General features: G+C 59.7%; 54 protein-coding genes and 7 pseudogenes (1 of these 61 running past the window's edge). 20 read left to right on the forward strand and 41 right to left on the reverse strand.

Translation table 11 applies throughout. The features are described 5' to 3' along the window. Positions 1-160: 160 nt before the first annotated feature. The 14 genes from ACEN42_RS42780 to ACEN42_RS42845 form a co-directional block, all read right to left on the reverse strand. Complete coding sequence (locus ACEN42_RS42780) at positions 161-1066, reverse strand: MerR family transcriptional regulator (RefSeq protein ID WP_371885208.1); 906 nt, start codon at positions 1064-1066, stop codon at positions 161-163. 220 nt (positions 1067-1286) lie between these two features. Then, positions 1287-2702, reverse strand: coding sequence for an alpha,alpha-trehalose-phosphate synthase (UDP-forming) (gene otsA, locus ACEN42_RS42785; RefSeq protein ID WP_371885209.1), 1416 nt, complete (start codon positions 2700-2702; stop codon positions 1287-1289). A 197-nt stretch (positions 2703-2899) separates the two neighbouring features. Continuing rightward, a complete protein-coding gene (locus tag ACEN42_RS42790; protein ID WP_371885210.1) occupies positions 2900-3448 on the reverse strand; it encodes a hypothetical protein in 549 nt (182 codons plus the stop codon). A gap of 329 nt (positions 3449-3777) precedes the next feature. Then, entirely contained in the window at positions 3778-5661 is a 1884-nt protein-coding gene (locus ACEN42_RS42795; protein WP_371885211.1) for an MHYT domain-containing protein, read from the reverse strand. A gap of 805 nt (positions 5662-6466) precedes the next feature. Beyond that, positions 6467-6730, reverse strand: coding sequence for a hypothetical protein (locus tag ACEN42_RS42800; protein ID WP_371885212.1), 264 nt, complete (start codon positions 6728-6730; stop codon positions 6467-6469). 158 nt (positions 6731-6888) lie between these two features. Beyond that, positions 6889-7062, reverse strand: a complete 174-nt coding sequence (locus tag ACEN42_RS42805; RefSeq protein ID WP_371885213.1) for a hypothetical protein — start codon at positions 7060-7062, stop codon at positions 6889-6891. A 623-nt stretch (positions 7063-7685) separates the two neighbouring features. Beyond that, positions 7686-8438, reverse strand: coding sequence for an SDR family NAD(P)-dependent oxidoreductase (locus ACEN42_RS42810; protein ID WP_371885214.1), 753 nt, complete (start codon positions 8436-8438; stop codon positions 7686-7688). After that, complete coding sequence (locus tag ACEN42_RS42815; RefSeq protein WP_371885215.1) at positions 8435-9298, reverse strand: fumarylacetoacetate hydrolase family protein; 864 nt, start codon at positions 9296-9298, stop codon at positions 8435-8437. Before ACEN42_RS42815 ends, ACEN42_RS42810 begins: the two co-directional genes overlap by 4 nt. A gap of 187 nt (positions 9299-9485) precedes the next feature. Further along, entirely contained in the window at positions 9486-10499 is a 1014-nt protein-coding gene (gene rhaS / locus ACEN42_RS42820; RefSeq protein ID WP_371885216.1) for a rhamnose ABC transporter substrate-binding protein, read from the reverse strand. Between the two features lie 73 nt (positions 10500-10572). After that, positions 10573-11577: an ABC transporter permease gene (locus ACEN42_RS42825; protein ID WP_371885217.1), complete on the reverse strand. Its 1005-nt coding sequence runs from the start codon at positions 11575-11577 to the stop codon at positions 10573-10575. Beyond that, positions 11570-12610 carry an ABC transporter permease gene (locus tag ACEN42_RS42830; RefSeq protein ID WP_371885218.1) on the reverse strand — a complete coding sequence of 347 codons (1041 nt, stop codon included), beginning with the start codon at positions 12608-12610 and terminating at the stop codon, positions 11570-11572. Before ACEN42_RS42830 ends, ACEN42_RS42825 begins: the two co-directional genes overlap by 8 nt. Next, the gene (locus ACEN42_RS42835; protein ID WP_371885219.1) at positions 12607-14130 is read right to left on the reverse strand and encodes a sugar ABC transporter ATP-binding protein; all 1524 of its coding nucleotides are present in this window, start codon (positions 14128-14130) and stop codon (positions 12607-12609) included. The genes ACEN42_RS42830 and ACEN42_RS42835 overlap by 4 nt, the downstream gene beginning before the upstream one ends. 45 nt (positions 14131-14175) lie before the next feature. Continuing rightward, positions 14176-15066, reverse strand: coding sequence for an amidohydrolase (locus ACEN42_RS42840; RefSeq protein ID WP_371885220.1), 891 nt, complete (start codon positions 15064-15066; stop codon positions 14176-14178). A 35-nt stretch (positions 15067-15101) separates the two neighbouring features. Next, entirely contained in the window at positions 15102-15416 is a 315-nt protein-coding gene (locus tag ACEN42_RS42845) for an L-rhamnose mutarotase (protein ID WP_371885221.1), read from the reverse strand. Positions 15417-15555: 139 nt separating this feature from the next. On the opposite strand from ACEN42_RS42845, the gene ACEN42_RS42850 reads away from it, so the two are divergent. After that, positions 15556-16545: a LysR family transcriptional regulator gene (locus ACEN42_RS42850; protein ID WP_371885222.1), complete on the forward strand. Its 990-nt coding sequence runs from the start codon at positions 15556-15558 to the stop codon at positions 16543-16545. On the opposite strand, the gene ACEN42_RS42855 is transcribed toward ACEN42_RS42850, so the two are convergent. The 5 genes and pseudogenes from ACEN42_RS42855 to ACEN42_RS42875 all read right to left on the reverse strand — a co-directional run. Then, positions 16493-17275 (reverse strand): SDR family NAD(P)-dependent oxidoreductase, encoded by a 783-nt coding sequence (locus ACEN42_RS42855; protein ID WP_371885223.1) that lies wholly within the window; start codon positions 17273-17275, stop codon positions 16493-16495. The genes ACEN42_RS42850 and ACEN42_RS42855 overlap by 53 nt on opposite strands. Positions 17276-17296: 21 nt before the next feature. Next, the gene (gene rhmD, locus ACEN42_RS42860) at positions 17297-18484 is read right to left on the reverse strand and encodes an L-rhamnonate dehydratase (protein WP_371885224.1); all 1188 of its coding nucleotides are present in this window, start codon (positions 18482-18484) and stop codon (positions 17297-17299) included. Positions 18485-18537: 53 nt separating this feature from the next. After that, positions 18538-19860 (reverse strand): MFS transporter, encoded by a 1323-nt coding sequence (locus tag ACEN42_RS42865; protein ID WP_371885225.1) that lies wholly within the window; start codon positions 19858-19860, stop codon positions 18538-18540. Positions 19861-20167: 307 nt separating this feature from the next. Continuing rightward, complete coding sequence (locus ACEN42_RS42870) at positions 20168-20689, reverse strand: hypothetical protein (RefSeq protein WP_371885226.1); 522 nt, start codon at positions 20687-20689, stop codon at positions 20168-20170. A 322-nt stretch (positions 20690-21011) separates the two neighbouring features. Beyond that, positions 21012-21392: pseudogene (locus ACEN42_RS42875) on the reverse strand (transposase); the annotation flags it as partial. A 137-nt stretch (positions 21393-21529) separates the two neighbouring features. On the opposite strand from ACEN42_RS42875, the pseudogene ACEN42_RS42880 reads away from it, so the two are divergent. Beyond that, positions 21530-22105 (forward strand): annotated as a pseudogene (locus ACEN42_RS42880) (two-component sensor histidine kinase); the annotation flags it as partial. A 554-nt stretch (positions 22106-22659) separates the two neighbouring features. Here the strand turns inward: ACEN42_RS42880 and ACEN42_RS42885 are convergent. From ACEN42_RS42885 to ACEN42_RS42930, 10 genes and pseudogenes are all read right to left on the reverse strand, one after another. Further along, positions 22660-22989, reverse strand: coding sequence for a Rieske (2Fe-2S) protein (locus ACEN42_RS42885; protein WP_371885227.1), 330 nt, complete (start codon positions 22987-22989; stop codon positions 22660-22662). A gap of 1 nt (position 22990) precedes the next feature. After that, positions 22991-23350: an SUF system Fe-S cluster assembly protein gene (locus ACEN42_RS42890; RefSeq protein WP_371885228.1), complete on the reverse strand. Its 360-nt coding sequence runs from the start codon at positions 23348-23350 to the stop codon at positions 22991-22993. Positions 23351-23356: 6 nt separating this feature from the next. Then, a complete protein-coding gene (gene sufU / locus ACEN42_RS42895) occupies positions 23357-23809 on the reverse strand; it encodes a Fe-S cluster assembly sulfur transfer protein SufU (protein WP_371885229.1) in 453 nt (150 codons plus the stop codon). After that, complete coding sequence (locus tag ACEN42_RS42900) at positions 23806-25059, reverse strand: SufS family cysteine desulfurase (protein WP_371885230.1); 1254 nt, start codon at positions 25057-25059, stop codon at positions 23806-23808. The genes sufU and ACEN42_RS42900 overlap by 4 nt, the downstream gene beginning before the upstream one ends. After that, positions 25056-26377 (reverse strand): annotated as a pseudogene (gene sufD / locus ACEN42_RS42905) (Fe-S cluster assembly protein SufD). The gene ACEN42_RS42900 and the pseudogene sufD overlap by 4 nt, the downstream one beginning before the upstream one ends. Beyond that, positions 26374-26919, reverse strand: a pseudogene (gene sufC, locus ACEN42_RS42910) (Fe-S cluster assembly ATPase SufC); the annotation flags it as partial. The pseudogenes sufC and sufD, both read right to left, overlap by 4 nt. Before the next feature lie 11 nt (positions 26920-26930). Further along, a complete protein-coding gene (locus ACEN42_RS42915) occupies positions 26931-28259 on the reverse strand; it encodes an IS4 family transposase (protein ID WP_371884622.1) in 1329 nt (442 codons plus the stop codon). Between the two features lie 93 nt (positions 28260-28352). Further along, positions 28353-28586, reverse strand: a pseudogene (locus ACEN42_RS42920) (ATP-binding cassette domain-containing protein); the annotation flags it as partial. Between the two features lie 32 nt (positions 28587-28618). Then, the gene (gene sufB / locus ACEN42_RS42925) at positions 28619-30067 is read right to left on the reverse strand and encodes a Fe-S cluster assembly protein SufB (protein WP_371885084.1); all 1449 of its coding nucleotides are present in this window, start codon (positions 30065-30067) and stop codon (positions 28619-28621) included. After that, complete coding sequence (locus tag ACEN42_RS42930; protein WP_371885085.1) at positions 30064-30573, reverse strand: SUF system Fe-S cluster assembly regulator; 510 nt, start codon at positions 30571-30573, stop codon at positions 30064-30066. The genes sufB and ACEN42_RS42930 overlap by 4 nt, the downstream gene beginning before the upstream one ends. Before the next feature lie 1256 nt (positions 30574-31829). Here ACEN42_RS42930 and ACEN42_RS42935 point away from each other — a divergent pair. Then, on the forward strand, positions 31830-33047 hold the full coding sequence (locus ACEN42_RS42935; protein WP_371885086.1) for a class I SAM-dependent methyltransferase: 1218 nt from the start codon (positions 31830-31832) through the stop codon (positions 33045-33047). Between the two features lie 678 nt (positions 33048-33725). Here ACEN42_RS42935 and ACEN42_RS42940 read toward each other — a convergent pair. Then, positions 33726-33896, reverse strand: coding sequence for an HAD family hydrolase (locus ACEN42_RS42940; RefSeq protein ID WP_371885087.1), 171 nt, complete (start codon positions 33894-33896; stop codon positions 33726-33728). Further along, positions 33897-34115, reverse strand: a complete 219-nt coding sequence (locus tag ACEN42_RS42945) for a hypothetical protein (RefSeq protein WP_371885088.1) — start codon at positions 34113-34115, stop codon at positions 33897-33899. A 118-nt stretch (positions 34116-34233) separates the two neighbouring features. Here ACEN42_RS42945 and ACEN42_RS42950 point away from each other — a divergent pair, with 118 nt between their 5' ends. Beyond that, positions 34234-35070 (forward strand): hypothetical protein, encoded by an 837-nt coding sequence (locus tag ACEN42_RS42950; protein WP_371885089.1) that lies wholly within the window; start codon positions 34234-34236, stop codon positions 35068-35070. Positions 35071-35229: 159 nt separating this feature from the next. On the opposite strand, the gene ACEN42_RS42955 is transcribed toward ACEN42_RS42950, so the two are convergent. Further along, on the reverse strand, positions 35230-37224 hold the full coding sequence (locus tag ACEN42_RS42955) for a protein-L-isoaspartate(D-aspartate) O-methyltransferase (RefSeq protein WP_371885090.1): 1995 nt from the start codon (positions 37222-37224) through the stop codon (positions 35230-35232). Positions 37225-38134: 910 nt separating this feature from the next. Between ACEN42_RS42955 and ACEN42_RS42960 the strand changes: the two genes are divergently transcribed. The 9 genes and pseudogenes from ACEN42_RS42960 to ACEN42_RS43000 all read left to right on the forward strand — a co-directional run bounded on the left by ACEN42_RS42960 (position 38135) and on the right by ACEN42_RS43000 (position 45380). Beyond that, entirely contained in the window at positions 38135-38479 is a 345-nt protein-coding gene (locus tag ACEN42_RS42960) for a PfkB family carbohydrate kinase (RefSeq protein WP_371885231.1), read from the forward strand. Between the two features lie 90 nt (positions 38480-38569). Then, the gene (locus ACEN42_RS42965) at positions 38570-39049 is read left to right on the forward strand and encodes a PfkB family carbohydrate kinase (RefSeq protein WP_371885091.1); all 480 of its coding nucleotides are present in this window, start codon (positions 38570-38572) and stop codon (positions 39047-39049) included. Further along, positions 39049-41424 (forward strand): annotated as a pseudogene (locus ACEN42_RS42970) (glycoside hydrolase family 65 protein). The gene ACEN42_RS42965 and the pseudogene ACEN42_RS42970 overlap by 1 nt, the downstream one beginning before the upstream one ends. A 125-nt stretch (positions 41425-41549) precedes the next feature. Continuing rightward, the gene (locus ACEN42_RS42975) at positions 41550-41699 is read left to right on the forward strand and encodes a DUF6496 domain-containing protein (protein WP_371884563.1); all 150 of its coding nucleotides are present in this window, start codon (positions 41550-41552) and stop codon (positions 41697-41699) included. A 312-nt stretch (positions 41700-42011) separates the two neighbouring features. Beyond that, positions 42012-42470, forward strand: coding sequence for a PRC-barrel domain-containing protein (locus ACEN42_RS42980; RefSeq protein WP_371885092.1), 459 nt, complete (start codon positions 42012-42014; stop codon positions 42468-42470). A gap of 306 nt (positions 42471-42776) precedes the next feature. Then, positions 42777-43055, forward strand: a complete 279-nt coding sequence (locus tag ACEN42_RS42985) for a hypothetical protein (RefSeq protein ID WP_371885093.1) — start codon at positions 42777-42779, stop codon at positions 43053-43055. A gap of 122 nt (positions 43056-43177) precedes the next feature. Beyond that, complete coding sequence (locus ACEN42_RS42990; protein ID WP_371884560.1) at positions 43178-43639, forward strand: PRC-barrel domain-containing protein; 462 nt, start codon at positions 43178-43180, stop codon at positions 43637-43639. A gap of 72 nt (positions 43640-43711) precedes the next feature. Next, a complete protein-coding gene (locus ACEN42_RS42995; protein WP_371885094.1) occupies positions 43712-44137 on the forward strand; it encodes a CBS domain-containing protein in 426 nt (141 codons plus the stop codon). Between the two features lie 928 nt (positions 44138-45065). After that, positions 45066-45380 carry a hypothetical protein gene (locus tag ACEN42_RS43000; RefSeq protein ID WP_371885232.1) on the forward strand — a complete coding sequence of 105 codons (315 nt, stop codon included), beginning with the start codon at positions 45066-45068 and terminating at the stop codon, positions 45378-45380. A 381-nt stretch (positions 45381-45761) separates the two neighbouring features. Here ACEN42_RS43000 and ACEN42_RS43005 read toward each other — a convergent pair whose 3' ends face one another. Continuing rightward, on the reverse strand, positions 45762-46250 hold the full coding sequence (locus ACEN42_RS43005; protein ID WP_371885095.1) for a hypothetical protein: 489 nt from the start codon (positions 46248-46250) through the stop codon (positions 45762-45764). 142 nt (positions 46251-46392) lie between these two features. Between ACEN42_RS43005 and ACEN42_RS43010 the strand changes: the two genes are divergently transcribed. Both ACEN42_RS43010 and ACEN42_RS43015 read left to right on the forward strand, forming a co-directional pair. Beyond that, entirely contained in the window at positions 46393-46629 is a 237-nt protein-coding gene (locus ACEN42_RS43010; RefSeq protein WP_371885096.1) for a hypothetical protein, read from the forward strand. 34 nt (positions 46630-46663) lie between these two features. Next, complete coding sequence (locus tag ACEN42_RS43015; protein ID WP_371884567.1) at positions 46664-46885, forward strand: DUF2795 domain-containing protein; 222 nt, start codon at positions 46664-46666, stop codon at positions 46883-46885. Positions 46886-47133: 248 nt separating this feature from the next. Here ACEN42_RS43015 and ACEN42_RS43020 read toward each other — a convergent pair whose 3' ends face one another. After that, a complete protein-coding gene (locus tag ACEN42_RS43020) occupies positions 47134-47679 on the reverse strand; it encodes a DUF4142 domain-containing protein (protein ID WP_371885097.1) in 546 nt (181 codons plus the stop codon). A 417-nt stretch (positions 47680-48096) separates the two neighbouring features. On the opposite strand from ACEN42_RS43020, the gene ACEN42_RS43025 reads away from it, so the two are divergent. Further along, positions 48097-48309: a hypothetical protein gene (locus tag ACEN42_RS43025; RefSeq protein ID WP_371885098.1), complete on the forward strand. Its 213-nt coding sequence runs from the start codon at positions 48097-48099 to the stop codon at positions 48307-48309. A gap of 285 nt (positions 48310-48594) precedes the next feature. Here the strand turns inward: ACEN42_RS43025 and ACEN42_RS43030 are convergent, their stop codons facing one another. Then, entirely contained in the window at positions 48595-48876 is a 282-nt protein-coding gene (locus ACEN42_RS43030; RefSeq protein WP_371885099.1) for an RNA chaperone Hfq, read from the reverse strand. On the opposite strand from ACEN42_RS43030, the gene ACEN42_RS43035 reads away from it, so the two are divergent. The 3 genes from ACEN42_RS43035 (at position 48850) to ACEN42_RS43045 (ending at position 51468) form a co-directional block, all read left to right on the forward strand. Next, positions 48850-49671 carry a porin gene (locus ACEN42_RS43035; protein WP_371885100.1) on the forward strand — a complete coding sequence of 274 codons (822 nt, stop codon included), beginning with the start codon at positions 48850-48852 and terminating at the stop codon, positions 49669-49671. The genes ACEN42_RS43030 and ACEN42_RS43035 overlap by 27 nt on opposite strands. A gap of 1189 nt (positions 49672-50860) precedes the next feature. Beyond that, positions 50861-51142: a type II toxin-antitoxin system ParD family antitoxin gene (locus ACEN42_RS43040; protein ID WP_371885101.1), complete on the forward strand. Its 282-nt coding sequence runs from the start codon at positions 50861-50863 to the stop codon at positions 51140-51142. After that, positions 51139-51468 (forward strand): type II toxin-antitoxin system RelE/ParE family toxin, encoded by a 330-nt coding sequence (locus ACEN42_RS43045; RefSeq protein WP_371885102.1) that lies wholly within the window; start codon positions 51139-51141, stop codon positions 51466-51468. The genes ACEN42_RS43040 and ACEN42_RS43045 overlap by 4 nt, the downstream gene beginning before the upstream one ends. A gap of 299 nt (positions 51469-51767) precedes the next feature. Here ACEN42_RS43045 and ACEN42_RS43050 read toward each other — a convergent pair whose 3' ends face one another. The 6 genes and pseudogenes from ACEN42_RS43050 to ACEN42_RS43075 form a co-directional block, all read right to left on the reverse strand. After that, positions 51768-52349 carry a hypothetical protein gene (locus tag ACEN42_RS43050; RefSeq protein ID WP_371885103.1) on the reverse strand — a complete coding sequence of 194 codons (582 nt, stop codon included), beginning with the start codon at positions 52347-52349 and terminating at the stop codon, positions 51768-51770. Positions 52350-52351: 2 nt separating this feature from the next. Continuing rightward, positions 52352-53314, reverse strand: a complete 963-nt coding sequence (locus ACEN42_RS43055; RefSeq protein ID WP_371885104.1) for a hypothetical protein — start codon at positions 53312-53314, stop codon at positions 52352-52354. A 36-nt stretch (positions 53315-53350) separates the two neighbouring features. After that, entirely contained in the window at positions 53351-54433 is a 1083-nt protein-coding gene (locus tag ACEN42_RS43060; RefSeq protein WP_371885105.1) for an ImmA/IrrE family metallo-endopeptidase, read from the reverse strand. Positions 54434-54435: 2 nt separating this feature from the next. Next, positions 54436-55101 carry a hypothetical protein gene (locus ACEN42_RS43065; protein WP_371885106.1) on the reverse strand — a complete coding sequence of 222 codons (666 nt, stop codon included), beginning with the start codon at positions 55099-55101 and terminating at the stop codon, positions 54436-54438. Between the two features lie 131 nt (positions 55102-55232). After that, a pseudogene (locus ACEN42_RS43070) lies at positions 55233-55406 on the reverse strand (tyrosine-type recombinase/integrase); the annotation flags it as partial. Between the two features lie 397 nt (positions 55407-55803). Beyond that, on the reverse strand, positions 55804-56301 hold the full coding sequence (locus ACEN42_RS43075) for a hypothetical protein (protein ID WP_371885107.1): 498 nt from the start codon (positions 56299-56301) through the stop codon (positions 55804-55806). A gap of 198 nt (positions 56302-56499) precedes the next feature. On the opposite strand from ACEN42_RS43075, the gene ACEN42_RS43080 reads away from it, so the two are divergent. After that, positions 56500-56923, forward strand: partial view of a hypothetical protein gene (locus tag ACEN42_RS43080; protein WP_371885108.1) — the start only. The gene runs 566 nt beyond the window's last position; 424 of the gene's 990 nt are visible here — the first part of the coding sequence; its start codon is at positions 56500-56502; its stop codon lies beyond the right edge, outside the window.

Here is a 56923-nt window from a genome sequence, read left to right on the forward strand (position 1 = left end):
TTGCGCCGCTAGCCACATGAAAAGTGCCGTACCGGGATCCGTGCTTCAACCCTTCGGGCGACAGCACCTTCAAGCACCTTGCCGAGCCGCATCGTCGTGGTCCGAAAACGGGTATCATGGCCGAGGAACATGTTGCCAACCCGCCGCGCTTTGGCTTCGATCAACAAACGGTCGATTGTCGCCATTCCGCGACAGCTTCATCGATGAGGGTTAAACCTGCCGCGTGATGCACGCCGTCTTGAAGCTTGCGGCGTAGCGTCGGGCTGCTTCCTCCGACCCAGGTGCGCACGTGCGGCGGTAGGCGCTTACGTAGATCAGTCAGACCGTTCACGACGGACTGCGGGGGCCGCGTCGCGGTGAAAGGCAGCGCGACGATATCGACCTTATGCGCCGCCACCGCATCAACGATATGGTGCAGCGACGTCTGCAAGCCCAGTCGAAGGCACTCGCACTCCGCGAGCGTGAACATTGCTTCGGCCATCAGGATGCCGAGGCCGTGCCCTTCGCTGGAGAGTGTTGTAAGCAGCACGCGCGGACGGCCGCCGCGCCCACGCACGGCGTCGGAGAGTGGGCGCATCAACGTGCGCACGGTAGACTGGATGGCCTCGCTAAGCAGACTTTCGTGGTAGACCTGCAAGGTGCCCGCCGCCGAAGCATTGCCGACGCACGTCAACAGCGGCGCCGCGACGTCCAGCACGAAGCGCTCGAGCCCATCGCGCGTCGCCCGCTTCAGCAGGCCAAAACGGAACTCGTCGTAAGCGCTCGCGCGCAACAGGGAAATCAGATGACCGAGCTCGGCCTCAGGCGCGTCCTGTCCGACGCCGGAACTCTTGGCTAAGTGCTGCAGCACCTCGATCGATTCTCCGACAATCTTGCCTGGCCGGTGCCCCGCGTCGAGGAGCCGCCTAACGAGCCGCAGCTTTGTCACCTGTTCCTGCGGATACAGCCGTTGGCCGCCGGGCGACCGCATCGGCCGCGGAAAGCCGTAACGGCGCTCCCAGACACGCAGCGTGTCCTTCGACAAACCAATTGTTTGAGCGATCACTCCAATGCCGATTTCTGGCACGCCTGCCGCCGGCGTGAGCGATGAGACGTACTCCGCAGTCTCAGCCCTATTGGAGGCCCGGTCCGAATGGAAGTCTTGTTTGTTCCGATGCATTTGTCATAGACCGATCGACTAAAGCGCACATGTCGCACTCGGTGCAAGCGAAGGCGGCAAGAATGATGGACAAACTTCCTAGCCAGGAGAATCTTCATCATAAACAAAATCGAAACGCGTGATGGCGTTAACGAGCTCCAACGATCAATAGGTTGTCCTGTTCCACATGTTTTAATGCCTGGAGAAAAGTCGAGCTCCACCAATGAACGTCGTGCTTGCGGATCCGGCTCAACAGTGCGTCGTGCCGCTGAATGCGCTCGTCCGCGGACATTGTCAAAGCCTGTTCGATGGCCTGGGCCGTGCCCTGTATGTCGTACGGATTGACCAGCAGCGCTTCCTTCAGTTGCTCCGCTGCGCCGGCGAAGCGTGACAGCACCAGCATGCCGGGGTCAGCCGGGTCCTGCGCCGCGATGAATTCCTTCGCCACGAGGTTCATGCCGTCGCGCAACGGTGTGACCAGCGCCACGCGGCTCGCGCGGTAAAGGCCCGGCAGACGCTTGCGGGCAACATTACGATGGATGTAGCGCACGGGCATCCACTCGAGCTCGCCATAGTCCCCGTTGATCGCGCCGCACAGGCTATCCATCTGACGCCGCAGATCGTCGTAGGCGCCGACCTTTTCGCGGCTCGGCGAAGCGATCTGGATCAAAGTCGCGCGGCTTCGGTTTTCGGGGTAGCGAGCGAGCAGCTCGCGGAATGCCTCGACTCGCTGCGGCAATCCCTTCGAATAGTCGAGCCGGTCGACGCCGAGGAGCAGGCGGCGCCGCGAGTATTCTTCGCGCATCCGCAAGAACATGTCGCGCCCGTCTTTCGCCTCGGCGAGCCGAACGAACTCATCGATATCAATTCCAATCGGGTAAGCACCGACACGCAAGGTCCGGTTGAAGGCCCGCAGGCGCTCGCGGCTCAATCGTTCCGCGCGCGCTTCGGACTCCACGTAATGACAGAAATGGGTGACGTCCGATTCGCTTTGCAGTCCGACGAGGTCATAGGCGAACAGTGACTTCATCAGCCACTCGTGCTCAGGGATCGCCGCCATGATCAACGGTGGAGGCATCGGGATGTGCAAGAAGAACCCGATGCGATTGCCACAGCCCAAGGCGCGCAATGCCGACGCTAACGGAATCAAGTGATAATCGTGGACCCAAATGAGGTCGTCTTCTCGCAACAGCGGCAGTAACTTGCGCGCGAATAACTCATTCACCCGCCGGTAGCCAGCCACGAACCGTAAATCGAAGTCCGCCAGATCCAGACGATAGTGAAAGACCGGCCACAGGACGCTGTTGGCGTAGCCGAGATAGTACGTCTCGTAATCGTCCCGGGCCAGGTCGAGCGTCACAAGTTGCACATTGCCGACAGTTTGGGTGTGAAGCTTGTCGTGGCGAGCCATCTGTCCACCGTGTTGATCCTGAATCTTGCCGCTCCAGCCAAACCAGAGGCCGCCCGTTTGGCGCAGGCTCTCGCCCACTGCAATAGCGAGGCCGCCCGCGGCAGGATTGCGAGGATCACCGGTTCGATTCGAAACGACGACAAGCCGACTCATGGGGGCTGCTCATGTGACAGTACGGTGACCGCGCGGCGTCGCTCGATCCCAAATGCGACGGGAGTCGATCCTCGCGCGACTGCATTGAGCCAGCGACGCTTCGGTTTGGTGCCGCCGCAGCCACGAGATCGCCATCGCTCAGGCTCTCGTGGCTGCGACTGCGGTGTACGACATCCTTTCGCGTGAATCGAAGCCGGTTAGCGGATACCGCGGCTATCCGAGTCGCCGGAATCCACTCCGCTCGATTGAATCTCCCTGCGTTCCCATCTCATATACAGATCGGCTGCCACCACGCCAAACACCATGTGAGCGAGCGCAGCCGCCCAATTTCGGGCTTCCGCAAACCAGGGAAAAAGACTGGTCAGGCCATAGAAGTTGATGAGATACACGGCAAGGCCGAATGCGATACCGACAACGGTTGCCATTACAAGGCTCGAGTCGAAGCTGAACGATACGATGATCAGGCTCAAAATGACAGTGAACAGAATCGCAAGCGCGAAGTGCACGGCAAACGCCACGAGCACGATGCCGAGCGAAAAGACCTCAGGAGATTGCAACGCGCCACGGCCCAAAATGATGGCCGCAATCATGTGAGGCTGGACCACCGGATCCTGCCCCGTCACGATCGCCATCAAGAATGCACCCAGCACCAGAACCACGGCGCCGGCTACGACGCCGGCCCAGACCGCGGCGCGCCAATCGGGCATGCGGTGCGTGAAACGGTGAGAATGAAGATGAAGTTCCATAACGGCCTCCAACGGCTAGTTGATTTGTTCAACTACCCGGTCAGAACAGTTCGAAACCGCCATGGACGGTGAGCGCTACCATTCGACCGGTAGTCGCATGCATGACATGTTGTCATGCGAATACGGCGGCAGCTTGCCACCGGTTCTTCGCCGTCGCCATAGAGGACATCTTGCGCCCGACCCTGTTCACGCGCAACATTCACCGATTCAATCGATTTCAGGCGCGACCGCGATCCGGGCGTTCAGCGGAGACGGCGAACGAATGGCTTGTTCATCCAGTCCGTCGAGATCCATGACTGCCGCTCGACGTCACCGTAGACACGAGATCCCTAAAAATAATTGGCGGAACGCTCTTCTTTCCTGGCGTGGCTGTTCGCCGTGACAGGCAATGAAATTCGCACCGTTGTGCCCGTTCCCCGCCCTGCGCTGAAGGCTTCGATGGCGCCGCCATGCGCCTCCACGAGGCGCTTGCTGATCGCAAGGCCAAGTCCCACCCCGCCGCGGAATCTGCCTTTGTCCTGCGCGTTTCCCTGCGCGAAGCGCTCAAATATGTGAGGGAGCGCCGCTGCGTCGATGCCGATCCCACTGTCCTTTACCTCGATCGTGGCCTGTCCCGCGCGACATGCGACGCTCGCCGTCACAGCATCGCCCCGATTCGAGAATTTCACTGCGTTTTGAAGCAGGTTGGCCAATACTTGCCGAAGACGCTGTTCATCGCCCGCCACCACGCAAGGATCGGCAGTTTCAAGACGCACCGTGATGCCGTTCTTCGAGGCGAGGGTCGCCGCATCCGAGACGCTTAGCCGGACCAGTTCCGCCAGCTCCACCGGCTGCGTCGCCAGACGCACTTTGCCTTGCGCCACCGCTGATGCGTCCAGAAGATCATTCACGAGACGGGCTTGGGCCCTCGTGCTGTCTTCGATTCTTCGGAGCGCATTCTCGATCGCCGATGGCGAGCTACCTGCGGCGCGCTTCAGCACTTCCACCCACGACAAAACGACATTGAGCGGATTACGCAGTTCGTGACTGACGGCGGCAATGAATGCGTCTTTGTTCACATTTTCCTTCTCCGCACACTCACGGGCCCGACTTTGTTCGTCAAGCATGACCGCGGTGAGCTTCTCAAAAGCCTTTCGCTCCGTGATATCGGCAAACGTGATGGCAACGCCGTCGAAAAGCCTGGCGCAATTAATGCGAAACCATCCGCAGAAGCCCTCCCCTATATATTCCTGCTCGACCGTGGTCGGTGTGCCATCCGCAAGCACGCGGATATAAACAGCGAATAAACCATTTGCCAGTGCACTGGGGAAGCGGCTGAGGTATCGCTGCCCGATCACATCGCGCTCGGTCGCGCCCCAAAAGTGAAGTGCGGCGGGATTGGCATATTCAAACGAAAAATCTGCGACGATTGTTCCCGTCCGGATCGCCTTCAAGATGAAAAACGGATCAATCGCGACGTCCTGAGCTGCCTTGAAACGCTGCTCGCTCGCCATCAGTTGGTCCGACGTCAGCGACAATTTGCGCGACTGCTCGTTTTGACGAACACGCGCTTCCTTGCGGGTCTGGACCAGTGCCGCCATCAAGGCCATGCCGAGCACCGCAAGAATGGCGATGAAGATCTCAAACACGAAACTGCGTTGGTCGAAATCCGTTGCGGCTCGGCTCGTGCAGTTGGGCGCGAATATCGCTGCGGCCATCGCGGTGTAGTGCAAACCGGAAACCGCCAGTCCCATGACGCACGCAGCGCTGACTTGCTTCACGTGCTTAGCACGTTCGATCGTCCGTAACTGCGTGATCATTCGAAGCGCCACATAAGACGCGGCCATTCCGATTATCACGGACAATGCGGCGGGGATCGGCATATACCGAATGGGAGGGCTCATCTGCATGGCCGACATGCCCGAGTAATGCATGACTGCGATGCCGACGCCCATCAGCATCGCACCGACGAACACCGAACTGCTGGAAGGATTGGGTGAAGTGACGAATGTCAGTCCGAGCCAGCAGACGAGCACCGCCGCCGCCCACGAGGCCAAGGTCGTTGCGAAACCAAAGCCCACGGGTACTGGCAGTCTGAACGCCAGCATCCCGACAAAATGCATCGACCATATCCCCGTGCCGAGTACCAGCGCGATCACACCGACCCAAACCGCGTGGGTCCCGCTGACCTGCGAAGACCGCGCGTCCACCATGCGCAAAGCGACGAAGGACATCGCGGTCGCCAGAAAAATCGATAGACCGACTAAAGGAAGGCTGTAAGAACCGGACATGAAGTCATGTAACTGGAGGGTAGCAGCGTCGATTCTACGGGCGTCGTTTCAAAAGGCCGCACGCTTCTCTGTACGAGTTTTCCCCAATTAGCTTTAGACCGGTAAAATGTACCGCGCTCAATGTCGATGCCCCTCTGACTGGCGAACTTCGTATTCCGCTGCGCGCGGGAGCAGTCGTCGCCTTCAGATGAGTCCCACCTCTCGATCCGGTTCTGTTAGACGATCGGCAACGACCGGTCTTCGCTGAAACATCAGTTCGACGCGGCGAGCGTTCGTCGAGGGCACCGAGCACGCCGTCGACCGTCTCCGTTTATTCACGGCAGTTGCGTCCATAAGCGTTTCGACGGCATGCCGGCCTATGCTTCGGCCGCGCGTTGGCGACGATTACTCGATTTAGAATGCCGTCAGTTCAAAGCTGCACGTCGCCGCGCGGCGCTTATATCCGCAATTCCCGAGAGGTAGCTTTGGCAATGGGCGCGTGTCCTACTCGACGATGCGCCCGATGATTCATGCAGAGGTTGGTGCGGGACCGGTAAGTGATGTCGGGAGCGCGGCGTAATATTCCGTTGCACACGCGCACTTGATCGGCGACAGCCGGCGGGCTACCTTCAAAAAGCGCCCCAAGGGCGCAATCCCTCATTTGCCCGCTAGTAATGGCGGGCGTTTTTTTGCGCAAAGCGTCCCGCTGCAGCAGCAACGCAATCCACGGCGACCGATTGACGAATGTCGTGCTCCGCCGCGCAACTTTCTACACGTTCACCGACGTTCCCTGCTTGTCGGCGACCGCGCCATGCTCGTTCGCGGCTTCGATGGCAGCTGGTTGCAATGGCGGCGCATCTTCCCTTTTGTCGCGAGCGACCAGATCATCGCGGAACTGTGCCGCGACCGAAGTGGCCTGCGAAGTCGACATGATCGTATTCGTAGACCGAAGTCGCAGCAGCAACGTCCAGTGGGCGAAATCCCACCGCATTCCCATCGCGGCAATCTGGGCATCAATGTGCTCAGGCAACACGTCGGGTCTTTGCGAGGTCTTTTAGGAAACTGATGGTCCACTCGAACCCGTCCGGCGTGAACACGACGTGAGCCGGTGCTGATAGGTTCGGGTGCAGTCAAAGCGCCCAAAGCGAAGGCGGCTCCTGGGGCGAACCATTTATGTGCTCAGTAGCCGGCTCAGACGAAGGATGTCGGGCAGACCGAAATCGCGGACATCGAACCCTGCTTGCCCGCGCGATAATGCGGCGTCGCGCGCAATCTCGAACGCAACGGACCGTTCTCGTAGGAGGGCGGCCAGGCCATCGACAAGAAGCCTTGTTTCGTGTGCAGACAACAAGTCGGCAAGTCCATGTCTTTGTTCCAACACTATCAGCTCCGAAGTGAGAGTCCTTGCAGCGTCGCTTCCAATAGCCGTCGACGAAGACCGTTGGATTGCCGGGCACGGATGCGCCAGCCTCGCCTGGCAACTTCAGACAACTGCCATATCCAGCAATTCCCATCCAGCCGCAGACACATAGACATGGCTGCGAAGCGGCAGCGCCTCGTCGTTTGCCCAACTAGAAGGTGGCCGACAAGTCTCGCTCCAGCCATGCAATAGGAATATTCGATTAGAAATGCCGCCCCTCAACGTAGTCCTGGGCGGGGCGATGCCCGGCTTTTACTGGCTGAACTTCATTTTAGGAGCCGAACGCTTCGTTGATCTCCGAACCGTCGGCCCGTGTTGCCGCAGAAACTTCGAGATGTTGACAAAGGATTGGGGCCGTTTCCTCTTGCTAGCACTGCCAGCCGGGCCTCGTTAAATGCGGATGGTTCAACGCCGCGGCACTCAGTCCCTCATCGATTTTCGTCATTCCAAAAAGAGCGGTTGCAATAGCACGCCCGCAAGCAGACGATAGTAATCTCGACGCGACCGCAGCAGCGGTTGATATCCAGCCCTGTCGTGATCACCGTTGTCCTCGTCGACGACGTCGACATTAATAAGTCGTCCGCCCGCCGGAAATATCGAAAACCGCGCCCGTGCTGAACGCGCAGTCCTCGGACGAGAGCCAGAGAATGAGCGACGCCGCTTCTTCAGGAAGCAATAGTCGGTTCATCGGGATCTTGGACAGCATGTAGTCGATGTGCTGCTGCGTCATCGATGCGAGAATCTCGGTCTTGGCCGCCGCGGGTGTCACTGCGTTGACGAGGATGTTCTTGGTCGCCAATTCCTTGCCGAGCGACTTTGTGAGCCCGATGACGGCGGCTTTCGATGCACTATAGTGCGAGGCGTTCGGATTGCCCTCCTTTCCCGCCACGGACGAAATGTTAACGATGCGACCATAGCCCTGCTTTAACATCTGCGGCACGACCGCACGACAGGTCAGATACGTGCCAACAAGATTGACATCGATCACGCGGCGCCACACGTCTGGCGCGAGCTCCCACGTCGTACCGTTGCCGCCCGTAATACCCGCGCTATTGATCAGCACATCGAGCGAGCCGTGCTGCTCGACGGTCCGCTTGACCGCGTCATCCACGGACTCTTCTCGTGTAATGTCGACGGTCGCCGTCGACACGTTTCCCAGTGGCGCGAGTTCGGCCCGGCTCTGCTCCAGTCGTTGGGCGTCGACGTCCCATAGTGAGACAGACGCCCCCGAGCGTAGCGCCCGCTCGGCCACCGCATAGCCAATGCCTCGTGCCCCACCGGTGATTGCCACCGTGCGCCCATTCAGATCGATCTGATTCATTCTGCCTCCGCAATATTCGTGTTCACCGTGCGTTGCTGCTGTTCGCCGAGTCCTGCTATGCCGAGCCGCATCGTCTGTCCGGCTCCCAGATAGACGGGTTCGGGCTTCTGTCCCATGCCGACACCCGGCGGCGTCCCCGTAGAGATCACATCCCCGGGCTGCAGGCTCATGAATTGACTAATATAGGAGACAAGCGTCGCGACATCGAAGATCATCGTGCGCGTGTTGCCATCCTGATACCGCTTGCCGTCCACTTCGAGCCACATGTCCAGATCCTGCGGATCGGCGATCTCGTCACGCGTGACAAGCCACGGCCCAATCGGTCCAAACGTATCGCAGCCTTTGCCTTTATCCCATTGTCCACCGCGCTCAATCTGATAAGCGCGTTCGGAGACGTCATTCACGACGCAGTAGCCGGCGACGTAGTCGAGCGCGTCTTCCCGGCTAACGTAGCGCGCTTCCTTACCGATTACCACGCCCAGCTCGACCTCCCAGTCGACCTTCTGCGCACCGGGCGGGATGAGCACATCGTCGTCCGGGCCCGTGATCGAACTCGTCGCCTTCATGAAGAGAACCGGCTCCGTGGGAATTGCCATGCCCGACTCTTTCGCATGATCCGAATAGTTAAGGCCCACGCAGACGAGCTTACCAACGCGTCCGACGCAAGGACCAAAGCGTACCTTGCCCTCTACGACAGGCAGGCCTTCCAGATCGATTTCCGCGAGCTTTTGCAATCCCGCAGGGGTCAAAGCCGCGCCTGCGATGTCTGCGACATGCGCGGATAGGTCGCGCACGTGCCCGTCTGCGTCCAGTACCCCTGGTTTTTCATCACCGGGCGCGCCAAAGCGTACAAGTTTCATCTGTCGTCTCTCCTTTGAAATATGGGTGCAATGCGTTCAGCTAAGAGCGCGCTGACGGCCGGACGATCCGGTTCACGCAAACGCCGATCGAACTACGAATTTTCACGAGCGTGTGTTCCCGCTTGCGATGGCAGATGGGGACATCGGCACGAGGTGGAACAGTCGCTTCCCGTGCCGACGACGTCCGTCAAAAGTTGTACTTGTCGATGTTGTTTGCATCGAACGTGGTGGGCGGCCCGAGAATCACCTCGCCTTCCTTGCCGATGGTGCGTTTTCCGAGCTTGCCGGCGTCAAACGATTCGCCTTCCTTGCCGGTGATCGTGCCCGACGCGAGGTTCGCCGCTGCGTACGCCGCGAGGTAGCCGAGTTGGCCCGGATCCCACAGCTGGAACGCCGTGACAGTGCCGTTCTTAACAAATGAGCGCATCTGATTCGGTGTGCCGAGGCCGGTGACCGCTACTTTGCCTTTAGCCGGAGAGGACGAGATATAGCGTGCCGCCGCCGCGATGCCGACCGACGTTGGCGCGACGATGCCCTTGAGGTTCGGATACGCCTGGAGCAAGCCCTGCGTTTCGACGAAGGACTTCTGGTCATCGTCGTTGCCATAGGCAATCTTCACGAGCTTCAGTTTCGAGTATTCAGGTTTCTTCAGTTCCTCCTGCATCCACTTGATCCAAGTGTTCTGATTGGTTGCGTTTGGCGTGGCGGAAAGGATCGCGAACTCGCCCTCGCCGCCTATGAGTTTTGAGAGGAGCTGCACCTGCCCGCGCCCGATCGCTTCAGCGTTCGCCTGGTTCACGAAGATCTGTCTGCCCGCCGGTCCCGTATCGGAATCGAATGAGACGACCTTGATGCCTTGTGCCATTGCCTTCTTGAGGTAAGGCACGACAGCATTCGCATCGTTCGCCGCAATCACGATCGCGTCCTGCCGCTGCGTGATGAGCGTATTGATGTACGACACCTGCGATGACGCGCCCGCATCCGACGGTCCGACCACTTTGCCTTCGCCCTTGAACTCCTTGATGGCCGACATTCCTCCATCGTCGGCGATGACCTCGTAGGGATTATTGATCTGCTTCGGTACGAAGGCGATTTTCAGGCCGCTCTTGACCTCGGCAGCGTAGGCGGTGAGCGAAACGCCCGCCGCAACGATCGCCACGGCAATGAGTGCAGCGCGGGTAGATCGAAGTGTTCTCTTCATGTCTCACGTCTCCTGAGTGCGCGGTGCCTCCGCTGGTTGGACGGCTCGCGCAAAGTTGGTTTTCAAAGCCGCACTACGACGCCCGCGTAAGCAGACGTTTTTCCCGCGCCGCACGCCAGCGTGCGACAAGGTTTGGTATCAACACAGACGAAAGCAGCAACGCGCCGGTGACGATCGTAAGGGTTTCGCTGGACACATCGGCGAGCGTGAGCGCGTTGCGCAGTACACCAATCACGAGCAGCGACAGCAGCACGCCAATCATCGAGCCGCGACCACCGAAGATGCTCACTCCGCCGAAGAGCACCGCTGCAATCACCGACAGCTCAAACCCTTCGCCGTTATCGCCGCGTGCGCTGGTAAAGCGCAGCGTGTATACGATGCCCGCGAGCGCCGCCATCGCGCCGGACATCATGAACAGCTTGATCTTTGTCTTCGCAACGTCGATACCGGAGAACTGAGCGGCCGTCTGGTTGGCACCGATCGCATACAAGCTGCGACCGAAGGGTGTCGCCTGCAGCAGCACGGTAAAGCCGATCGCGCCAAGCATCACAAGAACGAACGGCACCGGTAGGAACGAGCCTGCGACCGTGTCGATGCCGAATGCGGTATAGGCTGCTGGAAAGTCCGCAACGGCCTGGTCACCAAGCAGCACATAGGCGAGACCTCGAAACAAGGCGAGCGTGCCGATGGTGACCGCGAGCGAGGGCAGGTTAAAGCGCACGATCACGAACCCGTTGAGCAGGCCCGCGAGGGTGCCGGCTACCAGCACGATCACAATGACGAGCGGCATCGGCAGCCCCATGTGCCACAGTACGCCCATTAGGGCGCTGGACACACCGAGCACAGAGGCCACCGACAGATCGATCTCCGCCGCGACGATGATAAGCGTCATCGGTAACGCAATCAGCGCGATCTCAGTGAAATCGGCGAGCATGTTCGAGAGATTGGCCGCCGACAGAAACAGCGGCGAAAGCAGGCGTCCCGCCGCCATCGATACAATGAGCACGACGATGAGCATCGTCTCCCATGACGCGTGGTGGCGCTTCGTCACGGACAGAGCGGAATCGGGTTTAGCCATGGTCGCGTTTCCTCATCATGCGCTTGGCGACGGAGCGCGCCAGCAAAGTATCGAGCGTGATCGCAGCGACAATCAGAGCGCCCTGGATGGCTTGCTGCCAAAACGGTGACACCCGCAGCACGACGAGGGCAATGTTGATGACACCGAGAACGAGCGCTCCAAGAGTCGCACCTGTGATCGTGCCGACGCCGCCTGTGATCGCCACACTGCCGACCACCGCTGCTGCGACCACTTGTAGTTCGATGCCCTTGGCGGTGCTCGCATCAACGGTACCGAAGCGCGCGAGCCACAGCACGCCCGCGAGGCCAGCGATTGCACCGGAAAGAAGGAATCCGATCATCACGCGCCTGTCCACACGAATACCCGCCAGTCTCGCAGCCTCGGGATTCGAGCCGATTGCGTAATGCTCGCGGCCTCCGCGGTAATGCTTCAGATACACCGACAGCGCTACCAGTACGACAAGTGCGATCAGCACGAGGTTGGGGACCCCGAAAGTCGAGCCGGTCGCGAGCAATGCGAAGGCATCGGGCAGGCTCGTCGCATTGATCTGGCCTCCATGAACCCACGCATAATCGGCGCCGCGCACGATATAGAGTGTCGACAGCGTGGCGACCAGCGAGGGCACGCGGCCAAAGGTGATCAGTGCTCCGTTCACGGCTCCGATCACAAGGCCGATCCCGACACCCGCTGCCAGCGCGAGCACGATCGGCATCTGCGGATACGCGACAAACAAGCTACCCACGCCGTAGGCGCTCACGCCGACTACCGAAGCAACCGACAAGTCGATGTGTCGCATCAACATGACGACCGTCATACCTGCCGTGAGCACGCCGATGATCGATACGTTAAGGAGTACATCGCGCAGATTCTGAAGGTTAAGGAACTCAGGTTTGACGGCGGCCGTTGCGACGATGAGTGCACACAGCACGACAAAGAGCGTCGCCTCGCGGCTCCTTGCAATGACCGCAACGATGCTTTGCCGCCCGGTCTCCGGTTGACTGCTTGCCGGTATGGTAGAAGTGTTTCGGATCATGCTGCGTGCCCCAGTGCTTGGGATGGCGCGCCCAGTGCCGCGCTCATCACCCGTTCCTCGTTGGCATCGGCGCGAGCGATGTCGGCGCTGATGCGGCCTTCGTGCATCACCAAAACCCGATCGGCCATGCCGAGCACCTCGGGCAGCTCGCTCGAAATCATCAGCACCCCCAGTCCCTCTTGCACCAGATCGGATAGCGCGCGGTAGACCTCCGCCTTCGCGCCCACATCGATACCACGTGTGGGCTCATCGATGATGAGCACTTTCGGATTGGTCGCGAGCCACTTGCCGAGCACGACCTTCTGCTGGTTGCCGCCCGAGAGCGTGCCCACGGGCGCGTTCAGGTCGCTCGCCTTCAGGCGAAGGCGCTTGCCCCACTCGGCGGCCAGCGTCGATTCGCTTTTGGCAGTGATGAGTCCATGCCGCACCAGACGGCCCAGTACGGTAAGCGATGCGTTGCGCGCGATCGACAGTTCGAGTGCAAGACCTTGCGCACGGCGGTCTTCCGGCACGAGCGCGAGGCCCGCACGTACCGCTCGCGCCGCATAGCCAAGCGCGAGCGGCTTGCCTGCGATTTTCACCTCCCCCGCATCCACAGGGTCGATGCCGAAAATCGCGCGCGCCACCTCGCTGCGTCCCGCGCCCACAAGCCCCGCCAGTCCAACGATCTCGCCGGCCCTTACTTCGAAGGACACATCCTTGAAGACACCTATGCGTGTCAGGCCGCGCACCGAAAGCACGACCTCGCCCGGCTTGACATCGGCTTTTGGATAGAACGTGTCGAGATCGCGACCGACCATCTTGCTCACGATCGCATCGACCGTCATCTCGGGTGTGAGCGCGTCGAAGACCTTGGCGCCGTCGCGCATGATTGTGAGACGCTGGGTGAGCGCGAACACTTCATCCAACCGATGCGTGATAAAAAGGATCGCGACGTCGCGCTCACGCAGACCACGTACGATCGCGAAGAGTCGTTCGACCTCTGGCAACGAAAGCGCGGCGGTCGGCTCATCCATGATGAGGACATTGGCATTGAGCGACAGCGCTTTGGCAATCTCCACCACCTGTTGGTCCGCGATGGAGAGGCCGCGCACGAGCTGCTGCGCGCGCAGGTTCACGCCGAGCGAAGCGAGAAGCGTATCCACTTCGCGATGCATCTCGTCATAGCGGATCCGACCGGCGCGATCCACTGGCTGGCGACCCATGTAGATATTTTCCGCGATCGAAAGATCAGCGAAGAGCGTGGGCTCCTGGTAAATGACGGCGATTGCCGCATCGCGCGCTTCGCCGGGATTGCTAAAGCGGCGCGGCTCGCCGTCAATGAGCATCTCGCCCGCATTGGGTTGATGAACGCCTGCGAGAATCTTTACGAGGGTTGACTTGCCTGCTCCGTTCTCACCGAGCAAGGCATGAACTTCGCCCGGCCAGAGCTGAAGGCTGCCATCGGTGAGTGCCCGCACGCGGCCAAACGACTTGCTCGCGTGACGGAGCTCCAGCCTCGGCACTTGGTGACTCGACATGCTTGTCTCCTGTCTTTTGTAATCTCTGTTGCGGCTCGACGTCATCTAGATCCTGTAGATGCGCTCCGCATTTCGCCTGAAGAGCGCATCCTTTTCGACGTCGCTCGCACCGCCGACAATCGACGCATATGCGTTCCACAACTTCGTATAACTGGAAAACAACCGATCGACCGGAAAGTTCGACGCAAACATCGCGCGAGCGGTGCCAAACGTGTCAATGGTTTCGAGCACATAAGGTCGCAGGCTCTCGACCGTCCATCCGTGATCGAACATCGCGAGGCCGCTGATCTTGACCGCCACGTTGTCGCACGAGGCAAGCATGCGCATACCTTCGCGCCAGGCGCGATACCCTTCTACCGACGAGCGGTCCACAAACATGCCTGCGTGGTTGACGATGAATTGCGTATCGGCGTGCTCCTTTGCGAGCGCAGCCGCATCGCGCATCTGCGATGGATAGAGCTGAAGATCGAACGACAGTCCGTGCTTTTGCAGCAATGCGAAGCTCCTGCGCCATGCCGAGTCCTGCATGTAGTGACGGCCTACATAGTCATAGAGCGGATCGGCATGCACATTGAGGATCTGACGAATGCCGCGCGTGTTTGCGAATGCGGCATGTGCCTCGAGCACCTCAGCTGCGTTATCCGCCGATAAATCTGCCCCGGCGACGATTCCGTTCGGCATGCCGCGGCCCTCATGATCCGCGATGCCCTGTAACCAGCGTGTTTCCTCGACCGGGTCGGCCGGATCGTGATTTGCATCGACGTGCACGAGCTTGAGGATCTCAATCTCGCCCGCCTCGGCGAGCAGGTCGCCGATCAGGTAATCATGTTTGAGACTGCGCGCATCGCCGACGAATGAGGTCTGCGGATTGGCGAGCCACGGGTAATGGTGGGTCTTAAGGTCCCAGAAATGAATGTGCGGATCGACCACCTGCATGATTCACTCCTCCGGCTGTTGTCGATTCGAGGAACTCAGGGAAGGTGAAACACGGGCGCGAGCGGTATCACGACGGGCGAATGGTCAGCCTGTGTGTCCATCAGGTCCGCCATGTAGTCCCACCACTTGCGCATGAGTGGCAGCGACGGCAGTTCGTCCATCGAGTGCGAGGGATCGCGCTTCAAGGTTGCGAAAAGCGCGCCGCTCGCTTCGTCGAGGAAGATCCAGTAGTCGTGGACGCCGGCTGCACGCAGCGCATCGGCAAGTTCAGGCCAGATTTCGTGGTGACGCCGTTCATACTCCGGGCCCATGCCGGGCTTGAGCATCATGCGAAACGCGATTGTCTCCATTCCAACGACCTCTTAATGTTGTCGTGAGGGCTCTCTGCCGGAACCTCGTGGGATTGAATATAATCCGCTTGCGATAACACAACAATCCGTATTTCTGATCGGCCGATCACGTTATTGCATCGCAGGAAGGACTCGCAAAATGAACTCGACGTGCAATCAGCTTGCCCTCATCAACCGTTTGAAATTCCGACATCTTGCCTTGCTAGTCGCGCTCGACAACGCCCGGAATCTGCACCAGGCCGCTGCGGAGGTTCACATCGCGCAACCCAGTGCCAGTCGCATGCTGTCTGACATTGAGGAGACGTTCGGCTTTTCGCTCTTCGAACGCAATGCGCGCGGCATGCAGCCCACTGCGCTGGGGGCCACCATCCTCGCCTACGCGCGCCGGTCGCTCTCCGAACTCACCCGTTTCGCCGCCGATCTGGAGATCAAGCGCCGCGGCGGCTATGGTCAGCTGACCGTCGGTGCGATCATGGGCGCTGCGCCTGACGTACTCGCGATGGCCGTCGCTGAAATGAAGGCAGAGCGGCCATTACTCAGTGTGCGCATCCTCGGAGAGACGAGCGACCAGGTCGTGCAGCTTTTACATCGCCGCGAAGTCGATATCGCACTCGGGCGCCTTACTACTCCACTTTCACACAATGATCTGGACTTCGAGCCCCTCGCCCGCGAGACCATGCGCCTCGTCGTGCGAGCCGCGCACCCGCTCTCGCGCGCGAAAACCGCGAGCCTTGATGCATTAATGCCGTGGCCCTGGATCTTGCAGCCCATTACGAGTCCCGCCCGCAACCTCTTCGAGGAGGAACTGGCCAATGCCGGTCTTGCGACGCCCGCGAACGTGGTCGAATGCGCATCGATTTTCGCGACGCTGCAACTCTTGCAGAACAGCGATGCGGTCGCGATGCTGCCCGAATCCGTGGTCCGCGATTATTTGCGCGCGAAACTCCTGGTCCAGTTGCCGCTCGAGATCGGCAAGAGCCTGGCGGGGTTTGGCCTTTTGCGCCGAAAGGAAGAGCCGCTCGCCGAGCCCGCCGAGTACTTCATTGCGCTCTTGCGCAAATACTCGGCGGCAACCATTACTGCAGATTCACGAACAGTCCGCCGTCCACGAGAAGCGACGCACCCGTGACATAGCGTGCGCGGTCGGACGCCAGGAATACCACGCACTGCGCGACGTCATCCGGCGCGCCTAGCCGGGCTAGAGGGATGCGCTTTTCCATATATTTGCGCTTCTGCTCGTCGGCGAGGTCTTCGGCGTTCAAATCCGTCGCAATCGTGCCTGGCATGACCGAGTTGCATCGAATGCCATAGGGGCCGAGTGCGATGGCGCATGACTGCATCAGCGAATGCACGCCCGCCTTGGTTGGCGTGTAGTGCGTCTGCATGCCGCCCCCGACGAGAGCGCTAATGGAACTTGTCGCGACAATCGAGCCGCCCGTGCCCTGCGCTTTCATTTGATTTGCAGCGGCCTGCGTTACGTAGAACGCGCCGTTCAAGTTGACAGCGACCGTCCTCTCGTAGACTGATGGCGGCATGTCGAGAAACGCATGGAAGGGACAAATGCCCGCGTTGCTCGCAAGAACATCGACACGCCCAAACGCCTCGACCGTGCGGCTCACGAGTTCAACGCCCGTGGCAGGTTCGGCTACGTTACCTTCCACGGCGATCGCGCGTCGACCGAGCCCTTCGATCTCGGCCAGCACTTCCTCCACGGCCGAGAGCCGTCCGTAGGACTTGTCGTTGTCGCCCCAGTAGTTAATAGCAACGTTAGCGCCTTCTTTCGCGCAAGCGACGGCGATTGCCCGGCCGATGCCGCGCGACCCGCCAGTCACAACTACCACTTTCTCGTCGAGAAGCATGGCGTTCACCTCGATGCAGGGTCAATGTGTGTAAGGACGGGCCAGCGCGCAATCCGGGTTCAGTCGAACTCCGAAGCCGGGCGCGTCAAGCGCAGACGCCTTCATTCGTCCGTTCACAGGCACCGGTTCGTCGAGCAATTGCGGATCGAACATCGGGGCGATCTTGTCAGCCCCAGGCGACATGTTGAGGAACTCTGCGAAGGGACTATTGTGTCGCGTGATGACAAAGTGATAGCTGTAGACCGAAGATCCATGAGGGACAACGAGCTTGCCATGCGCATCGGCCAACGCCGATATTTTGATTAGCTCAGTGATGCCACCGCACCATCCAACATCGGGCTGAACAATGTCGCAGCAATCCATTTCAAACAGCATGCGAAAACCCCATCGGGTTGCTTCATGTTCGCCCGTCGTGACAAGCATCCCACGCGGCACGTTCTTGCGCAGTTCGGCGTATCCCCAGTAATCGTCGGGCGGAAGAGCCTCCTCGATCCACTTTAAGCCAAGCTCGTTGTAAGCCGTGGTCGCAAAGCGGGTCGCGTAGTCGACGTCCAGGCTCATCCAGCAGTCGTACATGAGCCAGAAGTCAGGGCCGCACTTCGAGCGCATATCTGCGAGGAGCTCGAGATTCTTTCTCATTCCCTCTGCGCCTTCTGCTGGACCGTGATGCAGCGGAAGCTTGCCGCCGATGAAGCCTTGTTCCTTGGCAAAGTCGGGTCGAGCGCCCGTCATATAGAACTGGAGTTCATCCCGGACGGGGCCGCCCAACAGCGCATGCACCGGTTCCTTGCGCACTTTGGCGAGCAGATCCCATAGCGCGAGATCAATGCCCGAAATCGTATTGAGCACGATGCCCTTACGGCCGTAGTAAAGCGTCGAGAAGTACATCTGATCCCAGATCTTCTCGATGTCAGTCACACGCTGACCTTCAATGAAGCGCGCCAGGTGCTTTTCGACGATGAACGCCCCGATCTCACCGCCGGTCGTCACTGCAAAACCGACGGTGCCGTCGCTTGCTTCGATCTCGACGACCAGCGTGCCAAGCACGTTGAGCCCAAAGGATTGGCGGCTTTGGCGATACTCCGGGTAGCGCGCCATGGGTGTCGAGATATGGTCATCAATCCAGTGACCCGCGGCTTGATCGTGGTAGTCGGCGCCGGCTCCGCGGACCGTGAAGGCGCGAACCTGGCGGATGGTTGGCATTGACATGAAGTGTCCTCCTTGAGTGTCGCTTGAATTTATCGCGGGCGTGGATCTTGTAATCAGGATGTCTTTGTCGTCGTGGCGCCGACATAGTCGACGACGCTGGAGCTTTTAACCAAGACGAAGATGGCGAGCGCCGCGAGCAGGCTTGCCGTTCCCAGCAAGACCAACCCTGCGCTATGCGACGCGAAGGCCTGTTCGGCGGCGTTCCGTGCCATCGGCGCGAAAAAGCCGCCAAGGCTGCCGAGCGAATTGATGAGTGCGATCCCGGCTGCCGCGGCGGCGCCCGCAAGACGACGGGTCGGAAACGTCCAGAAGAGCGGTTGCGCAGCGATGAAGCTGCTTGCGGCGATGCCCAGCGCAATCAGGGAAACCGCGGGCTGGCTGGCGATGCCGGAGATCGCGATGCCCAAGCCTGCTGCGACGAGGAGAACGATGGCCGTGCCCCGATGCGAGCCCGTACGCTCGGCATAGCGCGGAAAAAACCAGGTGGCGGCGACGGCGCAAAACCACGGAATCGCGGTGACGATCCCCACCTTCAGACCGACCTTCGTGCCAAGCAGCGCAGACACCTGCTGCGGCAGATAGAAGATTACGCCATACACCGAGGCCTGAATCAGAAAATAGATCAGCGAGAGGCCCAACACGCGTAAGTCGACGAGCGCAGAAAGTACACTCTTCGGACCATGTGCTGTCGCGTTCACCGCATCCTTCTCGATGCGCGTTGTCAAGAAGGTCCGCTCTTCGTGTGATAGCCATATTGCACGGCTCGGCTCGTCGTCGAGATACCAGAAGGCCCATACGCCCACCAGCGAAGCAAGACCGCCTTCCACCAGGAAAAGCCACTGCCAGCCCGCAAAGCCAAGCTTGCCGTGCAGTTCGAGCAGCAGGCCCGAGAGCGGACTGCCGAATATGAAGGCGAGCGGCGCACCGAAATAAAATACGCCCAGCGCCCTCGCTCGCGACGACTGAGGAAACCAGCGCGTAAGGTAATAGATGATTCCTGGGAAAAAACCTGCTTCAGCGGCACCCAGGGCGAACCGCAAAACGTAAAACGCGCTTGCCGAATGGGCGAATGCCATGGCCGCGGAAATTACGCCCCACGTTACCATGATGCGGCACATCCATAGCCTGGCACCGACGCGATGCAAAATCAGATTGCTTGGCACTTCTAGCAGCGCATAGCCTACAAAAAAAACGCCGGCACCGAAGGCAAAGGCGGCATCCGATAGACCAGTGTCATGTTGGAGCGCCTTCTGCGCGAAGCCGATGTTGGCTCGGTCTAGGAACGCGAGTACGTACATCAGCAGCAAAAATGGAAGGAGGTGACGCATCACTTTGCCCGTGATAAACGCCTGCTCTCCATCGTCCGACTTTTCCATGCCCTGTCTCCTTCTGTTCGCCCTTCGTGCCGAGGCGAACCTCGCAGTCCTGTGGGCTTGTGTCGAAGCAATATAAAGCCGCCCTGATGCGTCGACAATCCGATTTGTCGATAGCCCGATAACAAAAGCGAATCGGCCGGCAGCATCTCGGCGGCGGCGGAGCGGGAGCTATTACGGTGCTATTTGGCGGTGCGTCCGCGTCGCTCGCCGTGCCAATGAAACGCCGACATGGGATCAGCTTCTCTGCGCTGAGCGTCTCCGGGTTAGCGCGTCGGCGGTGCGTTTTGCCCGGGCGCGAGGGTCGCGCTCAGCCATCGTCGGTCTCCCCGCCGTCGGATTCCCAGGGCGGCGTACGTGGCATGGGTGGCGTTGTGAAGCGCTTGAGCAGACTTCGAGCGTCCGACAGAAACGCACCGGGAAATTTGCGGCAGAGTGCCTCGAAGATCGGTCGCGCGTCCTGCAGATAGGCGGCGATCTGCCCGTCTTCGCTATGTTCGATGCTCGCTCCAGCCGGTTCGGCCAATACGACGCGTTGCAGTAGGGCCACAGCACCGCATTCCACCAGTCGTTGGCGCACCGGCGCGAAGTCATGGCCGAACAGCAACGGGCCATAGGTCTGAACCAGCGCGGTCAGCACCAGCAATTCCGCGCGGCTCGGTTTTACGGGGAGCGGCACCGGATTGCCCTGGACGATGTAACGCAAGGCCGCCGCACGCCGCTTCAGCATGATGGTCCGGTCGAGTTCGAGCACGATGCGCGCGACCTCCGGGTCGGGGAGGGACGTGAAATCGTCCTCATCGTCGTCACAGTCGTCTGCGCCTTGCGCCACGGGACCCCGCCCTCTTTGGTAAATCAAAAACGCCCCATCTTACCTCTGAAACGCTATCCCAATAATTTCGCTTATTACAATTCTGAAACTCGATAGTTCTTTCAATAACTTTAGCGATGTTAATCCAGCAATGCTCACCGACATTGCCAAGAGAGAACCCGATTAAACGAGAGCCGCCTCTTTAACTCCATGATCGATTTACGATGTGTTCTTCGGTTTGGGTCGCTTTTAGGCGACACCGGCGCCCACAGCTTTACTGCGAAGCGCGCCCGTGTATGGACGGGCACGATTAGAAGCACACGCTAGTATTTTAGAGGTGGTTTCAAAATGCCTGAGCAGATCGTTGCAGAGTATTCCAGCAGATCATGCAGGCAGCGAGTTTGAGGAAGGCTTCATGCATTGTCGCCAGTTGCTCGTAGCGGATTCGAAGACGGTGGAAGTTATGGAACCATGCATGTGTGCGTTCGACTACCCAGCGGTACTTTCGAAGGCCAGATCCGTGGACGGTGCGCCGCTTCGCGAGAATCGGATTAATGCCGCGATCGCGCAACTTCTGCCGGTGTGGTTCAGAGTCGTATGCACGGTCAGCGTAGACGACCTGCGGCTTTTGCAAGGGTCGCCCGCGAATGCCACGAATAGCTGGGATCGCGTCTATGAGCGGCAACAGTTGAGTGATGTCGTGGCGATTGGCCCCTGTGAGGATGATCGATGTACATAACCTGCGCCCAAACTTGGAGCACAGGCGATCCGCAATGTGCGAGGCGTGGGCTACCAAATCGGAGACTTGGCGTGAGATCGCTTCGTCGGCGGCTGCTCCTGTGGCTGCTGCCGGCCACCTTGATGGCGGGCATACTCGCCAGCGCCGCGACCTATTGGGGCGCGCTGACCGAACTCGATGAGGTTCTCGGTGATCAGTTGAAAGTGATCGCGCGACACGTTGTGATTGACACCGGCGATCACTTGTCGCTGGGAGGCCAACAACTGCGCGACGATGACCGAATGTCTGGTCAACTATCCCACGGCGTCTTGCTCCAGGTCTGGCGAGGTCCAACGCAAGTGTTCAGCAGCGACTCTGATGCCCGCTTGCCTCCGCCGCAGGGCGCAGGACCGTCCGACATGACTCTTGACGGTGAGCTCTGGCATAGCTTCGTCGCGCGCGACGGCGATATATTGGTGCGAGTCGCTCAGTTGCGCAAGGCTCGGTGGGAGGCAGTAGCTGAGATCGCAATGCATTTGTTCTGGCCCGTGCTATCGCTGATTCCAGTGCTTGCACTTTTTTTGTGGTTTGGAATTGGCTATGGCCTGCGTCCTTTGAGAGAAATCGTTTCAAGCCTGAAGAGACGCGACGCCCACAATATGCAGCCAATTGACACGGCTGCTATGCCGACCGAAGTGAAGCCGCTCGTCGATGCCCTTTAGCTACCGCGCCTTGCAACCCCGGCGATGTCCTAACGCACCACTCTTTCGAAGCCGCCTTGCTAGGCAAGCCAATAAACTGTTACTTGTGCAGGGCAATCTAAGGATGATGCGCAAAGCGCTGCGCCAATCGTAGAGATGCCGCGCACGATTAACCCGACCTTCGTCCATTCGTCGCGAGTCAGAGCCTCTGGACCATGTATCGACTTCGTGACCGACCTCGGCACCGACAGGCCGTGCGCGGTGAGAGGAGATGGGCTCCAACGCATACCGTTCTCGAGCCTACACCCAAGCCTGTCGCACGCTTTCGAAACGAGCTGTGCAGACGCTCCCTAAATCCAGGCGTGCGGTGCGGCTTGAATACTCCGAGATATATCGCACCGGTGCAATCCAACCAGAACCACGAAATATTCCACGACCGCCCTACCCGATTTCCGAGCCATGCTGACATGATCGCCCCGAAGATCGGCCACACACCAGCCGCACGAGGCGCCCTATGCGCCGCGCTTGGGCTTACTTCGGTTACGAAAGCAAGCTTCGCGTCATGGTATCCGTCAATCACTTTCATCCCGGCGCGCGTCGCGTACGCTGACAACCCCCCCCTCTACGCGCACCGGAAACGTCGCGACACCCTCATAGGCGGGCGGCGTCAGCGCCTTGCCCGTCCTGATGCAAAAGCGCGCGCCGTGACGTGGACAGACGATCATGTCGCCGTCCACCTCGCCACCGGTGAGAATGCCGCCGTCGTGCGTGCAAACGTCCTGGATCGCATAGTAAGCGCCATCCAGATTGAACACGGCGACTTGCGCGCCGTCCATTTCGACCGTGCGGGATGTGCCCGGCGGAAAATCATCGACGGCGGCGACCTCGACCCAGTCCGACATTTCAGAGCATCCCCAGTTGCAGCCGCGCCGAATCCGACATCCTGTCGCGCGACCACGGTGGCTCCCATACCAGTTCTACATGGACGTCGTTCACGCCGCGCACTGAGCGGACCGCTTCCTCCACCGTGCCGGGAAAGGTTTGCGCGACCGGGCAGCCGGGTGCGGTGAGCGTCATACGGATGTCGACGCGCCCCGCGTCCTCATCAAGGTCAAGCGCATACACAAGCCCCAGGTCGTATATGTTGACCGGGATCTCCGGATCGTACACGGTGCGCAGCGCCGCGATAACACGACCTTCGAGTTCTTCCGCGTCCGCGTCGTCATAGAGGTGCGCCCATTTCAACCATTCGAATTCGCTCATGGTCCACTACTCCGTCGATACCGTGCCGCCCTTCTCGTGCAGCGCCGCATGCAGCGTGTGCCACGCGAGCGTCGCGCACTTCACGCGGCTCGGAAATTCGCGCACGCCGGACAGCACGGCGAGCTTGCCCAAGTCGGGCGGCAGCGCTGGTACAGGAGCGGACGCGGTCACCATGTCGTGAAAGTGCGCGAACATCGCTTCAACTTCTGATTCTGTCCTGCCTTTCAGTGCCTCGGTCATCAGCGACGCCGACGCGGTCGCGATGGCGCAGCCCGAGCCTTCGAAACTCGCCCCCTTCACGATGCCATCTTCGATCCTCAGGTACAGCATCACCCTGTCGCCGCACAGCGGGTTGTAACCCTCCGCCTTGCGGTTTGCGCCGGGCAACACGCCATGATTGCGCGGCCGCCTATAGTGGTCGAAGACGACCTCCTGGTATAGTTCGCGCAAGTCGCTCATCGGCCGAATACCTCCCGCACGCTGTGCAGGGCCGCGATCAGCGCGTCCACGTCGTCGCGGGTGTTGTAGAGCGCGAACGACGCGCGCACCGTGGCCGGCACGCCGTAGCGCTGCATGACGGGCATCGCGCAATGATGGCCCGCGCGTACCGCAACGCCATGATGATCGAGAATGGTGCCGATATCGTGGGCATGCACACCGTCCATCACAAACGACAGGATGCTCGCCTTTTCCCGCGCCGTGCCGATCAGGCGCAGTCCTGGCAAGTCCGTCACCGCTTGTATCGCGTAGTCGAGCACGTGCGCCTCGTGCGCCGCGATGACATCGATACCGATGCGGCTCACATATTTGAGCGCCGCGCCGAGCGCAATGGCACCGGCGATGTTCGGCGTGCCCGCCTCGAACTTGTACGGAATGACGTTGTATTCCGTTCTCTCGAAGCTCACCGAGCGGATCATGTCGCCGCCGCCCTGATAGGGCGGCATCGCTTCGAGCAGCGCCGCCTTCGCATACAGCACGCCGATGCCGGTCGGGCCGTAGACCTTGTGGCCCGAGAACGCATAGAAATCGCAGTCGAGAGCGCGCACATCCACATGCAGATGCGAAATGGCCTGGGCGCCATCCAGCAGTATCGGCACGCCGCGCGCATGGGCGGCCGCAACGATCCCTGCAACCGGATTGATGGTGCCGAGCGCATTCGCCAGATGGGTCACCGCCACCAGCCGCGTGCGCTCGCTCAGCAAATGCTCGAATGCACCGAAGCGAAATTCGCCCGCGTCGTCGATCGGCACGACTTTCAGCGCCGCGCCGGTCTGCTCGCAAACCAGTTGCCACGGTACGATATTCGAATGATGCTCCATCGCGCTGATCAGGATTTCATCGCCGGGGCCGAGATGCGGCCGGACATGGCTCTGGGCTACCAGATTGATGGCCTCGGTGGTACCGCGTAAAAAGATGATTTCCTCCACGTTCGCCGCGTTGATGAAGCGGGCGATCGTTGCGCGTGCCGCCTCGTATGCATCGGTAGCGCGCTGGGAGAGTTGATGCACGCCGCGATGTACATTGGCGTTGTATTGCCGATAGTAGTCGGCCTCCGCGTCGATGACGGCCAGCGGTTTCTGGGTCGTCGCGCCATTGTCGAGATAGACCAGCGGCTCGCCGTGGACGCGCTCGTTCAGAATTGGAAAATCCGCGCGCCAGCGTTGCACAAGCCCCGGATCGGGCGAATGGACGCGTTCGATCGGCTTCATATCAATTCCTTGATGCGCTCGCCTTCCGACACGTGCGCGAGCAGCAGCGCCTCCAGCCATCCGCGTAGGGAAGCGATGCTCACTCCGTCGACGATGTCGCGGGTGAACGCGTAGGTGAGCATCGCCCTCGCCATCGGCTCCTCGACGCCGCGAGCGCGCAGGTAAAAGAGCTGATTCTCGTCGAGCTGGCCCACGGTTGCGCCGTGGGTGCATTTCACGTCGTCCGCAAAGATCTCGAGTTGCGGTTTGGTATCGATTTCCGCGTCGGGGGAAAGCAGGAGATTGTGGTTGGCCTGGTGCGTATCGGTTTTCTGCGCGTCGGGATGCACGACGACTTTCCCGTTGAATACGCCACGCGCGGCGCCATCGAGCACGCCGCGGTAATACTCGCGGCTCGTGCCGTGCGGCTTCGCGTGATCGATTCGCGTGTGATGGTCGACGTGCTGCCGCCCGCCCGCGAGATAGAGGCCGTTGAGCGTCGCCTGAGCGTCTTCGGCATTCAGGCTCACGCTGATATCGGTGCGCGACAGCGCGCTTCCGAACGCGAGCGCGTGCGACGCGAAGCGGCTTGCGCGCTGCTGCGCGGCGTCGATCGATGCGATATGGAAAGCCTTCGTGCCTTCCTGCTGCAACCGATAATGCTCCACAACGGCGGCCTCTCCACTTCGATGCGAGTAGCCACATTGGTCAGATATGATGCGTCGTTCAAGCCGGCGAAATGCTCGACGATCGTGCAATGCGAACGGGCTCCGGCGAGCACGACGTTGAATGGCTGCACGGCGAGATCCGCCTCGCCGGTGACGAAGAGCGCGTGGATCGGCTCGTCGATCGCTGTATCGCGCGGCAACGCGACGACGAAGCCGTCGGCGAAGAAAGCGGCGTTCAGCGCGGCGAAACCATTGACCGCCGCCGGCGACGAAATCACCGCCTCCAGTAGTTCGGGCATCGTGTGAAGCGCCTGCGCCACGCTGCCGACAAATGCGCCACCCGGCATTCGATCGACGTTCGAGAGTGCCGGCACATAGCGTCCATCCACGAAGACCAGCAGGTGGCTCGAAGAATCGATGACCCACTCCCTGATGCGATTCGCGCCGACATGGTTCGCACCCTCCGTCATGAAATGCAGCGGCCGTCTCTCGATGGGGGCGACGTTGGTGTACTTCCAATCTTCCTGCCGGGTGGTTGGAAAGCCGAGCGCGCCGAACTGTTCGAACGCGCACCGGCGAGCGCCTTGCAGCCAGGGTAGGCGCGCGCCCGGCAGCCGCCCGGCGAGGAGACCAAAAGCCTGATGGAAGCGATCGAGCGTTTCGACGTTCATATGCCCTCCGGACCGCTCAATTGGGCTTCGCCTTCGATCCAGCCGTAGCCGTTGCGTTCGAGTTCCAGAGCCAGTTCGCGCGTGCCCGACTTCACGATGCGGCCCTGCGACAGCACGTGCACGTGGTCCGGAATCACAAAATCCAGGAGGCGCTGGTAATGCGTCACGAGCACGATCGCCCGGTCGGCGCGGCGCTCGCTGTTGACGCCCCGCGCGACGATCTGGAGCGCGTCGATGTCGAGCCCCGAGTCGGTCTCGTCGAGTATTGCGAGGCGTGGTTCGAGCACCGCCATCTGCAGGATCTCATTGCGTTTTTTTTCGCCGCCGGAAAAGCCCTCGTTCACCGCGCGATAGAGCAGGCTCTTGTCCATCCGCATCAGCGCCATCCGTTCCCTCACGAGTTGCAGGAACTCCATCGCATCGAGTTCAGCTTCGCCCCGATGCCTGCGCAATGCGTTCAATGCCGCCTTCAGCAGATAGACGTTGCTGACACCCGGTATTTCCACCGGGTACTGGAAGGCGAGGAAAAGCCCCTCGCGGGCGCTAATGCCGTTCAGTTAAGGTCTTTTCTTAGATAGCGAACGGTGTACCGTTTAGGGCGGGATTTGACGACCCGGTCGCATGTGCGTCCGGGTCGTTTTTCGTTGGGCAGAGACTTGAGCCTTTCGCGCAGACGCTGAAGGCAGGCGGGTAATTTTGCAAACGCCGGCGTGAGGGCCGCCCACATCATCTCGTGCTGGATCGTGTGGAGGGCTCGCACGAAGCTGATATCAGTCGGTGCAAGTTTCGCCTCCCGTGCGGCGCAGGCGATCTCGCGGCGAATCAGGTTGTAGGCGATCAACGCGCCCCATATCTCCTGATAGACGCCTGCGACGGTGCGGCTGCGCAAGGTCAATTCCGAACCCAGCATCGATTGTTTGAGCTCGGCGTAACTGGTTTCGATCTGCCAGCGGCGCTCATAACAGGCGACGATATCGGCGGGTTTGAAGCGTCGGCGATCGATCAGCGAAGTCAGCAGCACGCGTTCGCGTCCGCGCGCGTCGATGGCACGGATCGCCCGCGCACTCCAGAATTCGGGCAAAGCCGGACATTTCTGGCGCGCCTGCGGCGACACACGCATGCGCACCATCGCATCGTCAGCGCTACCCGAGACGACTTCCCAGCAGGTGTTGGCTTTGGCTGGAATCAGGAAGTGGCGATTGCGCGCGTTCATCGTCAGGCCACACAGGATTTCCGCGGCCAGAAAGCCTTTGTCGAACACCGTCAGTGAGTCTTCCGGGATCTGCGCCAGCAGGCTTTTGGCGTACACCATTTCGTTGGTGTCGTAGCGACCGAAATTGATATCGGCGATCAGGTGCGTCGGAATGGCGGTGAGCGTCACGGCGCGCACCTGCGGATAACTCGCCACCTTGCCGCTGGCATAGCCCTGCGCGCCAAAGTGCTCGCGGTTGGCCGCGCTGTCCGGGGTGCGCAGTGTGGTGCCATCCATTGCCCACAGACTTAAGCCCTTGAACGCATGGTGGGCCGCGTCCTGAGTCGTCCACGCTCGCGCGGTCTGTTCAAACAGCCACGCCATCGGCGCTTCGCCGATACGTTGACGCGCCTGCGCCGCAGCGCTCTTGCTGACAAACGGGGCGGCCTCGTTGGGCAAGGCCAGATCGAGGCTGTCAAGGACCTCGCTGATCGACCAGTGACGGTACATCGCCAGCGCAATGACCAGCCACACCACCTGCTCGGCCGGAAGGCGACGGCGCCGGATGCTCGCCGTGCCGGTCGCCTGGACTGCGCGTTCGATCCACTCGAAGGGCAGATGCTCGGCCAACCGTCGCAGATCGGCCGGCTCTTGTGCTTCGATCAGATAAGTGAGGTGGTCAGCAAGCATCGCACCGGAAAGTTAACAGCCCGGCGCTCCGTTTACAACCACTTCTCGCTCCACAAACAAAAATGCCGTTCGGCGCTAACTGAACGGCATTACCTCGCGGGCGCGCTCCTCAGGTGCCATCGCAAGCAGATCGCGGCCCAGATACGAGACCTCGCCGCCAGTGACGAGATGGTTCTCGCGCCCGACGAGCACATGTGCAAGCGTGCTCTTGCCCGAGCCATTCGGGCCCATGATCGCGTGCACTTCGCCAGCCTTCACGCTCAGATCGACGCCGCGCAGAATTTCCTTGTGATCGACTTCGACGCGCAAATTCCTGATTTCGAGCATGTTCAGCTCCCTCGCCCTATCTTCGGCACGGCCTATCCGATACTTCCCTCCAGACTGACGCCCAGCAGCTTCTGCGCTTCGACCGCGAACTCCATCGGAAGCTCCTTGAACACTTCCTTGCAAAAGCCGCTGACGATCATCGACACCGCATCCTCCGCCGACAGACCGCGCTGCAGGCAGTAAAACAGCTGGTCTTCACCGATACGGGAAGTCGATGCCTCGTGCTCGACCTTCGCGGTCGCATTCTTCACCTCGATGTACGGAAATGTGTGCGCGCTGCACCGATCGCCGAGCAGCAGCGAATCGCACTGCGTGTAGTTGCGCGCATCCTGCGCCGCGCGGCCAACTTTGACCAATCCGCGATAAGCGTTCCTTCCGAACCCCGCCGAGATACCCTTCGAGAGGATCGTGCTGCGCGTGTTTCTTCCTAGATGAACCATCTTGGTCCCGGTATCGGCCTGCTGGTGATTGCTTGTCAGCGCAACCGAATAAAATTCGCCCACCGCGTTATCGCCCTGCAGGATCACACTCGGGTACTTCCAGGTGATCGCCGAGCCGGTCTCCACCTGCGTCCACGAAATCTTCGAGTTCGCCTCCCGGCAGTCGCCGCGCTTCGTGACGAAGTTGAAGATGCCGCCCTTGCCCGACTTGTCGCCGGGATACCAGTTCTGCACCGTCGAATATTTGATCTGTGCGCCCTCCAGCGCGATCAGTTCGACCACCGCGGCGTGCAGCTGGTTTTCGTCGCGCATCGGCGCGGTGCAGCCTTCGAGATAGCTCACATACGCGCCCTTGTCGGCAACGATCAGCGTGCGCTCGAACTGTCCGGTATCCCGTGCGTTGATGCGAAAGTAAGTGGACAGCTCCATCGGGCACCGCACGCCGGGCGGGATGTAGCAGAACGAGCCGTCGCTGAACACGGCCGAATTGAGCGACGCGAAGAAATTGTCGGTATGCGGCACGACCGACCCCAGATACTTGCGCACCAGGTCCGGATGGTTCTGCACCGCTTCCGAAAACGAACAGAAGACGATGCCGAGTTCCGCAAGCTTGTCCCTGAACGTCGTCGCCACCGAGACGCTGTCGAACACCGCATCCACCGCGACGCCCGCGAGCATCTCGCGCTCTCTGAGCGGCACGCCGAGCTTCTCGTAGGTACGCAGCAATTCCGGATCGATCTCGTCAAGGCTCTTCGGACGGTCCTTCTGCGCCATCGGCGCGGAATAGTAAATGATGTCCTGATAGTCGATGGGCGGATGCTCGACCGTGGCCCAGTGTGGTTCGGTCATCGTGAGCCAGTGGCGATAGGCTTTGAGCCGCCATTCGAGCATGAACTCCGGCTCTTCCTTTTTGGCCGAGATCAGGCGAATCACGTCCTCGCTCAACCCGCGCGGCAACGCATCCTCCTCGAGTTCGGTTACAAAGCCGTGCCGGTAGTCACGATTGACGAGCTCATCGAACCTTGCAGTCAATGGGGTCATATCTGATCTCCGTCCAGCGCCCGCCCCGAAACCGGCGCACCGGCGTTCGGCGGGCGGCCGGCGAGCGAACCCGAGCGAATTACGCTGATGTCCACCGTGCGCAATGTCGGACGCGCCATGTCCGCGAGCGTGACCTGTCGCAATGTCTCGTAGACGACGGCGCTGATCTTCTGCCAGTTCGCGCGGATCGAACACGCCGCCTCCTGCATGCACAGACCTCGAGCGGCGCTGCATTCGGTCATGCCGAAAGGGCCGTCGACGGCCGCGATGACGTCCGCGAGTGTGATCCGTTCAGGCGGCCGCGGCAGCAGATAGCCACCGTTGATGCCTCGCAAGGAAACCACGAGACCGTCGCGCGACAGCGTCTTGAGCACCTTGCTGACGGTCGGCATCGCGACGCCCGTCGCAGCGGCGATGCTGCTCGCGCTTTGCACGCTGTCAGGATCGCGCGCCATCGCGGTCATGATGACCGTCCCGTAATCCGCCAGTTTGCTCATGCGCAACATCAAATCGCCTTTCTCGAAACGGGACCGCATCAGTACTGATTTCGCTCAAAATAAGGCTCGTCACGCCTAGCGAAAACGGCAGTCCCAGCTGGCAAAATTCGTTGCGCGGGAAGCCCAGCATCGCCCGCGGCTAATCCTGTATATCCCGTCGGTGGGTGCAGTCAAAAATTATGAGCACATCCAAAAGTTCATTCTAGCTCCGTCGCAAAACCCTGGCACGGTGCGGGTTTTTGCCGCGAGAAGCCCAGTCATTTCCTGATACGCCGCCATCACGCGCCAGATGTTCCGTTCGCCACCGTCGAGCTCCGCTGCCAGCGCGTAGGAGTTCTTCCGGATTGCACGTTTGCTCAAGCCCACGGCGCGCCCTCTCTCCGTTGTCGAATGGATGATCGGACAGACGCCGAACTTCGTTCTGCCCTTCGAACCCTTCAGTATCGCAGCCTGCCCGCCGGACAAGATTGCGACTCGCGATGTGAGCGTGGCATCGTTTCAAGGCTGTGTTCTCCTTTCGCGCGAACCTACATGACTCATGTCGCTTTTTCCTTTTTCTTTACTTGTTCCTTCTTTGAAGTTCCCAGTTTTGGGACCCGAATCAGGTTCGACAGGATCACTTCTCAAACCACTGCTTGAGCTTGCATGTTCATTGAACGTGTTGACCTCCTCCTGTGAGTAGGCGTGAGCGATTTGCACGAGGAGCCCCGATCGATGCAAAAAGGGAAATGACTGTCTGAAGTATCGCTTTTTTCAAACCAAACACCGATTTGCACGTTCGAAAACCAACTGCAAGTCATAGGCCGCATGTCAGTGGCTGGGTGTCGTTTCAGCCGTCATCACGGCACCGAAAGGAGTGGTGCCCTCGCAAGTTGCAGCGTACGATTTTATATTATGCCGTGGCATATTTATTGTGACGATCACGGGTCGCACGGTCCCGATCACCTCGCACGCTGACAACGATTTCATCCGGTGTTCCGGTGCACGGTGAGATGCTATGGAATGCAGATTACAACAAACGACCAGTCTCCTTGCCGCTCAAAGGGGAAAACCGCCGACATTGCCGTTCGCTGTCGCTCGTCAGCATTTGGAGATTGTCGGAGAAGGCGATCCTCGACGCGACTCGAGAACGTTTTCGGCGATTTCGTCATTCGCGCAGGTTATGTCGGCGTTGTCCGGGCCGGACGCAATCTTAACCGCTAATCCTGCGACAACGTCCCCTCTGCAGGCAAGATGGAATCTGCAGTCTATGAAGGAGAAGTGTGATGTTTTGGGAAAAGAAGCTGGCCTCGTGGGCGGACAATCTGCGCAAGCAAACCAATGTTCCGGCGCGGATATCGTTGTGGAACGGCCAGTCGCATGACCTTGGCACATTCGAGAAGCCGGCGATCACGCTGCATGCGAAATCGGCGGCGGCCATGCCGCTTCTGCTGTCGCCCGGGCTCGACGCGCTGGGCGAAGCCTACGTGGAAGGAAAAATCGATATCGACGGGAGCGTCGCCGACATCATCGACGTCGGCAATGCGCTCGCCAGAACCTGCCCGGCAACATCGGGAAAGTGGCGCCGCGTCGAACACTATTTCACGCATTCGAAGGCTGCCGACAAGCGGGCCATTCAGTACCACTACGATGTCTCGAACGACTTCTACAAGCTTTGGCTCGATCGCCGTATGGTCTACTCCTGCGCCTACTTCGAGAACGGCGATGAGGATCTCGCGACAGCCCAACAGAAAAAAATCGACCACATTCTTACCAAGATCCAGCTCCGGCCGGGTCAGACGTTGCTCGACATCGGCTGCGGTTGGGGCGCGCTCGTCATTCGCGCGGCACGCAAGTTTGGCGCACGGTGCATCGGCATAACGCTGTCTGAAAACCAGTTCGACTGGGCCACGGAACTGGTCAAGGCAATGGGCCTGACGGATCGCGTGGAAATCCGGTTGCAGGATTATCGCGACGTTACGGGTTGCTTCGACCGCGTGACGAGCGTCGGCATGTTCGAGCATGTGGGCTGCAGCAATCTTCCCCAGTATTTCACACGTTTGCAAAGCCTTCTTGCTGAAGACGGTATCGCCATGAATCACGGCATCACTTCGACGAGCGCGAAATCGGACGAGACAGGATTCGGCGGTGGCGCATTCATCGATAAATACGTGTTTCCCGATGGCGAGCTGCCGCATCTGAGTCTCGCGCTCAATGCCATGCAGGAAGGCGGGCTCGAAGCGTTCGACGTGGAAAACCTGCGCCGGCACTATGCGCGAACGCTGCGGCTGTGGAGCGCCAACTATGAAGCGAATGCGGCAATGCTGCGTGAAATGGTCGACGAGCAGACATTCCGCGTCTGGCGTGTCTATCTGGCTGGCTGTGCATACGCGTTCGAGAACGATAATGTCGCCATTTACCAGATCGTCGCGCGCAAGGCGGGCACGCGCGCTAGCAAGCTGCCGTGGTCACGTCGATACATCTATGACGGCTACTGCGGCTGAGCAGCGCGACAGTGATTTCCGCCGTTTCGTGGACAACTTCTTTCGAGGTCAACGTCATGAGATATCCATTTCTTCAATGCTGAAGCGACGCTAGATCACGCCGAACTTCATTTCACGCGTCACGACGCCGTGCTCGTGCGAACCGCCGTGATCGCTGCGCTGCACAGTGGTCAACTTGCCAGCACCGACCTGATCACGTTGCCGTTGAGCCGGCAAACAAGGTTCATACGATGTGATCCAGGGTCTTCGCATGCGGCGTAGCGACATTCCCGAGGCGCTGACCGATGCGAGCGTGTGGCCTGGGATTGATCCGAGCGCGATGGACCCCGAGCGTCTGGCGATTTACCGACGACGCGAGGGTGCGATACAGGCATATCTGCGCGGGGCACGGTTAGCCGATCTGAAGCGGGACTTTGGAATTGCTCGTGGCGCTTTGAATCGCCTGATCGAGCGCTGCCTTACTTTTAATCAAGATGGTCGCATCCAGGGATTCCGCGGATTGATTCCGCACACCAGGACCCAAGGCCATCGTCGGGTCGTGCCCGCTCGCCGCCGTTCAGACCGGGGTGGCCTCACTGGAGCGCTGGGGCAATTATTCGAACAACTGCCGCAGCTCGCGCGAATCGTGGAACGCGAAATTGGCCCGGGAAAACTGGGCATCACCGAGCGGGGACGCCTCTACGGACTGCGTGACAGGCTAAGCAGATCGTCGAGCTCGCGGCCGGTCACGAGCACGATTTGACGCCCTGATGCACGCAGCCGGTCCACGGCATCCCAGGTCGTATCGTCGATGCGGCCGTGGCGGGCAAGTGTGCCGTCGTAATCGCTTGCGAGCACCATGCAGCGCATTCAGGCCTCCGTCAGTGTTCGTCGCGCGGCGCGCACGCGGATCAGCCGCTCGTAGATGTCTACGTAAGCGCGCGCCATGCGCTCCCCGGTGAAGCGCCGTTCGAAGGCGTCGCGGCACGCGCGGCGGTCGATGTCCGAAAGACGCGCGACGGCATCGGCCGCTTCGTCTGCATCGCGCACGATAAAACCGTTCACGCCGTCTTCGACGATTTCCGGCACCGAGCCACGCGCGTACGCGATAACAGGTGCCGCACGCGAGCGCTTCGATCATCGCGATGCCGAAGGGCTCGGGCCAGTCGATGGGAAAGAGTAAGCCGCGTGCCCCTGCGAGCAGACGATGCTTTCCGGCGTCGTCGAGTTCGCCTTGGAAATCGATGAACGGTGCATCGATGAACGGCGCCACCGCGCGCTCGAAGAACGGTCGGTCGGCGTCGTCGATCTTCGCCGCGATTTTCAGCGGCACGTTCGCGCGCCGCGCGATACAAATCGCAGCGTCCGGTCCCGTCGACGACGCGATCCGCCCGACGAATGCGAGATGGCCATCCGCGTGAGCGTGGAATGGAAGCAGCGTCGCGGGCATTCCGTGCGGCACGGTGCCTATCCAGCCGGCCCACGGCAAGGGCGCGCGCTGCGCGTTCGAGATCGATACGAGTGGCACGTCGGCAAAGCGGCGGTAGAGCGGATCGAGCCCAGGAACATCGAGGCGCCAGTGCAGCGTCGTGACATGCGCGGCATCGAGCCGGCGCGTGTACGGAAAGCCCATGTAGTCCGTATGAAATGCACGATGTCGAACTGGCCCGTATGCGCGTACTACGTCTTCGAGCATCGCGAAGTGAAAGGCCTGCGGATCGGCAGTGTCCTCGACGAGCCGCACAGCGCATGGCGCGCCCGCCACGAGCTTCGCGCGCGTTTGGGAATCCGTGCTGGCGAACAGAGTGACGTCGTGGCCCATTTTGTCAAGCTCTTCGGTCAACCAGGATACGGCACGCTCGATGCCACCGTAGCGGGGAAGACCGCCGAAGCGAAGTGTCATCGACGTCGTGGTGATGGACGGGAACGTCTATCTCGGCGACTTCGGCGATCATCTCGCACCCGAGATCGAATCGAGGATCAACCGGTGGACACTTACATGACCGCGAGACCAAGTGGAGAAACTCTACCAAAACCTACTTGACGTAGCCGTCGAATATCGCGTAAGAAACAATTCATTTTAGTGAAATAGTTTCCTTTATAGCGGCGGTAAAACGGCCAAGCTGGGGTTCGACTGTGGATGCGCAAGACCCGATTTGGCCACCGCCATGTCATTGAGCTCTGGGTTGGGACCAATAAGACGTCACAATCCGAAGGGAAACGTCTCTGGCATCTCATGCACTCCTTGCGAAGCCTCGATAGCAGTGATCGCGCGGGTCTTCTCGAACCAAACGAACGCGTCGAACTGCGCCGGCAGTTCGGCTTCAGCGTAGTGGCTATACAACTCGGTTTCCGGCCGATAAATCACGCCGATAAAGCGCTCCAACCGCCTCTCTGTTAGTGCCTCGCGAAGCGCCTCGACGCCATTCGGCCAAAGGTTGAGGAGACACGGACTTACGCCAGCGAGATGGAGCTGATATTCGTAGCTGTCGGCGCGCGACGGACGCACTTGCATAGTCTGCATCGGTCCATCCCAGACGGATGCGGCCGCGACCGTTCCAGTATGTGTCCCGAATCCGATCAACGCCGCTTGATCGCCGAAGCGCTCGCGGCACAGCTGGCCCACGTTAAGTTCGCCGCGTACGCGGCCCATCTCCGTTGCGGATGCATCGCCTAGATGCGAGTTGTGCGCCCAGACGACCGCACGGGCACCCGGGCCCCGTGCGTCGAGCAGGCTTTCCAGCGTATTGAACATATGCGTGTCTCGGAGATTCCAGCTCTCGGCCGAGCCGCTATACATCGCGCGATAGTACTGCTCCGCGGACGCAATGAGCCGGGCGTTATTTGTAGCGTCGAGCAGGCCGGGGTCACTGGCGGGTAACGCGAGGCGCTTCTCCAGCAGATCGCGCAACTGGGCGACCACGGCCTGCTCACATTTGCCGAAGCCTGCTTGCCATGCTGCGCGGCCATAAACCGCAGGGTTCTTTTGCCACGGCGTAAGGCATCCGTAGCGTTCACGAGCAATGCGGGCTGCTTCGGGATCGTTGGCGTCGAGATAGGCGAGCACAGCAGCGATAGACTCCGAGAGGCTATAGAGATCGAGCCCGTAGAAAGCAGCCCGGCGTTCGCCCGGAAGTTCGGCATTGTGCTGCCGTAGCCAAGCGACGAACGCCGAGAATTCGGCGTTGCGCCACATCCATGTGGGGAAGCGCCGGAACGGTCGAGCCTCGGGCCGCGCTCTCGGGCGCCCGCGCACATGCTCGTCGATGATCGCCGCGTCGGGCCAGTCGGCCTCCACCGCTATGATGTTAAAGCCATGCCGTTCGATCAGACGTCGCGTGACCGCGGCGCGCGCTTCATAGAATTCGGCGGTCCCATGGCTTGCTTCGCCGAGCAATACCACGCGCTTGTCGGCAAATCGATCGAAGGCTGCTGCGAAATCCGGGGCGTCCAACGTAGGTAGACGTACGGCCGAGGCGCGTATTAGCTCAGGCAAGGAACGTAATGCCGGCTTCGCTACGTCGGGCTGGGTCGGTTGAACATCCGGCTCCTCGCTCCAACCAGCTGCGCCGATTAATGGCACAAACATCACGCTGCCGAGATCTTCTTGCTCGAAACCTTCATTACTAATGCGCGTTAGCTTGACAAGACGCTGCGCTTCACGCGCATCGCCTACCGGCATGATCAGCCGTCCGCCGATTTTTAACTGTTCACGCCAAGCGGGGGGAATATCGGGACCGCCGGCTGCAGCGAGAATCGCATCGAAGGGCGCCTGTTCGGGCAGACCCACAGTGCCATCCGCATGATGCACGGTAACGTTCGTTACGCCGATCGCCAAAAGCAACGCGCGTGCATCGTCGGCCAGTTTTCGATGGCGCTCGATCGTTTCCACCCGTGATGCGATACAGGCTGCAATCGCCGCTGCATACCCCGAGCCGGTGCCGATATCGAGCACGTTGTCATCTGGCTGCAAGGCTGCTGTCTCGAGCATCAGTGCGACGATGTAAGGTTGCGAAATGGTTTGATTCGCCGCGATGGGAAGGGGGCTGTCCTCATAGGCAAACTCGGCAAGCTCCGAAGCGACGAAAGCATGCCGTGGCAACGTGCGCATGCATTCGAGCACCCGGACGCTCGTAATGCCGCGTCCCTTCAGTTGGCGCTCGACCATTTGGTCTCGGGCTTTTGAAAAGGAATCCATAGTCTTTTCGGTCTGAAGGGCAGAGATTGACACGGAAGCAAACGGTGGTCCCATTGTCCGATGCCTCATCCTCTGCTGGTTGAGGTCGAAAATAATGAAAGGGCAATAGGTTCCATTAGGCTCGCAGCCAAGCGCGGGCGGCGAGGGCTACGCATCGAAATTGCAGTGCGCCGTTTCCCAGCTTCCAATGCGTTTTGCCGGCAATGCGCCAAGCTCACTGGTTTCGGCACGGTTTATGCGCGCCGAAAGGCCATTGAAGTAGAAAGGGTAACCCTATGAATTTCGATCACTACTTGGACAGACAAATGCACGCGCCTGATGTGGATCCAGATCCGCCCGTGCCGCCAGACAGCGAACCCGATCCGGTCCCACCAGATGGCGCGCCGCGTCCGATCGGAGATCCGCCCGACACGAAACCGCCCGAACATGCCCGATACCGTTTTTTTTCCGCGACTTACGGCCCGCTGCATTTGTACGCCAGCACGATCACGCAAAGGGCGCTAGGAATGTGAGCTTGAGAACGTTCTCAGAGCACAGCGGTTGAAGACCGGCGCGACGGGCGCCCGGTGGGCAGGGTACAACAAACCACTGTGGAGTCAGGTGATGCGGGCGTCATCAGTCGTAATCCGACACAATTCTTCCACCGAAAGGAGCACGCAATGCCCTCTTCAGTAAATTCATCGTCCGAGACTGGGCCGCAGGAAGCGGGACGCGAGCAGCACAATCCCCTGAGTCCCCGCAAGGGCGGCGATATAGGACCCGAGCCCGGTCAACCTGGCGGCCCACCTTCCGGGATCCATCGCGATAAGGACGACACGAACTGTCGGTCCACAGATCGGAAAACCCGGCAACCGAAGTGATGAACATGGCGCGGATCATCAGTATCGGCAGCATCAACGTCGACTTCCAGATGCGCGTGGACGAGGAAGAGCAACGCGAGACGCTTCGGGCCTATGACTTCGCTCGGCTCGCCGGAGGCAAAGCGGCGAACCGTGCCTTGTTGGCATGCAACCTGGGACATGAGACCCAGCTGATCGGCATGGTGGGCGACGATGATTTCGCAGGCGAAGCGCTGACTTCGCTTCGGTCGGTCGGTCGGCGTAGACGTCTCAGCGGTCGGCACCGCGCAAGGCGTCTCAACGGCAGTCTCCTTCATCGTCGTACCACCGAACGGCAAGAAGCGCATCACGCTCGCGGCCAATGCAAACGAGGCCTGGAGTGTGACGCAGCGCGATGCGGCGATCCGCGTGCTTGAAACGGCGCCGCCAGAGAGCATCGTTTCCATTGATGCGGAGATAGACAGGAAGGTTTGCGCTGCGCTGATCGGGACCGCAGCCCGCGATCCTTGCGCATCCTGTTCGATCCATCACCCCCGAGACACGCGCTCGACGAGGCGATCCGAGGATACTGGCCCGCACTTTATACGCTTACCCCCAACGAGGAGGAGGCTTCGGAGCTAACCGGCGCAACGATCGAAAGCGAAGGCGATGCCGTACGAGTCGCGCGGCGCCTGCGGGAAAGCGGTATTCCGCTGGTATGTATCAAACTGAGCGACGGCGGATGTATTGCGGCTACGAATGGCGGGGCGCTCTTGGTGCGCGTGCCGAAGGTTGAACCCGTCGATACGACCGGCGCTGGCGATGCATTCAGCGGCGCGCTCACGGTCGCGCTGGCCGAAGCTCGGCCGGTCGAGGCCGCACTTCGCTTCGCGACTGCAGCGGCAAATATCACTGTGACGCGCTGGGGTTCGCAGCCCGCACTTCCGACGCGTGACGAGATTGATTCACTCGCGTCCAGACTGACGGTCGAAACCATTGACGAATAGTGAATAAGCCTCCGTGGTACAGCCTCTCGGATGGAGCAAATCCGCAGCGCGTTTCGTTCAATCGGTACGATGGTGCCGACGAACTGCGCCGGGAATCCATGCTCGGGCTCGGTAACGGGCTACTTTTTGTTCGAAGCAGTGCGCCAGAGCAGCGGCTTACACGCGTCGCCGAAGAATGCGAAGCAAGCGGATCCCATACACACTATCCCGGCATATACCGCGCGGGTTTATATAACTCGCTGTCGAGCGAAATTGAAGGCGAGCCCGTGCGCGAGACGTTCCTGCCGCGTCTGCCGGATGCGAGCGTGCTCGCAGTCAGACGCGCAGGTGGGACGTGGCTTGGCACCGACACAGCCGAAGTGCTTTGCTACCGGCAGGTCCTTGACATGCGCAATGCGCGCGTCTTGCGCACGCTCGTGCTGCGAGAGGAAGATGCGACGACGCGCATCGATGAAATCCGGTTCACGAGTTTCGCGAGTCCTTCAATCTTCGTCATCATGTGGCGCGTCACCGCTTGCGACTGGAGTGGTGAGCTTGAAGTCGTCGATGGTATCGACGGCGCGGTTCGCAATTCGATCAATGAAAGAGAACAACAGTTTGGCGGTCGGCATCTCGACCAGCTCGTTCACCATTTGGGACCGGATGGCATGCTGGTGCTGACAGCAAAGCTCACGGGCGCAAGCGTGGATATCGCGCTTGGCACGCGCACGAAAGTTCACCGTCAAAACCGAGGCAATACCGACACCGTTCACAGCTGGGCCGATGGTCAAGCCTGCTTCCGATCCTCTTGCTCGCGTCTCGACGAAGGCGGGACGGTGACCATCGCCAAAACAGTCACGGTGCATACATCGCGCGATCCGCTTGTACTTGATCCCGTCGAAACAGCGCTGGCTGAGCTGGATCGCGCGGGCACCGTTGAGGAAATGTACCAAACGCATCGGCGCGCATGGTTGTGCACCTGGCGAGGCGCGCGCGTCATCTGTGCCGACAAGGCGCTCTCGCGCGCGCTGAATTTGCGCGCCTTCCATGTCGCGCAGACGGTCACCGCGCATTCAGCGCACGAGGATCTGGGCGTGCCTGCGCGAGGCTGGCAGGAAGGTTATGACGGCCACATTTTTTGGGACGATCTTTTTGTGCTGCCGGCAGCGGGCCGGAACCATCCGGATCATGCGCTAGGACCGTTGTTGTACCGCTATCGGCGTCTAAGTTCGGCGCGCCAGGCCGCGCGCGGGGCAGGTTACGACGGAGCAATGTACCCGTGGCGCAGCGCCGCGACCGGGAAGGAGGAAACGCCGCGATTCCAGTTCAATCCGCTCGATGGCCGCTGGCGGCGGGACGACACGCATCTGGAGCGGCACGTCGGCGCGTCAGTCGCATGGAACGCGTGGGGCTATTATCGAGCAACGGGTGATCAGGAGTTTCTTCGCGCGCTTGGCGGCGAGATGATCATCGAAGTCGCACGTTTTTGGGCCAGTATTACTCGCTTCGATGAAGTGCGAGGCCGATATGTGAAACGTGGTGTAATCGGCCCTGACGAGTATCACAACGCGTATTCTTACGCGGCATCGCCAGGACTTGATAACAACGCTTACACCAATGTCATGGCGATGTGAACGCTCCTCACTGCATGCGAAGCCCTCGAGCGCCTGTCAAAAGCGGATTATGCCGCGCTCGCCTGCCGGATTGCATTGGGCAAGGACGAACCACGGCGCTGGGCAGAGATCGCGAAACTACTCTTTGTGCCCTTTACCGAAAACGATGTAATTGAACAGTTCGAAGGCTTCGATAGTTTGCGCCGCTATCACAACCCGAGACAGGCAACGCCGCCATACCAGCGAACCGATTGGGTTTCCGAGCGCAACGGTGACACTGTCGATGCATGGCAGATCGTCAAGCAGCCCGATGTACCGATGCTGTTTTACCTACTCGGCCAGCGACGCGTCGTTGCTCTGCTGCGCAACGCAGGCTACAAATTCAGCGAGGCCGTTGCGAGACGCACGATCGACTACTATCTTGCGCGCATCACGCACGAGTCGACCTTGTCAAAAGTCGTTTGCGCAGGCGCGATCGCGCCGTCTGACAAGGAGCTTTCGCTACGGTATTTTAAGGCCGCACTCGCGACAGATTTCATGCCGAGGATGGGCAGCGCGAAAGAGGGCGTTCGCTTGGGCGCAATGTCCGGAGTCCTGGATGTCCTTGTGCGCCAGTATGCCGGCATAGAATTCGCGGACGACGCGATTTTGCTCAGGCCATGCTGGCCACAAGACTTACCGCCTGTCCGTGTGTCGCTACGATTTCAGCAGCAATTGCTTCGGCTGCATGCGACTCCCGAATTCACCACGCTGCAGGCAGATAAAAGAACCGCCGGACAGTAAAAATCTGCACGGGCCACATCGCCCACTGGCTCGCGCCTGGAGGAACCATTTCGTCGACGTGCTAGCCGCCAAGGCACGGTCTATGCTGCCTTCTAGTTCACTTCCTACCTCCTTAGGAGAACATCATGCCATTAAAGAAAGGTACATCTCGCGATACGGTCTCAAAGAACGTGAAGACGGAAGTGAAGCATGGGAAGCCGCAAAAGCAGGCGGTCGCTATCGCGTTAAACGAAGCTCGGAAGTCGGGAAAAAAGATACCAAAGAAGGACAAGTAAAACCCTCCGACCCGACGAACGATTGGATTCCCGCCAAAGGAACCGGTAAGAAGCGACGTGCATCATCATGCCAATTAACCTGCTCACCCCGACCGGCGCCACTCAGCCGGCGGTCCGACCGTCGGGGCTGCTGTGGTGCCAGATTCGCTCCTGATATGCACTGCCCCGCAATGCTGCGAAAGAGCCGCCTCAAATCGGCGGAATGCCATCGCATGAATATTGAACTTCAGCTATTGCTGGCGCGGAGCTTGCGCGCCAGCAAGTTCCGTTTGCCTTCTTTCGGAGCGACAAAATGAGCGCAGACGACGCAATTTGAGCAGAGCGGGCGCGAACGTCTTGGGCGGCGAAATCGGCGGAGGCCCTGGACCAGAGATAACGGTAGCGGCCACGCTCGCCGGCATTTCGGTCCATTCAGCAGAGGGCGAAGAAATAGGAAAAGTCTCTGACATCATGCAGGAAGTACGCAGCGGGAGGATCGCATATGCGATCCTGTCTGAAGGCGGTCTCCCTGGCGTACGGCCCAAGCTACATGCCATCCCTTGGAGTGCTTTGACGCTGGACAGGACTGAAAAGCGGTTCTATGTAGACGTGGCAGCTCAAAGGATCAAAGAGGATCCCGGATTCGACAAGGATCATTGGCCTAGCATGGCCGACTTGCAGTGGGCCGCGGCGATTCACGAGTACTACAACCATGACCCGTATTGGGAGGCAGGGCCTCCAGTGCTTGGGCTGACTACAAGGCCAGTCCACGGCGAGCCGGCCGTCGGCTAGACGGCCGGCGCGCCCGCGGGGTGTGACGTTTGCTACATTCAGGAGAGCCGCCCGCGCATATCAACTGCGCGACTTCAGCGTCAAAGGAGCCATCGTGCAACGCGAACCCGATCCGGCTAGCACGGACAAGTCCGTGCCCAGCACTCCCCGTACCGACTGCCAAGATGCGCCCGTCGACGGCAATGACTCTTCCGGTACAAAGCAGACGCAACTGGATCAAAGCGCGAAGCGAACGCATGAGCCATCGGAAAACGAACTGCCCTCGACGCAGGAAAAGAACCCTGTGCCGCCGGGATCCACCAAACCGTGATTCCGTGGCAAGCGCTCATCGCGGCCGCGCTCAGTTGCGCAGTCGTCTGCTATACGCACTACGAGATTCCCGCGTTTACTCGCGGGACAGGCAAACGACACAGTGCACATCTCGTTCTGGTCGCAGTCGGCCTGGCATTCGGCGCGATGTGTGCGCATACGCTTGACCTTCCGACGCCGGGCTGGCTGATCGTGCTGCTTGGCTTCGGCGCGGTCCATATGCCTGCCGCAGCGATCCTTGCTCTCAAGCGATTGCGCGGTTCAGGAAAGTCGTGAACCTAGCGTCGCAGTGGTCAATAAGTACCGACGCTGAGCAAGCATCTGCTCGCATTTACCGCCGCGCCGCGGTGGGTACGGCGGTTGGGCCACAGTAGGGTATCCCATCGAGGAGGAAAATCATGACCGTACAGAATCCGACAACAGGCGCAGGCGGCCAAGGCGCAGACATTGTGGGTGGCGGTGTGGGAGAAGGACCGGGGCCGGAAATCATGGCAGCCGCTACGCTGGATGGCAATCAGGTTCGCTCCTCCGACGGCGAAGATATCGGCAAAATTTCGGACATCATGCTCGACGTGCGGGGAGGACGGATCGCCTACGCTGTGCTGTCCGAAGGCGGTTTTCTCGGTATGGGCACCAAGCTTCACGCCATTCCATGGAACGCATTGACGCTCGATACCGCAGAAAAGTGTTTCCGCGTCAATCTCACCGCCGAGCAAATCAAGAACGAGCCGGGATTTGACAAGGATAACTGGCCTTCAATGGCAGACGTACAGTGGGGCACGAACCTTCACCAATACTACAATCGTGAGCCTTATTGGACGGGTCGCGGAGGGATCGGCACTGGCGTCGGCGACGTTTGACGGTGGATTCAAACATTGCCGTCTGTATGAGTGCTGCCCAAAGTTCCGGGCCCGTACTATAGGAGGAATCAAATGACCTCGGTAGCTGAAGTGATGACACGCGATGCGGTTACTCTCGGTCCGACGGAGAGCATGCGGCAGGCAGCTAAGATGATGGATGAGCTTAACGTCGGCGCCCTGCCGATCTGCGATGGAGAAAAGCTCGTCGGCATGCTGACGGATCGCGATATCGTAGTGCGCGGCGTTTCCGCTGGAGCGAGCATCGACACTCCGATCGAATCGCTTCTCAGTGAGCCGGTCGCCTGGTGCTTTGAAACTGACGATGTCGCGGATGTGCAAGAACGAATGGCCCGAGAACAGATCAGACGTATGCCGGTCGTCGACAATCAAAAGCATCTAATCGGGATCATCGCGATCGGAGATATCGCAACGAACGCGGACGGGCAAATCTCTTCGACTCTAGCGGCGGTATCGGCGCCGTCGAAGCCGGACCGCTGAGCGCGACAGGACGCAACCGCATGTCAGATCCGACTATCCCTGAAGCGCCTCCGACGACGCCCAATGCATCGCCGCCCCATCGGCCGGCTGAGGTGCCGGATGTCGGTTAGCCGGAGCGGGAACCCAGCCAGCAGCGCGGTACGACAGGAATAATGTGCCGCCGACAGCGCCGCGTTTGCTTTCTTTTCGCACGCGGCGCATGTCGAAACTTCAAGGAGCGTGCGATGCGGTCACCGGGGACGCCACCTCGAGGAACGAAACGAATCCGCATGAAGCCGCTCCCGAACTATGCAATCCACGAACGCCAGAGCAAGGCGGCGAGGTGGGATCGGAGCTTGGTCAGCCCGGCGGCCCAGCCCGCCGTAAACCGATAATGAAAGCCGCGATGTGCGAGTCCGCGCCCGAAGTCAGGCGAGCACGAGATCCCGACGGGTTAGTCAACACCAACAAGCTTATTGCAGCGTCAATAAGTACCGACGGTACCAAGCGTCTGCTCGCTTCTAGCGCAGCACCGCCGTGTGCTTCCGGTCTCGGATACTGGCGCGACTGATTCCTTCGTCGGTATGCTTGCAAGGTGCCCTTTCGGAGGCGGGTCGGCGCAAGGACGTGTTTTTTTGGCAATCTTGGCCCACGAAGGCCGGAACCCGCTGGTACCGATCCGTAACGACGCACGCGACTTGGAAAGTCTGCCACCGCAGATCCAGTGGAAGCAGGGGCATCGTTAAACGGCAAAGCCGTACCTTTCCGATCTCGTTGATGGCCTGCTCGACGCGTCGAGGAGCCCAGCCGCTCGCTGATGCGCGGCGGCGTCGACGGTCAGTCGGTCTCGCCAGCGAGCACGTTCGTGTGGATGGTGATCTGACGCGGCTCACCGGTCGTCTTCAATCTGCTCGACAACGCCATCAAATATCCGGCTGATGGCGGTGACATCCGCGTCGGGGTTCAACTTGTACAGCATGCGGCGATGTTGCTCGTGGAGGACATCGAGATCGGGATTCCCGCACGCGATTTGCCTCACATCTTCGATTCTTTCGTTCAGGTTGATTTCGTAGGCCAAGAACACCAGCATGATCGGACTCGTTTTGTCCGGGCCTATTGGATGCAGATCCCGCTAAGAGGGACGGTTCGCCGATATACATTCTTGTGCAGCCATGGTACGAAAGTGTACTCGTCGTACGCGTTGCTGCCGATAACTATCCAGTTATGCAGATTTGCCATGACATTTTTCTCCCTGAAACAATGATTTGCCGCGGAACGCCGAATTGGATCCCTGGATTCCGACCCGCAGTAGGCGCCTCCGGCGGATTGTCTTCGCTTACTGAGATCGCCGCAAACGGTGTGCCGCGTCGATGCAGCTTGCCTCGCGTCGCGACCGGCAGCCTTGGCTCGTCCGCATTCCCATCCGGTTCAGCAACGCGGCGATGTCCTGATCAGGCCATTGGGTAACCCTGCCGCAGATAACTGAAAGCGCTTCGTCAGAGGTGCTGCACCCGTTCCAAACCATCTACCGCTTTCGGCCTCGCGGGTACGCTCGATCGCAGCGCTTCTCGAAAACTTTAACTCGAGAGTGCCGAGTTCGGCACAGTCTTGGGGTTATGTGGCCAGTCGGAATATCTCGAAGGTGTCAGGGTCCTGCCTTTCGGTGATGAATTTCGCGAAGAAATTGGCTTTGGCGCAATTCACGAGAAATGCGGGCAGGCATTGCCGTAGTGCATTGGCGACGACCAACTCCGATGGAGGGATGGGTGTTGAGGTATCGGTCGCGAACTTCCATGAAGAGTGGAAGTTCGCGCATGTCCGCGGACGGGACGGGCGTGGTGGAACTGATCGATAAATTCTCGCCGACGATCTCGCGAGCGTCGACGCAGCGCGTGCACGCGGCAGCGTGACGATCGGGCAACGCAGCGACGTCAACGAAGCGCTGGCGCAATCGCGCACGGTCGCGCTGATCGCAGGGCGATCGTGCGGCGGAAAATCCACGCTGCTCGCCGGCCTGATGGAGCGGCTTTGCGCGGCGGGCTACCAGTTCTGCGCGCTCGACCCGGAAGGCGACTGCGCGCGCCATCGAAGCCGATGCCGACCAGCCGGCGAAAGACAGTCTCGCGGCGATCACGCGCCTAATTCAACTTCGGTATACGCAACCCGAGAATCCTGTTCTGCCGAACGTACTTGCACCTAACGTGAAGCACGGTAGTCAATAAAGCTTCCCCGGCGGGCTCGTCGCTTTACCTGGACCGGCGCACAAGGAGTGCATCATGAAATCTTCCATCGCGTTGAAAGCCTCGCTGATCGCCGCACTGTCGGCAGGCCTCTGTCTCACCGCGGGCTGCAACCGCAAGAACATCGGCGCGGGCAGCGCGGCCAGCGACACGTCGGGCGGCCGCGCCCGCGTCGGCCAGATCCGCGGCAGCCGCGGCGGCTTCGCCGCCATGGCGAAAAGCGATGCGCCATCGGGCGCCAGTAATCGAGGACATCGGCACGACGACTGCTGATAGCAGACATCCCCCACCGAAGGAGCTTAGCGTCATGGCCAACGAAAAATCCTCTGGCGGTTCGAACAGCGTGTTCATCGAGATTCAGAAGGCGTTGAAAGGCGTCGACTATCCCGCCGACAAGCAGGCAATCATCGACACCGCGCGCAAGCACGGCGCAAGCGACGATGTGATGTCCGCGCTCGATGCGCTGCCAGATCAGCAGTTCCAAACGCCGGCTGAAGTCTCGAGGGCGGTCGGGCAGGAAGAGAGCTGACGTCGTGCCACGCGTTGGGCGGCGCACACGTTCATGCAGCGCTTCGGCGCGAACGCCCGGCGAGCGTGCCGCCACCCGCTCGAGTCGATCGGGTCGTGACTGCAGAAAACCGGCATCATGCCACGGTCTGTAGCCCGCGTTCGCCGGGACGCGCGGCGCAGCGCTTCGCCAATCGGACGGTGACGTCAGCAACGGCCCGGATAAAGCCCCGGGAGAGCCGCCCGCGTTTGACGCGGGGCTTGGTTGAGTTACTGCACGCCCTTCTTCGCCGCGAGGTCCTGCGCCATCTTGAGGTGCTCCTGAATGGTCGGCAGCGCCTTCTGGGCGGCTTTCTTCAAGTCGGCGTTCTGTCCTTCCTCGGCTTCCTTCTGGAAAGCGGCGACCGCCTTCTGATGTCCCTCCACGCCGACCTTCCTGATGTACGTCTCGTCGAATTCTTTTCCTTTCAGCGGTTTCAACGCATTGATGACGCTTTCGTCGGAGTTGTCTTTCGGCACAGCAACGCCATGCGGCGCGGCCATCTTAAGCTGCACGGTCAGCTTGGTATGGTCGACCATCATATGATGCGCGAAGCTCTTCACGTCTTTGTCCTGGGATTGCTTCGTCGCGAGCTTGGCGGAGTCGATCTCGGTCGAGCTCGACTCGCTCGCCGCCTGCACGAACGCCTTGTCCACCGCAGGCAGATCGTTCGCCTGCGTGGTGCTCGCTGCTTGCGTCTGGGCAAGCGCGCCGGCAGGTACCGCAGCGACGAATGCCGAGACAAGCAGCGACAGCAAATCCACATTGCGCTTCATGGTTCCTCCTAAATCGTTTGCATGAACAGGCGCTTCCTCGAAGCAATTCGAATGCCCGCATCGCGCAACTCGATGTCGGCGATAACGACCCGCTCGGTACCCTTGTTGGACGCCGGTATTGGACGTCGCGATGATCAGTGCCCGAGGCCGCAGCACTTCTCTAGCAGGCTACGCCTTTGAGGCCTGCAAACCAGCAAGCGCGCCCGACCGATCGAACCGGGCAATAGCGCGAAAGTCCAACGTGGTGTGCCGCCCGGCCAGGCCGCAAATCTTCACGGCGTGCTTGCGCAGCTTCGGTCCGCCGCAAGCCCGAATCACCCATGAGCAAGATCGCCGTGCGCGCGGCGCGCCAGCTCTACATCGAGGTGGCGACGCTCATCTCCCAGACGGGGGCTGCGGCGTTGCGTTGACATTGAAATGCCGAACTTCGACGGCTTTAGCGTGGCGAGAGCCATGCGTGGCTCGACTCGATTCGCAAGGGTGCCGATCGTTGCGCATAGCTCGCTTGCAGAAGCGGAAATTATGGAGCGCGGCTTAGAGGTCGAAATCGACGCCTTCTACCGAAAAGGCGAATCGCTACACGGCTTGCTCCAGATGATCGAGTATCTGGCACCCGTGCGGTCCTTGTAAGTGCTGCCCTGCTTGTTGACCGCCGAGAATCTCTGAAAATCGCTTGCTGCGTCACTGCGGACGACAGTCATCGCATAGAAGCAGGACAAGCACGTTTCAGTTGAGAAAGCAGGAATCGATAGATGTGATATCCGCAGGCTTGCGCACAGAATCTGTGGACAACCTCAGCAGCGTGGGGGCCTGTTTCGCCGTTGGCCGAGGATGTCCGCCTTGCGGCGCGCGAGAGGCCGCCTCGCGCTCAGCGGCGCTTGTCTACGAGCCTTGCGATCCACTGCAACGCCCCGCTTAACGTTGATGTCCCCTGATGGGCTGAGGGTCGCGCGGCGTCGCTCGACGATCGCTCGTTCCTCGGTTCACGACGACGTGCGATTCGCACACGGTCGACATGGCACTCTTGAAGATTGTCTGCATGCCCATCGGCGACTGCAGCGCCAGGACGTATTTATCGAAGGACACCAACTGGCCGGTCAGTTTGATCCCGTTGACCAGAAACACCCAAACGACTTTCTGTTCGCGCATCAGGGTGTTCAGGAAATCGGCTTGGATGTCGCTCGCATCGGTGGACATGGTGATACATCCCAATCTTTATCTCGCCGAACCGGCCCGTGGTACCGCGCCAATAACTCGATCGTCTATACGTCGCCCAAGCTCTACGGAGTAACGGTCAGCGGCTCGTATTCGCTCGCGGGCGTGCCGGACAGCGTGTATCGCGGCTCGACGTGGTCGGCGGCTATCCAGTATCAGCAAGGCCCGATCGGCGGCACAGTCGCGTTCTCGCGCATCAACAACTCAACGGTCGGCGGCGGCGTCTACGGTGCCGATTCGACAATGAACTCGGCTGGCCAGTCGGGCGTGTCAGCAGTGACTAATGGCTACCAGGGCGCGCAGGCGCAGAATCGCTTTGCGGTCGGCCTTGGCTACGTGTTTAACAGCGCGTGGGACATCACCGCGACGTACACGAACGTGCAGTACATCCCAGGCGCCCTGTCAAAGTTCACGGACGAGCAAGTTTTTAATACCGCCGGCACCGTGCTGCACTGGAAGGCCACGACCGCATGGGACTTTGCTGCCGGCTACAGCTACACGTGGGCGAGCAAGGCGAACGGCATCGACGACGCTGCGTCGTACCACCAGTTCAATCTGTCCCAATACTACGCACTGTCCAAGCGCACGGGTCTATACGCGCTCGAAGCGTTCCAGCGCGCGAACGGTCGCACGCTCGGTACACCGACTTTTACGGCAGCCGGTGCGGTTAATCGTCAGATCGACGCAACCGCGACGATCGGCGACGGCTTCCAGTCGACCCCGTCTTCCTCGCGCAGTATGTTTGCTGCGGGCGTGGGGATAGTGCACCGCTTCTAAAGACCGTCAAAGCTTTCTTCCTTACGCCGGGCGTTTGCGGCGAGGCCAACGGGGGTCCGCGGTACGACCTCCGTCCGGCGCGGCAGGGACTTGAGCCGACAAACCGAAGTTGTCGCTTTGGTACACACGGGGCCCACACGTTCGCTTATAACGGCATGCAGATCTCCTGTACGGAACGACCGCTGCGTGGGCACGAACGGACGCCGCCAATGTCCGCTCAGCGTCGAATCGGCTGTCTCAAAGTGGCCGACCGCGGTCGCTCAACCATATCTCCAGTCTTCTGCCTCTCGCTCACTACATTGGCGACTCGCCGCGAGGGTTAGACGATGAATGATGTGATGTACGACATTTCAAAATAGCCGTGACATGTGAATGTCACGGCGAGAAGACGGCGTTATGTCAAGCGGCTGGCCACTCGGTGACGCATGGCGCGTCCAAGCGAAGTCGTGCCGCTTCAATTAAACATGACAACCTAGCCACCAAACACCTCGGGCATTCTCAATGCGGCGGACTTTGTCCGACACCTTCCGAACGGCTCGCAGGCATCAGTCGTTGAGAGCTCCCGCGAAGTGTGTCCGCCCTACTCTGGTGTGTCCGCCCTACTCTGCCAACCTGCCATCCAGACACCACGCCCCCGCCCGGCGCAGCTTTCTCGCCAACTTCCAGGACGCCGATCCGCCGGCTGACCCGCTTTGGGCACGTGGGCCTTTCCGCGTCGAGGTTCTAGATCGCACCGCACATGACGGCGACGTCGGACAGCGCCATCGAGGCAAACGCCTAACGCACGATGTAGTTTGACAGCGATACGGCCCCATATACGGAGCGCCCTTCTGCTTGATGATCCACCTTTGGATGGAGGCGTGAGCCATCTTCTTCAGGCATGGATGCGCCCATGATCACCTGCTCCCGCGCGTTGGAGTTGTTTAGATGGGGGCGAGGGGCGGAGCGTCATTGAGGTGCAGTTCGAACTCGACTAGCGTGACCAGCAGCTTGCTGGGATAGGCTGTCAGGAATGGGGAGATCGCAAATCCAGAGTATTGGTCATTCCCGGCTTTTCCGCTTACAGCACAACTATTTCTGCGCGTCTCGCCTCACTTTAGTGTGCGAATTCCAATCTGCGAGTTGGTCCAGTCGGTCGACAGCTCTGCCCGGAAAGAGTATGATTAAATCATATCGAGTGGAGGACATTATGGCGAAAACTGAACGGTTCAGCATCACGCTAACGCCGGAATTGGCGGCGCTCGTCGAGGCGCGCGTACGCAGCGGCCAATATGCTTCGGACAGCGAGGTTATTCGCGATGGTCTACGTCTTCTAGACGCCCGGGATCGCGCTGTCGAATCGTGGCTAAAGAAGGAAGTTGTTCCGGCGATTGGCCGTGCGCAGGCAGATCGATCGCGTCTGATTTCTGGCGACGATTTCGATCGACAGATGGAGCAGCGTAGGAAGGCACGAGCGTCGAAGGCGGCATGAAGAAGTACAAGGTTCAATACCTACCCGAGTTCTTCGATCAACTTGAGCGAATCGAAGACTTCCTTCGGACGAACGGTGCATCATCAGCAATTGCGCGGCGTTTCACCTCTTCGATCCAAGCATACTGTGAATCGATGAACACATTCCCCTACCGAGGAAGGCCCCGAAACGATCTTAGTCCAGGCTTACTAACGACGAACTATCGCGGGAGCACCAACCTCGCGTATCAGGTCCGCGAAGACGAGAGCGAAGTTTGGTTCATCGGGGCGTACTATGCCGGCGAAGATTTCGAGAGCATCCTGACGAATTCGCCCGACGACCACTGACAGCACTCCATGATGCAAGCCGCCCCCGGGCGGCTTTCGCTTATTTACGCATGTCGCTCGGTGTAGCGCCCGCCCACCAGTGTCGTCGCTTTTGTCCATCGCCCAAGTGTCCAAATGCGCCCTATGGTGTTCCCCCTGTAGGCGACGCCGGCATGCATTGTAATTCCAGCAGCCTCGTTCGGGCCAGCCACAGCTTAACTGCACCCTAGGTGGTCGCTGACGCTAAGATCGTAACCAATGCGGATCGACCAATGGTCCGCAGATCTCGGCTCTGTCTCACGTCAGTGTGGGCAGTGAAATTAGGGTGCGTCGTCTGGCTGGTGGATTCGATCGCCAAGGTAGAACAGACCAAGAAACGTTACGCAAAGCATCTGCCAGAAAAAGATAAGGTAGATGCAGAAAAATGCGTAAAGCGTCCATCGCTGATGGCTGGGACTGACGATGGCCTTAATCGAGGGCGCGATCGCCAGCCCGAGCATTGAGGCCATGATGAGGACAAGACTCTCTGCCGTTAGGAAAGCCAGCAGTACGCAAAGAAAGCGTCGTCGAGTCAGATCAATGGCGACTGACCGGCCGCGGATCTGCACGTTCATCCTCGGTGGAGGCGCGGGCATCGTTCGGTCGATGTCGAGGCGATTAAACGTTGCGATGGCGGCAAGCGCTGCGATGTAAAAACCTGGCAGCGATTGGACAAAGTTCAGCATTCGACTAAGTAAACCCGTGTCGCCAAGCACGACGACGGGCTGCGCGTAACTCGCAAGAACGACGACTGCGATACAGACGACGGTCAGAACAACGGGAAGTCCCCAATCGAGCTGCCACTTCTTCTCGAAACGTATCGTCCAATACGCGAATGGTCTAAGCAGATGATAGGTGAGCATGGTCAGGTGAGCAGAGGCCTCATCTTCTCGATGATATCGGGATTTAGCGCCTCGTAAGCCTGTTCAAGCGGCGTTGCGAAGCCGTCGATCACCGAACGCTTCACGAAAACTGAGTCGGCTTCGATTGAGAAATCCGCAGTGTTCACTTTGACATTGCGTTGCAGACCGTCAGGATCGGTAAATGCAATACGCGCCTTCTCATAACTCGGACTTCTCTGCTGGAAGAAGGACGACAAAGTCGGCACCCTCCTCTGCCGATCCACTTCGTCTCCCAGTTTGACAGCAAGCGTCTTGCGCACCTCGCGTACGTAGCCGTGTGTGTCCAACATCCCTTGCACGTTGCTGGCCGTAATGAGTTCGATTCCCTGAATGCTTCCTTCGCGAAGCGAATCAAGGAGCGAATCAGAAGGATGACCGTCGAACCGAAAATGGAAACGTGTACGGTATTTTTTCGGTCGACCGGCGGCATCTACGGAGCCGTCAGGATGGGGAAACTCGAAAGCAGCAGGGTTCAAAGCTTCGACCGATCGAAGCAGAGCGTTAAGGAAGCGCTGAACCTGAACGATCGATAGGCCGGTAGCATTCTCCACCACCGCCAGCCCGCTTGCGAGCGGGTCATCAGATGCGCGAATGAGGATGTGGCTCGAGAAATCAAGACCCTCATTTCCTTGTCGGGCCGCGGTACGCCAACTCGATCGATCCGGATCGGAAAACCTCGGGTCCGCTAACGCGCGGTCGCATTTGTTGAGCAAGATCTGAAAGATCCCGTCGGCGGCAACCTGCAGGTCTTTGACGTAATAGACCTGCTCGTCGTTCGAATAAGACTTTACCAGCCCACCCGGTGGAAGCGACTGAAGCAATTGCAGCGCACTCGCGGTACTAATTGTGGCCGGTGCGTCAAATGTGCGAGAGGTCGAAACGATACGTACATCGTAGAAGCTGACGGTTCTCTCAAATCTTTTCATTCTTTGTCTATTGGTTAACGACTGGTACTAATTCATTCAAACAAGGCGCAGATCCGCCTTGCTTTTCCCGCGGGCCACCGCATCGCCCTCTACGCTTTGGAAGTTCGCAAGTCCAAATACGAGGTTTTCGAACTCTGCAACCGGCAATGCAAGTGCGCTCGCAATCGAGTGCTTCGTCAAACCATCGGCACGAAGCATCATGAGCACCTTATTCCATATGACCGAAGTTTCACGATCCACGGAGTAGGGCTCGGTCTGACGGAAGCGTTCGCTGATCTGTATTGCGAAAGTGCGATACTGCCAATCGGTTGTGATTTTCAGTTTGTGCAGGCGATAGTTCAGCGCTGCCACCGACACGCGCCATCGTTTCTTGGCTTCGACAATCTGATTCAATGCATTGATGCGCGGCAAGCGTGCCTTCACATCTGCCTCAGGCATCAGAAAGGCAGACGCGAATCGATTAGCCTCGTCCTCGACGATGCGTCCACCTTCCGGACCACCATGCTTATGAAGCACAAGATGGCCAAGCTCATGCGCTGCGTCGAACCTGCTTCGTTCCGAGGTCTTGAACGTGTTCAAGAAAACAAACGGTGTTTCCTTCCTCCACATAGAGAAAGCGTCGACAGACTTGGTGTTTTCGGCCAGCGAAAACACACGGACTCCCTTCGATTCAAGGAGGTGCACCATGTTCGTGATCGGTCGCTCGCCTAGACTCCATTTCTCGCGAAGCACACGGGCCGCACCCTCTGGATCGGGACTGTCGTTGCAGTCGATGAGTTCGTGCGACGGAAGATTGAAGCGCGCATCCACCCAATCATTGAGGACAAATGCGAAGGCACCTGCGGCCAGCGCAGCATCGCGCTCACGTGCCGTCATCGTACTCATCGATCTGAAGCTCGCTGCATGCGGTTGAGGCTCGTCAATATCGTCGCTGGTAAAAAACGCCACCGGAAAATTGAGCACCTTCGCTAGTGCAACTAGACTGCTTTCCGGCGGGTCCGCCTCGCCATTCTCATAGCGAATAACGGTCTTTTGATCGCAGCCTAGCGCTTCCGCGAGGGCTTTTTTGGTGAACCTGCGTCGCCGCCTTGCGAGACTAAATCGACTAGGATTAAACATGCTTACTTGCGAGTTACATCAATCACGAACGTATCGAGATCATCATCGTCGCTGCTGTTCTGATCTCGAACAGGGGCATTCCATTCACCAGGCGCCACGAGGATGACTTTCTCAAGACATTCGGACGCGTAACCACCGTCAAAGTCACCGAGAAGCGATAGATCGGCTTGAACATTGTCGCCTTTGATGAATACGCAGACGTGCCAGGTGGCGTACTCGTCAAGGTCTGTAATCCCCTCGTTCTCTTCAGGCACCAGCCAATCGTCGGCGCTGGGCAACGTGTACTGATAAACCTGTCGATTGTTGAACGCTGCGCGAACGGAGTTGGGACCCTTTCGCGAGCGGTTCTGCGGAACGCGGTCGGGGACGCCTGCGCCTTCATCCGCGTTCATGATTGCAAGCCGCAACTTTTTTTCACGGTTCAGGCAGGTCGCGTAACCCCCTGTGTTGTCCATGAGCCAGCCAAGCGGACGGAGCAGCTCGCGACTGCGGCGAACGCCAAACCGCCACGACGAATACCCAGGCGCGCCCGGCGGGTCATTGTCCGTGCAACCAGCGTAGCCCGCCACGCATGCAGTAACGATGTCGATCAGAATTTCGCGCGTTAGTCCCAGTGCGGAAAGTCGCGTTTCGACTTCCTTAGGCTCTTGGTACACCACTGCAGGCATTCAATGCTCCATGTCCACTTTTGGGACCTCAATTGTAATGGAAAAAATGGACATTCGGAAAGGTGTCGCGATATCGATACAGTCAACACGGCGCCCGGGCCGCCGCACCAACAACGCTTCCAGCCAAGCGTTTAGCCTGTCGATGCTCCGAGACGAGCGTAATAGCCCGAGAGGTCCTCGAGCATCCGACTTTTCTCCGCTTGAACGTAAGTCGTCGTCGTCTGAAGCGACGCGTGGTCCAACACCTCCTGAACCACATCGACTGGCACCTCATGGGCGATAGATTGTGTGCCGAACGTATGCCGGAACGCGTGGCGTTCGCCTGCTCGAGCCGCATTCGATCATGGAGGCTAAGGTCGTCCATCGTTTCGACCAGCTCGGTGACCATTCGACTAATCAGCCGGCTCTGTCCGTCGGCGGTTTAGCCCGCCTCTTTCACAGGCTGCCCATCGTCACCCTCCGCGCCCTGCCCCGCGGCACGTCGCCGGCGTGACGCGTCGGTCCACGGAATCACGACGGAAACTCAACAGCGGCACGCTCTGTTTGTCTTCCTCGGTCGCGCCGTCGAATTTGGCCCGGTCAGGCCAATGGGCCCGTAGCGCATTGAGCGTCGCGGCGCTCATCGGCACCGTGCGTTCGCGCTTCGTACAAAACGCTGCGCCCCGTCGCTATCTTCATCAACATCACCACCTCTCTTCTGAGTTAAGCCTCGGACCGGATCACATGAGGTCGGCCGTCCCGTAGGCTGACCGCGAAACAAACGATCCGGTCGCGCCATTCCGCTGGGACCTGCTCGGCCCTCGTGGCCTCGGACGCGATGTTGATGAAGATCCCGAACCGGTAGTTCAGAAGCTCCATCATGTTGATCAGGCTCTCAAAATCATCGGCGGATTTCTTTGGTGTCGCCGCCCGTTTGATCTCGACGACGGCGTGATTACCGTCCCGGCGTGAGCCGTGGCGGTTCTCGTCGAACGGCTCGTGGACGATGATGTCCGGCCGGATCTTCAGACCGTGACTTTCAAAATGCTTCTGGTATTCCTGCTCAACGACGGCTTTTTCCGGCAGGAACTCTGCAGGAATGGCCTTTTTCAGCTCGGCCAGCAGCTCGCCTTGAAATCCGCGCTCGGTCTGGTAGAAGCGGGGATCCTCGATCGCGCCAAGTGCCGCGGTCATGTGCCCGAGAAGGGTTTCACGATCCATGGAAGTTCCTCGCATTCGTTGTTCTGCCTTCACCATTGACCGCCTTCTTCCGGCAATGCAAGAGACCATGACCGGGCGCGGGCATATTGTCATATTCTTAAGCATTCCGTTCGGCAGCCGCCGATGCAGCTTTCGCGAACGATCTCTCCGAACAATTCCAGTCATCTATAACTGCGTAGCAGCAAAAAGGACAAAAAGATGCAGTTCAAGCAGCGCACTCTCATGCAAATCGCCGACATGATCTGCGGCAATTTTCCATCGGAGACCTCCTTATTTCAGTATCGAAGCAGCAGCCGTCTTACTGAGTTCTTCATGGATTGCGACACGGACTATGAGCATGACGGCACTACCCGGAACTACTGGGTCGCTGAGACCCTGCGCTGTATCCTTTCGGAGCCGCAGGCCGGCCCGAACGCACCACCAGATACTTTCGCGCGCGTGATCGAGACGCTGATGGACCAGTCCGACGCGTGCAACGAAGGCCATGATCGGCCGGGAGCTCTGGCGATGCTGATACTCGCACTAGCACGTGAGGGATTTGAGCCGTTTTATGCCGATGACAAAAAATGCTACTTGCGTCATCTCGCGACGAATACAGTGGCAATGACCGCGGCCAATCCTC

The sequence above is a fragment of the Caballeronia sp. S22 genome, assembly GCF_964261745.1.
Lineage (GTDB): Bacteria > Pseudomonadota > Gammaproteobacteria > Burkholderiales > Burkholderiaceae > Caballeronia > Caballeronia jiangsuensis.

Coding starts and splice junctions, on each gene's coding strand:
- ACEN42_RS42915 (WP_371884622.1), bottom strand. CDS start 28,259: ATGCTTGCTGACCACCTCACTTATCTGATCGAAGCACAAGAGCCGGCC.
- ACEN42_RS42795 (WP_371885211.1), bottom strand. CDS start 5,661: ATGTCCTTCGTCGCTTTGCGCATGGTGGACGCGCGGTCTTCGCAGGTC.
- ACEN42_RS42995 (WP_371885094.1), top strand. CDS start 43,712: ATGACCTCGGTAGCTGAAGTGATGACACGCGATGCGGTTACTCTCGGT.
- ACEN42_RS43025 (WP_371885098.1), top strand. CDS start 48,097: ATGCCGAACTTCGACGGCTTTAGCGTGGCGAGAGCCATGCGTGGCTCG.
- ACEN42_RS42960 (WP_371885231.1), top strand. CDS start 38,135: ATGCGCGTGGACGAGGAAGAGCAACGCGAGACGCTTCGGGCCTATGAC.
- ACEN42_RS42890 (WP_371885228.1), bottom strand. CDS start 23,350: ATGAGCGAATTCGAATGGTTGAAATGGGCGCACCTCTATGACGACGCG.
- ACEN42_RS43060 (WP_371885105.1), bottom strand. CDS start 54,433: ATGTTTAATCCTAGTCGATTTAGTCTCGCAAGGCGGCGACGCAGGTTC.
- ACEN42_RS43040 (WP_371885101.1), top strand. CDS start 50,861: ATGGCGAAAACTGAACGGTTCAGCATCACGCTAACGCCGGAATTGGCG.
- ACEN42_RS43010 (WP_371885096.1), top strand. CDS start 46,393: ATGAAATCTTCCATCGCGTTGAAAGCCTCGCTGATCGCCGCACTGTCG.
- sufU (WP_371885229.1), bottom strand. CDS start 23,809: ATGAGCGACTTGCGCGAACTATACCAGGAGGTCGTCTTCGACCACTAT.
- ACEN42_RS42825 (WP_371885217.1), bottom strand. CDS start 11,577: ATGGCTAAACCCGATTCCGCTCTGTCCGTGACGAAGCGCCACCACGCG.
- ACEN42_RS42790 (WP_371885210.1), bottom strand. CDS start 3,448: ATGGAACTTCATCTTCATTCTCACCGTTTCACGCACCGCATGCCCGAT.
- ACEN42_RS42940 (WP_371885087.1), bottom strand. CDS start 33,896: ATGCGCTGCATGGTGCTCGCAAGCGATTACGACGGCACACTTGCCCGC.
- ACEN42_RS42900 (WP_371885230.1), bottom strand. CDS start 25,059: ATGAAGCCGATCGAACGCGTCCATTCGCCCGATCCGGGGCTTGTGCAA.
- sufB (WP_371885084.1), bottom strand. CDS start 30,067: ATGACCCCATTGACTGCAAGGTTCGATGAGCTCGTCAATCGTGACTAC.
- ACEN42_RS42955 (WP_371885090.1), bottom strand. CDS start 37,224: ATGGATTCCTTTTCAAAAGCCCGAGACCAAATGGTCGAGCGCCAACTG.
- ACEN42_RS42840 (WP_371885220.1), bottom strand. CDS start 15,066: ATGCAGGTGGTCGATCCGCACATTCATTTCTGGGACCTTAAGACCCAC.
- ACEN42_RS42835 (WP_371885219.1), bottom strand. CDS start 14,130: ATGTCGAGTCACCAAGTGCCGAGGCTGGAGCTCCGTCACGCGAGCAAG.
- ACEN42_RS42830 (WP_371885218.1), bottom strand. CDS start 12,610: ATGATCCGAAACACTTCTACCATACCGGCAAGCAGTCAACCGGAGACC.
- ACEN42_RS42885 (WP_371885227.1), bottom strand. CDS start 22,989: ATGTCGGACTGGGTCGAGGTCGCCGCCGTCGATGATTTTCCGCCGGGC.
- ACEN42_RS42810 (WP_371885214.1), bottom strand. CDS start 8,438: ATGAATCAGATCGATCTGAATGGGCGCACGGTGGCAATCACCGGTGGG.
- ACEN42_RS42855 (WP_371885223.1), bottom strand. CDS start 17,275: ATGCTTCTCGACGAGAAAGTGGTAGTTGTGACTGGCGGGTCGCGCGGC.
- ACEN42_RS43045 (WP_371885102.1), top strand. CDS start 51,139: ATGAAGAAGTACAAGGTTCAATACCTACCCGAGTTCTTCGATCAACTT.
- ACEN42_RS43050 (WP_371885103.1), bottom strand. CDS start 52,349: ATGCTCACCTATCATCTGCTTAGACCATTCGCGTATTGGACGATACGT.
- ACEN42_RS42815 (WP_371885215.1), bottom strand. CDS start 9,298: ATGAAACTTGTACGCTTTGGCGCGCCCGGTGATGAAAAACCAGGGGTA.
- otsA (WP_371885209.1), bottom strand. CDS start 2,702: ATGAGTCGGCTTGTCGTCGTTTCGAATCGAACCGGTGATCCTCGCAAT.
- ACEN42_RS43075 (WP_371885107.1), bottom strand. CDS start 56,301: ATGGATCGTGAAACCCTTCTCGGGCACATGACCGCGGCACTTGGCGCG.
- ACEN42_RS42990 (WP_371884560.1), top strand. CDS start 43,178: ATGACCGTACAGAATCCGACAACAGGCGCAGGCGGCCAAGGCGCAGAC.
- ACEN42_RS42975 (WP_371884563.1), top strand. CDS start 41,550: ATGCCATTAAAGAAAGGTACATCTCGCGATACGGTCTCAAAGAACGTG.
- ACEN42_RS42935 (WP_371885086.1), top strand. CDS start 31,830: ATGTTTTGGGAAAAGAAGCTGGCCTCGTGGGCGGACAATCTGCGCAAG.
- ACEN42_RS42850 (WP_371885222.1), top strand. CDS start 15,556: ATGAACTCGACGTGCAATCAGCTTGCCCTCATCAACCGTTTGAAATTC.
- ACEN42_RS43015 (WP_371884567.1), top strand. CDS start 46,664: ATGGCCAACGAAAAATCCTCTGGCGGTTCGAACAGCGTGTTCATCGAG.
- ACEN42_RS42950 (WP_371885089.1), top strand. CDS start 34,234: ATGCTTTCCGGCGTCGTCGAGTTCGCCTTGGAAATCGATGAACGGTGC.
- rhaS (WP_371885216.1), bottom strand. CDS start 10,499: ATGAAGAGAACACTTCGATCTACCCGCGCTGCACTCATTGCCGTGGCG.
- ACEN42_RS42930 (WP_371885085.1), bottom strand. CDS start 30,573: ATGTTGCGCATGAGCAAACTGGCGGATTACGGGACGGTCATCATGACC.
- ACEN42_RS43065 (WP_371885106.1), bottom strand. CDS start 55,101: ATGCCTGCAGTGGTGTACCAAGAGCCTAAGGAAGTCGAAACGCGACTT.
- ACEN42_RS42865 (WP_371885225.1), bottom strand. CDS start 19,860: ATGGAAAAGTCGGACGATGGAGAGCAGGCGTTTATCACGGGCAAAGTG.
- ACEN42_RS43020 (WP_371885097.1), bottom strand. CDS start 47,679: ATGAAGCGCAATGTGGATTTGCTGTCGCTGCTTGTCTCGGCATTCGTC.
- rhmD (WP_371885224.1), bottom strand. CDS start 18,484: ATGTCAATGCCAACCATCCGCCAGGTTCGCGCCTTCACGGTCCGCGGA.
- ACEN42_RS43030 (WP_371885099.1), bottom strand. CDS start 48,876: ATGTCCACCGATGCGAGCGACATCCAAGCCGATTTCCTGAACACCCTG.
- ACEN42_RS42805 (WP_371885213.1), bottom strand. CDS start 7,062: ATGGACTTGCCGACTTGTTGTCTGCACACGAAACAAGGCTTCTTGTCG.
- ACEN42_RS42845 (WP_371885221.1), bottom strand. CDS start 15,416: ATGGAGACAATCGCGTTTCGCATGATGCTCAAGCCCGGCATGGGCCCG.
- ACEN42_RS43055 (WP_371885104.1), bottom strand. CDS start 53,314: ATGAAAAGATTTGAGAGAACCGTCAGCTTCTACGATGTACGTATCGTT.